The sequence below is a fragment of the Mesorhizobium sp. B3-2-1 genome (genome assembly GCF_006439515.1).
Taxonomy (GTDB): Bacteria; Pseudomonadota; Alphaproteobacteria; order Rhizobiales; family Rhizobiaceae; genus Mesorhizobium.
Genome location: NZ_VFTI01000044.1, coordinates 1 through 45724, shown reverse-complemented (window position 1 = coordinate 45724; position 45724 = coordinate 1). Strand labels below are relative to the sequence as shown.

Below are 45724 nucleotides of genomic sequence, written 5' to 3'. Positions count from 1 at the left end.
CCGGCAGGACAGAGGGGGGCGCAGGGAACTCGACCGAACGTTATTCTGCGTCTGCGACCCTCGCATTGCGCCCGACACCCAGAAATACCTCGTCTTGCGGCAACCTGCCCAGAACCTTGCGCCAAATTGCGTGCCGCCGCTCAACATCGACAAGAAATTTCGCCGACATATCTTCATCCTGAGCGCGGGAGGCTGGGATCGGCCGGCGCGGCCGGAACCAATACCCGGATGACTTGCTTGGCGAATTCGCCCTGGACGCGCGGATGTGCAAATATCCGCATCAGGCAACATTGGAGGACTCGAGGTCATGGCCGATGCTGGGATGTTGCGGTTTCACGTTCCGGAGCCGGAAGTGCGGCCGGGCGGCACGCCTGATTTCTCCAACGTGACCATCGCCCAGGCCGGCTCGGTGCCGCGTCCCGACATCGACGTCGATCCGCGCACCATCCGCGACATGGCTTTCTCGATCATCCGGGTGCTGAACCGCAACGGCGAGGCCGTCGGGCCGTGGGCCGGGCTGCTTTCCAGCGAGGAGCTGCTGGAAGGCCTGCGCAACATGATGACGCTGCGCACCTTCGACGCGCGCATGCAGATGGCGCAGCGGCAAGGCAAGACCTCTTTCTACATGCAGCATCTGGGCGAAGAAGCGGTGAGCTGCGCCTTCCGCAAGGCGCTTGCCCCGGGCGACATGAACTTCCCGACCTATCGCCAGGCCGGGCTGCTGATCGCCGACGGCTATCCGATGGTCACGATGATGAACCAGATCTACTCCAACGAGGCCGATCCGCTGAAGGGTCGGCAGCTGCCGATCATGTATTCGTCGAAAGAGCACGGCTTCTTCTCGATCTCCGGCAATCTGGCGACGCAGTATATCCAGGCGGTCGGCTGGGCGATGGCCTCGGCGATCTCGAACGATTCGCGCATCGCCGCCGCCTGGATCGGCGACGGCTCGACGGCGGAATCCGACTTCCATTCGGCGCTGGTGTTCGCCTCCACCTACAAGGCGCCGGTCGTGCTCAATGTCGTCAACAACCAATGGGCGATCTCGACTTTTCAGGGCATTGCGCGCGGCGGCTCGGGCACTTTTGCGGCGCGGGGTCTCGGCTTCGGCATCCCGTCGCTGCGCGTCGACGGCAACGACTATCTCGCCGTGCATGCGGTGGCCAAATGGGCGGCGACCAGGGCGCGCGACAATCTCGGGCCGACGCTGGTCGAATATGTCACCTACCGCGCCGGCGCCCATTCGAGTTCGGACGATCCCTCCGCCTACCGGCCAAAGACGGAGTCCGACGCCTGGCCGCTCGGCGATCCGGTCGTGCGGCTGAAGAACCATCTCATCAAGCTCGGCGTCTGGTCGGACGAGCGGCACGCGCAGGCCGAGGCGGAAATACTCGACACGGTGATCGCGGCACAGAAGGAGGCGGAAAGCCACGGCACGCTGCATGCCGGCGGCAAGCCGTCGACGCGCGACATGTTCGAGGGCCTCTATGCCGAGATGCCGCCGCATCTCAGGCGCCAGCGCCAGCAGGCGGGAGTCTGAGCCATGCCAAGGCGGACCATGATCGAGGCCATTCGGGATGCCATGGACGTGTCGATGGAGCGCGACGATAAAGTCGTCGTGTTCGGCGAGGATGTCGGCTTCTTCGGCGGCGTTTTTCGCGTCACCCACGGGCTGCAGGCCAAATACGGCAAGAGCCGCTGCTTCGACGCGCCGATCAACGAATCCGGCATTGTCGGCTCGGCCATCGGCATGGCCGCCTACGGCCTGAAGCCGTGCGTGGAGATTCAGTTTGCCGACTACATGTATCCGGCCTACGACCAGCTGACGCAGGAAGCCGCAAGGCTGCGCTACCGGTCGAACGGCGATTTCACCTGCCCGATCGTGGTGCGCATGCCGACCGGCGGCGGCATCTTCGGCGGCCAGACGCATAGCCAGAGCCCGGAAGCGCTGTTCACCCACGTGTCGGGCTTGAAGACGGTGGTGCCATCCAATCCGCGTGACGCCAAGGGCTTGCTGATCGCGGCGATCGAGGATCCCGACCCGGTGATCTTTTTGGAGCCGAAGCGGCTCTACAACGGCCCGTTCGACGGCCATCACGACCGGCCGGTGACGCCGTGGTCGAAGCACGAGCTCGGCGAGGTCGCCGACGGCCACTACACCGTGCCGCTCGGCAAGGCGGCGATCCGCAGGGCAGGTTCCGCCGTCACTGTGCTCGCCTACGGCACCATGGTCTATGTCGCGCAGGCCGCGGCCGAGGAGACCGGCATCGATGCCGAGATCATCGACCTCAGGACCCTGCTGCCGCTCGACCTCGACACGATCGTGGCCTCGGTCAAGAAGACCGGGCGCTGCGTCGTCGTGCACGAGGCGACGCTGACCTCCGGGTTCGGCGCCGAGCTGTCGGCGCTGGTGCAGGAAAACTGCTTCTACCATCTGGAGGCGCCGGTGGTCCGCGTCGCCGGCTGGGACACGCCCTATCCGCATGCGCAGGAGTGGGACTATTTTCCGGGGCCCGCGCGCGTCGGCCGTGCGCTCATAGAAACATTGGAAGCTTAGAGAGGCCTGAGATGGGCGAACACATCATCAAGCTGCCCGATGTCGGCGAGGGCGTCGCCGAAGCCGAACTCGTCGAATGGCATGTGAAGATCGGCGACATCGTGCGCGAGGACACCGTGCTGGCCGCTGTCATGACCGACAAGGCGACGGTCGAAATCCCGTCGCCCGTCGATGGCGAGATCCTGTGGCTGGGCGCCGAGATCGGCGACACGGTGGCGATCGGTTCGCCGATCGTACGGCTGAAGGTGGCGGGCGCGGGCAATGTGAAGGCTGCCGGCAAAGAACCGGAACCAACCGCCGAGGCTGAAGCGCCCGCCAAGCCGGCGAGCCCGAAGCCCGAAACCGCACCGCCGCCCAAGGCAGCAAAACCCATCGAGGCACCGGTGAAACCCGCTGCATCGCTGGCTGCCGCCAAGACCATCGCACGGTCCTCGGCCTCCGGCGCACCGCGCCCGGAAGGCGAAAAGCCGCTGGCCTCGCCGGCCGTCCGCTTGCGCGCGAAAGAGGCCGGCATCGATCTCAGGCAAGTCGCAGGCAGCGGCCCGGCCGGCCGCATCGGCCACGAAGACATCGAGGCCTTCCTGGCGCGCGGTCCGCAAGTGGCCAAGGCATCGGGTCTCGCCCGCAACGATGCGATCGAGGACATCAAACTGGTCGGCTTGCGGCGCAAGATCGCCGAGAAGATGATGCTGTCGAAATCGCGCATCCCGCACATCACCTATGTCGAGGAGATCGACGTGACGGCGCTCGAGGAATTGCGGGCCGCGCTCAACAAGGAAAAGCGTGTTGCCAAAGGAGGTGGGGAGAGGCCGAAGCTGACCTTGCTGCCGTTCCTGATGCGGGCGATGGTCAAGGCGATCGCGGACCAGCCCCAGCTCAATTCTTTGTTCGACGACGAGGCCGGCATCATCCACCAGCATGGCGGCGTCCATATCGGCATCGCCGCGCAGACGCCGTCGGGGCTGGTGGTGCCTGTCGTCAGGCATGCCGAGGCGCGCGACATCTGGGATTGCGGCGCCGAGGTCTTCAGGCTGGCCGAGGCGGCCAAGTCGGGCACCGCGACTCGTGACGAGCTGTCGGGCTCGACCATCACCATCACCTCGCTCGGCGCCATGGGCGGTGTGGCGACCACGCCGGTCATCAACCATCCGGAAGTGGCGATCATCGGCGTCAACAAGATGATGGTGCGGCCGCTGTGGGACGGCGCGCAGTTCATCCCGCGCAAGATGATGAACCTGTCGTCGAGCTTCGACCACCGCGTCATCGACGGCTGGGACGCGGCGGTGTTCATCCAGCGGATCAAGGCGCTGCTGGAGACGCCGGCGCTGATTTTCGTGGATTAGAGGGGGATGAGAACGGTCGCAAAGTCCCCCTCACCCGGATTGCCAGCCGAATTGCAATGGCAATTCGGGGCAATCCGACCTCTCCCCGAGGGGAGAGGAGATTATCGACGCCTGTGCCAGTCTCTTCTCCCCAGCGGGGAGAAGGTGGCCGCGAAGCGGCCGGATGAGGGGGCCTCCATCAAAAAGAGCGTGCCATCATGAAAGAAATCTCCTGCAAGCTGCTGGTCATCGGCGCCGGTCCGGGCGGGTATGTCTGCGCCATTCGTGCCGGGCAGCTCGGCGTCGATACGGTTATCGTCGAAGCCAGCAAGCCTGGCGGCACCTGCCTCAATGTCGGCTGTATCCCGTCCAAAGCGCTGATCCATGCGGCGGAGGAGTTCGAGAAGGTGTCCGACATGGCCGGAGGCAAGAGCCCGCTCGGCATTTCGGTGACGGCGCCGGCGCTCGATCTGGCCAGGACCGTCGCCTGGAAGGACGGGATCGTCAGCCGGCTCAACAGCGGCGTCGCCGGCCTGCTGAAGAAGGCCGGGGTGAAGACGGTGCATGGCTGGGCGACCTTTCGCGACGGCAAGACCGTCGAGGTCGAGACCGAGACCGGAAGCCAGGTGATCCGAGCCGAGACGATCGTGATTGCCACCGGCTCGGCGCCGGTCGAACTGCCGTTCCTGCCTTTCGGCGGGCCGGTGATCTCGTCCACCGAGGCCCTGGCGCTGAGCGAGGTGCCCGAAAAACTTGCTGTCGTCGGTGGCGGCTATATCGGCCTCGAACTCGGCATGGCCTTCGCCAAGATGGGCGCCAAGGTTACCGTCGTCGAAGCCTTGCCGCGCGTGCTGGCGCAGTATGATGCCGAGCTGACCCGGCCGGTGGTCAAGCGGCTCGCAGCGCTCGGCGTCGAGGTGATGACAGGCGCCAAGGCCAAGGGGCTGTCGACAAAAGGCGATGCGCTGCTGGTCGAGACGTCGGACGGCAAGAGCGGCAAAGTTGTCGCCGACAGGATCCTGGTGACGGTCGGCCGCAAACCGGTGACCGAGGGCTGGGGTCTCGAGCAGATCGATCTCGACAGGGCGGGAAAGTTCATCAGGATCGACGACCAATGCCGGACCTCGATGCGCGGCGTCTTCGCCATCGGCGACGTCACCGGCGAGCCGATGCTGGCGCACCGGGCGATGGCACAAGGCGAGATGGTCGCCGAGATCGTCGCCGGCCACAAGCGCAGCTGGGACAAGCGCTCGATCCCCGCCGTCTGTTTCACCGATCCCGAGCTGGTGACGGCGGGGCTGTCGCCCGAGGAAGCCAAGGCCCGGGGCGAGATCAAGATCGGCCTGTTCCCCTTCGCCGCCAATGGCCGCGCCATGACGAAGCTCGGCGAGGACGGGTTCGTCCGCGTCGTGGCGCGTGCGGACAATCATCTGGTGCTCGGCATTCAGGCGGTCGGTCAGGGCGTGTCGGAGCTGTCGACGGCTTTTGGGCTGGCGCTGGAGATGGGCGCGCGGCTGGAGGACATCGCCGGCACCATCCATGCGCATCCGACGCAAGGCGAAGGGTTCCAGGAAGCGGCGCTGAAGACGCTGGGGCACGCGTTGCATATTTGAGGTGTCCCGCCCCTTTCCTCTCCCTCCGGAGGGGGGAGAGGTGGCGCTGCGAAGCAGCGACGGAGTGGGGGAAGCCGGTCCTCAAATGCGCGGCCGCTGACAGCTCGCCACCAGCCTCAATCAACCAGGACGAGGCATCGCCCGGCTTGAAATAACACCGCCCGAGCCAGGTCGACCCCCACTCCGTCGAGCTTCGCTCGACACCTCTCCCCCGATCGACGGGGGAGAGGAAAGGCGCGAACCATCACCCCGCCAGCCGGCTAACCATCTCGTGTTGGGCATAGGCGCGGCCGAAGCGGTTGGCCAGGAAGGCTTCGAGCGCGATATCCTCTTGCTTGACGAAGCCGGTCGCCGGCAGCGAGCCATCGGCCAGCATGTCGAGCACGGCGCAGATTCCAGAAGCCGTGGTGATCTGGATGGCGCTGCGCACCGTCTGGCCGACGCGCCGGGAATAGATCTTGTTGGCGTAGGTCTCCTGCAGCAGGCGGCCGTTCTTGCGGCCGGAGACGGTGACGAAGACGATGACCACGTCCTGCAGCGTTGCCGGCAGGGCGCTTTCGAAAATGTCCTTCAGCACGTCGCGGCGGTGGCGCAGGCCGAGATCGTTGAGCAGCGCCTTCATGATCGCGGCATGGCCGGGATAGCGGATGGTGCGGTAGTTCAGCGTGCGCACCTTGCCCTTCAGCGTCTCGGCCAAGGTGCCCAGCCCGCCCGAGGTGTTGAAGGCTTCGTAGGTGACGCCGTCGAGCGAAAATTCCTCGCGCTCCTCCAGCGGCGGCACTTCGACCAGTTCGCCCTCGACGATCGCCTCGCAGGGCTCGCAATATTCGTTGATGACGCCGTCGGTGCTCCAGGTCAAATTGTAGTTCAGCGCGTTGGACGGGTATTGCGGCAGCGCGCCGACGCGCATGCGCACGCTTTCCAGCGTGTCGAAGCGGCTGGCGAGGTCGTTGGCGACGATCGAGATGAAGCCCGGCGCCAGGCCGCATTGCGGGATGAAGGCGCTCTTGGCGGAGCGTGCCAGCTCCTTGACGCGCCTAGTCGAGACGACATCCTCGGTGAGGTCGAGATAATGCACGCCGGCGCTGGCCGCCGCCTCGGCGATGCGCGTGGTGAGCTGGAAGGGGGCGGCGCTCAGCACGGCGAACTTGCCGGCGAGTGCGGCTTCAAGCGCGCCAACCGCCGCGATGTCGAGTTCGAGCGTCTCGACGCCGTCGGGCACTTCGGCGGCAGTGAGCTGCGCCGCCGAGCGGTCGACGAGGGTGACGTGGTAGTCGCCCGTTTCAGCGAGCATTTCGGCGATGGTCGAACCGATCTTGCCGGCCCCGACGATAACGATGTTATTCATGGTCAAATACTCCTGCCATCTGCGCTTGCCGGAATCATCGCAGTTTGCCTGGCGAAAGGAAGCGTGGAATTCTGCAAAGTGAACCCTATCTTTTGTCGATTTGCCGAATGGATTCGTCGAAATGCTCAGTGACGCCGAACAGGCCCTGCTTTCGCTGCTGCGCGCCAACGCGCGCGCCTCGACGGCCGAACTGGCGCGGCAGCTCGGCGTGTCGCGCACCACGGTGCAAAGCCGGATCGAGCGGCTGGAGCAGCGCGGCATCATCACGGGTTATGGCGTCAGACTGGCGCCGGACTACGAGCAGGGGCTGGTCAGGGCGCATGTGCTGCTCACCGTCACACCCAAGCTCGCCGACAAAGTGGTGCGCGCGCTGCAGGCGCTGCCGCCCGTGCGGACGCTGCACTCCGTCAGCGGCAATTTCGACATGATCGTCATCGTCGACGCGCCGTCCATCCGCGACCTCGACGCGCTGCTCGACCGGATCGGCGCCATGGACGGGGTCGAACGAACCGCGTCATCGATCATCCTGTCGACGCGGATCGAGCGGTGACGTAACAGCGATCTCCCCCCTTGCGGGGGAGATGGCCGGCAGGCCAGAGGGGGGTGTGAAGGATCGCCGGCCTCGGCCGTTTATAAGCCCGCCGATGGGTCGCGATGGATCGACAGGTCGGCGGGACAGCACCCCCCTCTGCCTTGCCAGGCATCTCCCCCGCAAGCGGGGAGATTGGCCGTTACACCGGCTTTCGCCAACTTCCGAAGTCAATCCATTGCCAGCGGAAAACTCACCGCCACGGCCAGCCCAGGCTTACAATCCTCGAGCGTGATGGTCGCGCCGTGCAGGTCGGCGATGGCCCGGACGAGGCTGAGGCCGAGACCGCTGCCTGGCGTCGATCGGCTGTGGTCCAGCCGGTAGAGCCGCTGAAACACTTTTTCGCGCTCGCCGGCGGGAATGCCGGGTCCGTTGTCGGCGACGCAGGCAAGGACGCGGTCGCCCTGACGCGTCACCGACAGTTTGATCGAGGTGCCGGGCGGGCAATGGCGCAGCGTGTTCTCCACCAGATTGGCGACCATCTGCGTCAACAGTTCGCGGTCACCATGGATCCGGCCGGTCGTCTCCTCCAGCCGCGGCGGTGACAGCGACTTGCCATCGTCCTCGGCCACGTCGGTGTAGATTTCGGCGATGGTCCGCAGGATGTCGCCGAGATCGACATCGGTGAAGCGCGCCTTGCGCGCGCCGGCCTCGATCTGCGCGATCCGCAGCAGCGCATCGAAGGTCTCGTTGATCTGGTGGCCCTCCATGCGCGCGTCGGCCAGATCGTCGGAAACGTCCTGGTGCCGCGCGGCCTTGTCGGCGGCGCCCTCCAGGATCATCTGCAGGCGGTTGAGCGGCGTCTTCAAATCGTGCGCGATGTCGGCGCTGACCTGTTTCATGCCTTCGACCAGCGCCGACAGGCGATCGAGCGCGGCGTTGACCTGGCTGGAGACGATGTCGATGTCGTCGCCCTTGCCGGTCAGCGGGATGCGGGTATCGAGCCGGCCATGCGAAACGTCGACCATCGTGGCGGCGATGCCGTCGAGACGGCGCTGGACGCGCGAGGCGAGCAGGGCGCCACCGGTGACGGCCAGGCCGGTGATGATCAGCGTCGCCCAGCCGAAGCTCATCAGCATGATCGCCTCCAGCTCCTTCGTCTCGGAGAGGCTGAAGGCGATGGTCAGTGTGTTGGCGCCGAGCGAACCGGAATAGGCGCGGTATTCGGTCCCCGCGGGCAGGCCGGGCATTTCGGCGCCGAACATCGAAAAGCCTTCGGGAAGTCCCGCGGCGGTGAAGTTGCCGGCCAGGCGGTTGCCGGCTGGGTCGGTCAGCGAAAACAGCTGCTCCTTCTTCGGGCTCCGCAAGGAGTGGCTCTCAATGGTCTCCACCAGCTCCTTGGGATCGGTGTCGGTATAGGTTGAGGCGATGACGGCGTAGGTTTCCTTGACGGTGTCGTCGAGCTGCTCGGCAAGATCGGCGCTCATCATCTGGTAGACGATGGCGCCCGCCAGGATGAAGGCCAGCATGAACAGGAAGGCGAACGTCAGGGCAAGCCGGAACGGCGTGCTGCGCGGCAGGCGGGCCCACGTTCCTGTCATGGTGCGAGCGGCGCGTGCAGGCTGTAGCCGGTGTTGCGGATGGTGTGGATGAGCTGGGTGTCGAACGGCTTGTCGACCTTGGCCCGCAGCCGGCTGATATGGGTCTCGACGACGCTGGTCTTGGGATCGAAATGAAAATCCCAGACGCGTTCCAGAAGCATGGTGCGGGTGATGACGCGGCCCTCGCCGCGCATCAGCACCTCGAGCAGGCTGAACTCCCTCGGCTGCAAGTCGATCGGCTGGCCCCGCCTGACCACCCGCCGCATGATCAGGTCCATCTCGAGGTCCGCAACCCGCAGGACCGTCCTCTGCTCCTGCGCGGCCGGCCGCCGGCCGAGCGCGTTGATGCGGGCAAGCAGTTCGGAAAAGGCGAAGGGCTTGACCAGATAGTCGTCACCGCCGGCCTCGAGCCCCTCGACGCGATCGTCGATGCCGCCGACGGAGGTGAGGAAGATCGCTGGTGTGCGCACGCCCGCGGCGCGGACAGCCTTGACCATGGACAGGCCGTCGAGACCGGGGATCATCCGGTCGGCGACGATCACGTCGTAGCCGCCGCTGGTCGCCGCGAAAAGCCCGTCATGGCCGTTGCGCAGGAGGTCGCAGACATGGCCGGCCTCGGTCAGGCCTCGCATGATATAGTCCGCCGTCCTGTGGTCGTCCTCGACGAGAAGTAGGCGCATCGCTGTTCCGGTTGAGTTCCGATATCCGGGACAGGCTATCACCGGCGCGGGTTGGTTCCTAGGATGGCATCAGGCCGCGGGAAATTCGGAGCGCCTCCCATCTTCGTCATCCTCGGGTCCGCGCTGCGTCACTACGCTCCTTGCTCCGCCCGTGGATGACGAAGCGACCGATGTTTCAGCCAATCGGCAAGGGATGTGCCGCCTCAACGCAAGCGACCGCCGAAACTTCGGTGCCGGCTCAATCCGACTCCAGCAGCATGTCGTCGAGCTCATCGGCCTTCTTCCTGAGCGTCATGTAGAGAACCAGGGCGATGATGCAGCCGAGGAAGATCAGGCTGGTGAAGGTGGTGCCGAAACCGAGTCCGCCATATTCGGCCGGCTGCGACAGCAGGTCGCCGAATGAGGCGCCGAGCGGCCGCGTCAGGATGTAGGCGAGCCAGAAGGCCAGGATGCCGTCCAGGTGGATGAGATAGTAGGCGAGCGCGATGAGCGCGATCACGCCGCCGAACAGCAGACCGGTGGCGAGATAGCCAATGTCGAAACTCTCGGCGACGAGGTCGCCGGCGGCGGTGCCGAGCGAGAAGGTGAACAGGATCGCCAGCCAGTAGAAGATTTCGCGCCTGGTGGTGAAGATGGTGTGGATCGACAGCGTCCGCTCGGTGGCGTACCAGACCGCGAATGTCGCCGCGAGCACCACCGAGAAGGCAATCGTGGTGGTCTGCAGGCGCACGCCGAACGTGTCGACGAGGTTGTCGGTGACCAGGGTGCCGACGACGCTGATCAGCACCACCGCCAGCCAGTAGGCCCAAGGCACGTAGCGCTTCTGCGCGAACTGGAGGACGAGGGCGACGATCAGGACGCCGGTCATGATCAGCGAGGTGACGGTTAGCCCGAGACCGAGGTTGACGGCGAGATAGTCGGCCGCCGTTTCGCCCATGGTCACCGCCATCAGCTTGATCAGCCAGAAATCGAGAGTGACTTCGGGAACCCGGTTTTGGCTTGGTGCGGCGGGGAGCGTGGTGGGCGCGAGCATGGCTGATGTCCCGATGTCGATTGTTGTGGCGGCGATCCGGACAATAGGCAGGCGACTTCACTCCAGCCTGTCCGGTGGCATACAAATTCGTAAGGATGGCTCTGCCTGGCGCAAAAGGCCTTTACGAACGCCTCGCGGTGCGCTGATAGAGGGTGAGCGCCTTGTATCCGCCATCAATGGCGCGCCCCAGTGGCCGGGCTCGCACAGAGCGCCCAGGAAAACACCAATGAACTACGCCTCTCTCAAGCCGGTTTCGAAGGCTTTCGTCCAGCGCAAGCGGCTGATTTTCATCCGCGTCGCGGCGGCGCTGGCGGTGCTGCTGCTGTTCCTGACCAAACCGGCGCTCAGCGAAGGCTCGAACGGCCACGAGACGCTCGAATTCCTCGGCTTCTGCCTGGTGCTCGCCTGCGTCGCGGGCCGGCTGTGGAGCATCCTCTATGTCGGCGGCAAGAAGAATGAGGAGCTGGTTTCGACCGGGCCGTTCTCGATGAGCCAGAACCCGCTCTATTTCTTCTCGACGGTCGGCGCGGTCGGTATCGGCCTGCTCTATGGCTCGCTGGTGGCGGCTGCCGCGCTCGGCCTTGCCAGCTTCCTCATCTTCCGGGTCACGGCGCGCAAGGAAGCCGAATATCTCCTTGGCAAGTTCGGCCCGGCCTATTCAGCCTATATCAAGGCGACGCCCCGGTTCTGGCCGAACCCACTGCTCTACCGCGACAATGACGAGCTGCAGTTCTCGACGCGCGCGTTGAAGCGCACCTTCTATGACGGGCTCTATTTCCTCGCCATCTTCCCGATCATCGAACTCGTCGAGTATTTCCGGGAAAGCGGCCTGCTACCGACGTTCTTCACGCTCTACTGAGCGGCCGGCACGGCGAATTGCGCGGATGACGAAGGCGCTATGTCAGGCGCCTAGCGGATAGGGCATGTAGCCGATGAAGCCGGCTATCTTCCAGCTCGCCCCAACCTTCCTGCAGAAATACAGCGTCTGCCATTTCAGCCGGTCGACGCTGCCATCCGCCTTGGCGACGGAGCCGTCGAACTTCTTGTGCAGCACGGCGCGGTCGCCGTCGACATCGATGTCACGCAGATTGGTGACGCGAAACAGCGCCTCGCGCAGCGGCTCGGCGAATTTGGTCGCCGCCGTCTCCTTGGCCTGGCGCAACCACTCGTCGCGATAGATTTCCAGTCTCGGGAACTGCAGCCGCCAGGCGTCGGCGTTGGCCAGGAAATGCGCGTGCATGCCGAAGAAGCTTTCGACGACGAAGTCGTTCTCGACCATGGACCAGTCCTGGCCGATGAAGGCGTCGATGTCGCGCCGCACCAGCATCTCCCACAGCGCGTGGCGGTCGGCGCCGCCGGAAGGGAACGGGTTCTTGTCGAAGGTCATCGTCGGCGTCTCCGGTCTCGCAAGGGGTCTGTCCGTCGTGGCGTCGAGCCCGTCCGGCAAGCGCGCACGATGCAAGCGCTTCTGTAATAAAGCAACATGGATTTCGAAGACTGTTGCTTTCCAACTAGGCCTCTATCGGGATCGCCCCGATCGCGGTAAATCTCCTCCCAAAGCGGGCGCCTCGGTGCCCTGCCCGTGTCATCGGAGGAGGCCGTCCCTTGCCCAAGCAGACTTTTGGAACATCCCATGTGCCGCTGTCGCCCGCCGTGCGGGCCGGCGATTTCGTCTTTGTCTCGGGCCAGGTTCCGGTCGGCGGCGACGGGATCGTGGTCAAGGGCGGCATCACGGAACAGACCGAGCAGGTGCTCGCCAATGTGAAGGCCGCACTGGCGCTCGCCGGCTGCACGATGGACGACGTGGTCAAGACCACCGTCTGGCTGGAGGACGCGCGCGACTTCGGCGGCTTCAACGCGGTCTACGCCAGGCACTTCCCGAAAAATCCGCCGGCGCGCACCACGGTCGAATCGCGGCTGATGATCGACATCAAGATCGAAGTCGAGGCCGTCGCGTACAGGCCGGCCTGAAGACGACGTAACAAGGCGGAGGCACCTCCATGCAATTCGACCTCCTGCTGAAAGGTGGACGGCTGATCGATCCGGCGTCAGGCATCGACGCGCCGCGCGACGTCGCCATCGCCAATGGCCGCGTCGCCGCTGTCGACGCCGACATCCCCGCGACCAGCGCCGCGCAGGTCGTCGACGCGACAGGCTGCATCGTCGCGCCCGGCCTCGTCGACCTGCACAGCCACGTCTATTGGGGCGGCACCTCGCTCGGCGTCGATGCCGACCGGCTCGCCGCCAAGAGCGGCACCACCACCTTCATCGACGCCGGCAGCGCCGGCGCGGGCAATTTCCTCGGCTTCCGCCGCCATGTCATGGAGCGCTCCAAGGTGCGCATCCTGGCCTATGTCAACATTTCCTTTGCCGGCATTTTCGGCTTCTCGCAGACGGTGTCGGTCGGCGAGTGCGGCGATCTCCGGCTTTGCGAACCGCGCGAGGTGGTGGCGGCGGTGCGCGAGCACGCCGACGTGGTCGTCGGCGTCAAGGTCCGCTCCGGCAAGCATGCCGGCGGCACCAGCGGCATCGCGCCGGTGGATCTGGCGCTGGAGGCCGCCGACAAGGCCGGCCTGCCGCTGATGGCGCATATTGACGAGCCGCCGCCCGGCCGCTCCGAAGTGTTGCCGCGCCTGCGCCAGGGCGACATCCTCACCCATTGCTTCCGGCCGTTCCCCAACGCGCCGGTGTTCGCCTCCGGCATGGTGCGGCCCGACATGCGGCTGGCGCGCGAGCGCGGCGTCATCTTCGATCTCGGCCACGGCATGGGCTCATTCGACTTCGACGTCGCTCGCGCCATGCTCGCCGAAGGGTTGGCGCCCGATGTCATCTCGAGCGACGTGCATCTCTACTGCGTCGACGGGCCGGCCTTCGACATACTGGTCTGCATGTCCAAGCTGATGGCGCTCGGCATGCCGCTGGTCGAGGTTTTGCGTGCCGCGACGCAAGCGCCGGCGCAGGCGATCGCGCGGCCCGATCTCGGCACGCTGGCCGTCGGCACGCTGGGCGACGTCGCCGTGCTGCGGCAGCGGTCAGGCCGCTTCACCTTCGTCGACGCGGTCGGCGCCTCGCTGGTCGCCGATCAGCGGCTGGTATCGGAAGGCATCGTCATCGGCGGCACCTGGTGGCCGAACGAGGCGGCGAACGATGTCAGCGAGACCGAGCGTTTCGAAGCGCATGCAAACCACACGCATGTCGAGGTTGCCGCCCGGCATTTTGGAAACCGGCATAATTAGCCGATCTCCCCCCTCGTGGGGGAGATGCCCGGCAGGGCAGAGGGGGGCGCGACGGAATGCAAACCTCGCCCACATTGCGACCGACAAAGAACCCGACGACTGCAAAAGAAGATCGAAATGAAAGGCTGGCAGGACAGCGCCCCCTCTGGCCTGCCGGCCATCTCCCCCACAAGGGGGGAGATCAGCAGCGTCACCGTGGCGCGTTGCTGACCGCCCCATAAACCGGCGTATCGATCCCTTCCATCCGCGCCTTGATCTGCAGCGCGACATATTTCGAATAAAACCGCGACAGCGCCAGATTGCCGCCGTGGAACCACAGCGCTTCCTGCGCCGTCGGTTTCCACATATTGCGCAATTCGCCTTGCCAGGGGCCGGGGTCGCCCTTGACGCCGGAGCCGAGCCCCCAGCACGGGCCGACCTTGTCGGCGACCTCGCGCGAGACGAGTGCGGCCACGTTCTCGTTCATCGACTGGTAGCCAGTGCAGGCAATGATGGCATCCGCCTCGAGCTCGCTGCCATCCTCGAACAGGATGCCTTTCGCCGTCAGCGATTTTATCCCCACGCCGCTGCGGATGCCGACCTTACCGTCGATGATCAGATCCGACGCGCCGACATCGATGTAATAGCCCGAGCCGGTGCGGTAGGCCTTCATCAGCAGGCCGGTCTCGTCGTCGCCGAAATCGAGCGCGAAGCCGGACGCGGCGAGACGCTCGTAGAAAGCCGCGTCGCGCGCGCGGATGACGTCGTAGAGCGCGCGCTGGCCCTTGGGCACCAGCGCGAACGGCGTCGAGGCGACGATCATGTCGGCCTTTTCCGTGGTGATGCCGCGCGCCAGCGCGTCCTCGGAGAAGATCTCGAAGCCGACCTGCATCAGCGTGTCCGACTTGACCACGGTGGTCGGCGAGCGCTGGATCATGGTGACGTCGGCGCCGCTCTCCCAGAGATCGACGCAGACGTCGTGCCCGGAACTGGCCGCGCCGATGACGGCGACCTTCTTGCCGCGGAATTTATCGCCGCTGGCATACTGGCTGGAATGCAGCAGCTCGCCCTTGAACCGGTCCGCGCCGGGCAGCTCGATCTTGCGCGGCGGACCATAGGCGCCGGTGGCGAAGACGATGTGCTTCGGCTTCAGCGTGATCTGGCGGCCGACACGATCGACCACCACGGTCCAGACCTTCTCCGCCTCGTCGTAACTGGCGCTGAGGCACCTGGTGGCGACCCAGTAATTCAGCTCCATGACGCGTGTGTACATTTCCAGCCAGTCGCCCATCTTGTCCTTGGGCGTGAAGACGGGCCAATTGTCGGGGAACGGGATGTAGGGCAGATGGTCGTACCAGACCGGATCGTGCAGCACGAGCGTGCGGTAGCGGTTGCGCCAGGAATCGCCGGGCCGCGCGTTCATCTCGATGACGATGGTCGGCACGCCGAGCTGACGCAGCCGCGCGCCGAGCATGATGCCGCCCTGGCCGCCGCCGATGACCAGGCAATAGGGCTGCTCCGAGACGCCAAGCTCGCGCGCCTCGCGCGCCCGCGCTTCCGACCAGGTCTCGCGTTCGGGATCGGCCTCGTGGCGCACGCCGAGCGGCCGCGCCCCGCCCTTGCGCTCCTCAAACCCTTTCAGCTCGGTCATCGCCGTGAACAGGGTGCGGCAGCGGCCATCGCGCAGCCGCACGATGCCTTGTCCCGTGGCCACCGCCGTTTCGAAGATGAACCAGGCTTCGATGGTGCCTTCATCGGAGGTTGCCTCGCCGGTGAGCTGCCACGCCGCAGGCCTGGTCGTTGCCAGCGTCGACTTCAACATGTCGGCAATGGCCTCGCGGCCTTCCATGGTGGTGACGTTCCAGGTGAAGGTCAGCAGGTCGCGCCAGTAGCAATCGTCGACGAACAGGTTCGCCGCGGCTGACACGTCGCCGGATTCAAGCGCCTGCGAAAAGGAGCCAAGCCATGCGGCCGCCTGTTTGGATGGTGACATTTCGAGCATTTCTTGCCTCTTTCATGCGTCCAATTTGTATATTGGGACGGTAACCGTCGAACTCGGCGCTGCCCCTCATCCGCCTGCCGGCACCTTCTCCCCGTATAGTGACGGGGAGAAGGGACTAGTCTCCCAGCGGCTCCATTTCCTTCCCCGTGCGGTGGATCTGGGCGTTGTATTTGATGCGGCGCACGGTCTCTCGCGCCGGCCCGCCGAGCTTGTAGGCGGAGGCGACCGCCAGGAGGTCGATCATCGCCAGGAAGGCATAGCGCGAGGCGGTCGGCTTCAGCGTGTCGGGATATTCGGGCACGGCAACCGTCAGCCTGACGTCGCAGGCGCGGGCAAGTTCGGTGTCGGGCGCCGTCACGCAAATAGCGTTGGCGCGGTAGTGCTTGGCGAGTTCGACGGCCTCGATCACCTCGCGCGTGCGCCCGGTCGCCGAGATGGCGATCACCAGGTCGCCAGGCTTCAGCGTCGAGGCGGTCATGCGCATCAGATAGGGGTCGCATTGGGCGCTGGTCGAGATGCCGTAGCGAAAAAGCCGGTGCTGCGTTTCCTGCGCCAGCGCCGAAGAGCTGCCGCCGAGTCCGAACACGGTGACCTGGCGGGCCCGGGCGATCAGCTCGGCCGCCTTTTCCAGCTCACCCGGATCGAGCTGCCGCTCGGCTTCCTGCAGTGCATGGCGCGCTTCGCCGAACACGGCGTTCCAGAACGGCAGGCCGATGTCGCCCTCCCTGGCCGGCGACGTGTCCAGATAGAGCGCACCGACGACGAGGCTCTGCGCCAGCTTCAGCTTGAAGTCGCGCACGCCCTCGCAGCCGATGGCGCGGCAGAAGCGGGTCACCGTCGGCTCGCTGACGCCGGCGCGCTGGGCAAGTGCGGCGTTGGAGGCGTCGACGGCGTATTTGACATTTTCGAGTACGACATCGGCGACGCGGCGTTCGGCCGGGCGCAATTCCGCATAGGAATCCTTGACGAGCGAGATGATGTCGGGAATGCGCCGGACGGGCTCGCCCCTGGCTCCCTCTTCGTCCGCGATCGGATGGCTGGCAGCTCCGGTCATGAAGTCGATCTTCCCTGGCTCGTTTTCGACCCGACCTCTTATCATGGTTGCACGCTGTCGTTCCATGCGCCCGCCACTGTCGCAAGCGACTCGTGCCGCAAGGGCGGCCGCCGGTGAGTGCTTAGTTTCTCACGTGCCACGGCAACTACCGCCGAGTTCCGTGGCGCCCCCCTCTGTCCTGCCGGACATCTCCCCCACGAGGGGGGAGATTGGCAGTTTTGGCGCCGGCCTTTCTTTTGCAACGTTGAAAATTGGCGAAAGCGGTCGCGATGGTCGATCTCCCCCCTCGTGGGGGAGATGCCCGGCAGGGCAGAGGGGGGCGCCGTAGAGCGCCACTTCTCAGCGAACTGCGACAAGCGCCAACCCCTGCCCCCCTACCCAATCACCTCCAGCCGTCTCGGCAGCCTATTCATCGCGACCGGTCCATCCGGCGTGATCAGGAACTGGTCCTCGAGATTGAAGCTGGCGAGGCCGTCGATGTAGAGCGGGATCTCGAAGGCCAGCACCATGCCGGCCTCGATCACGACATCGCTGCCGGCGGCGATGAACGGCCATTGTTCGGAAAAGACCGACTGGCCGACGCCGTGGCCGAAATGGCCGCGACGGTAGGAGCGCAGGCCTTGCCGCGCCAGGCTGTCGGTGGCGACGCGATGCACATGGGCAAGCGTGTTTCCAGGGACAAGCTCGGCCAGCCCATCCTCGAAGGCGCGCTCGGCGATGGCATGCAGTTCGGCCTGATCGGCGGAAGGCGGGCCGAAGGTGAAGTTGCGCGACATGTCGGAGGCGCAGAAGCCGACTGTGCAGACCATGTCGCATTTCAGCGGATCGCCGGCCACGGCCCTGGCGTCGGCCCCCTTGGCCCGGGCGCCCAGCGTCACATATTCGGCCGTGATGACCGGATGCGAAAGCCCGGCCGCCGCCGCTGCGACGCCTTGCCGGTAAAGCGCGACGAGATCGGCCTGGCGCATGCCGGCCATCGCATCGACCTGCAGCCGCTCCAGGCCGGCTTCCGACAGGAGGATGCCTTGCCGCAGGAGGTCGACCTCGCGCTCCAACTTGACCGCGCGCAGCCGGTCCAGCACGGGCGAACCGTCGACGACGGGGCTGTTCGGCAGCAGCGCCTGGATGGCGGCAAAATCGGCGGCGGGAATAAAGTCGAGGTCGACGCCGAGCGTGGCGCGCTCCAGCCCGAAATCGATGAGCATCGCCTGCAACTGATGGACCGAGCCGGCCAGGTCGAAAGTAGCGGGACGCGAGAAATCAGGCGCGCGGCCGAGCGAAGCCAAGCCTGCCTCGATGCGCTCCGCCAGGGAGCGCCCGGTAGATCCTGGCTCGACCGGTGCGGCTTCGATCCAGATCGGGTGCGAGCGCACGACCATCTCGGGCGCGGCGGTCCGCAGTTGCGCGGCGTTGAAGTCCGCGACCACGACGCCGATTGGCAGGTCCTGTCTGGCCGGGATCACGACGAAGCCGGCGCCGGCGCGCCGGAACAGGCCGGCCGGGCCGATCGTCGCGCCGGTCGCATAGTGGAAGGCCTCGGGCGCGCAGAGCGCCAGCGCCCCAATGCCGGCGCGCTGCATCAAATCCGTGGCGCGCTGGCGGTCGACAAAACCCGTCATGAATTTCTCCGTATGCCCGAACCGGCAACGGAGCATTGCGGGTGCGGACAATCAAGCCGGTTGCTTGGTGATATCCCCCACATGCCTGGAAGACTGGCGGAGACGTCCCTCGGTTCGCCATCCTGGGGCGAAGCGAGGAGCGTAGCGACGCAGCGCAGACCCGAGGATCCATGCCGCGACCTCTGCGCGCCGCAGCGGTCCAGAATTCTGCTCCGCTGCATTCCCCGGCCGAGGTCACGGAATGGATCCCAGGGTCTTCGCGACGCCGCTTCGCGGCTGCTCCGCCCCGGGATGACGAACGTTGGACAGGCCAAGAGCGCCTGAAGGCAAAGCGCATCGAACCGCGATCCTGGGATGAAGTGTTCGACCTGCCGAGTTTGACGACATCCGGATGGAACATTTCAGGCGCTGTCCGGTTGCTTCCTCAGGAAATCCAAGGGAATACGGCCGTGGTGATCAGCCAGGAAGAACGTGTCGCGCATATCCGGAAACGGGCCCACGAACTCTGGGAACGGGAAGGCCTGATGCCCGACCGTGAGAAGGCCTGCTGGGACAAGGCGGTCGAAGAGTTCGAGTCCGGCAAACTGACCGCCGGACGAAAGCAGGCTGGCGCGGATGCCGCCGGCGACACGGCGGGTGCCAAACACTGACAATGCCGCTGCCTCCAGAAAACGAAAAAGCCGCGGCGGACCGCGGCATTTCGATGCTTGATTCCCTGGGAGGAAACTGGAGCGGGTGAAGCGATTCGAACGCTCGACCCCAACCTTGGCAAGGTTGTGCTCTACCCCTGAGCTACACCCGCTCACACGGCGTCTTGGCCGCAAGCCGGGCCTATATGGCTGAAGAGCGCGGCGATTGCAACAGGGAATAACAGGCTTTTTGCAACCTCCCGAACGATGCCGGCAAACCGCTTGCGATGGGCCGATTTCATCGCCCCTTGCGCGACGGCCTTGTGTCGGCCGCCTCATTGGCCGTAAACGGCAAGGCCCGAGAAACGGACGAGAAGAAGATCGATGCCGAAGACCGAAGCCGAACTGATGGCCTTTCTTGCCGAACTGGGCATCACCGTTTCGACGATACGCCATCCGCCGCTCTACACGGTTGCCGATTCGCAGGCGCTGCGCGGCGAAATCGCCGGCGGGCACACCAAGAACCTGTTCCTGAAGGACAAGAAGGACAATTTCTTCCTGGTCACCGTCGGCGAGGAAGCGGTCGTCGATCTCAAGCAGATCCACCAACTGATCGGCGCCGCCAGCCGGGTTTCCTTCGGCAAGGCGGAGATGCTGATGGAGCTTTTGGGCGTCACGCCGGGCGCGGTCACCGTCTTCGGCGTCATCAACGACAGGGAAAACAGGGTCAAGCTGGTGCTCGACAAGGATTTGATGGACCATTCCGTCATTAACGCGCATCCGCTGACCAACGAGGCGACGACATCGATCGCGGCGGCCGACCTCATCAGATTCGTCGAGGCAACCGGGCACGATGCTGCTATCTTGAAAGTCTCGGCATGATCGCCACATGGATGGCGAAGCCGATTTCCAATTGAGACATGGCGCCGAGCCGGGCTGGCGGCGCGACCGAAAAGGGTGACGAGATGAGCGACAACAATCCGTTTGGCGGATCATTCGGAAACAATGGCGGCCAGTATGCCACGACGGTGCAGTATGGCGGAACGGCGCCGGCCCCGGCGAAACCCGCGCTTGGCGATGCGCCCGCGGGCCCTGCCGCCGGCGATGTCATCAAGTACACGACGACCGCCGCCTTCGCCGCCGACGTCATCCAGGAATCGCGCCGTCAGCCGGTGCTGGTTGATTTCTGGGCGCCGTGGTGCGGACCTTGCAAGCAGCTCACCCCGCAGCTGGAAAAGGCGGTCAAGGCCGCCGGCGGCAGGGTCAAGCTGGTCAAGATGAACATCGACGACCACCCCTCGATCGCCGGCCAGCTCGGCATCCAGTCGATTCCGGCGGTCATCGCCTTCAAGGACGGCCAGCCGGTCGACGGCTTCATGGGCGCCGTCCCCGAGAGCCAGATCAACGAATTCATCACCAAGGTCGGCGGCAAGGGCAATGGCGCGCCGCCGGTGGCCGAGGCCCTGGCCGCAGCAGCCGAAGCCCGCGATGCCGGCGACATGCAGGCCGCCGCCGACATCTATGACGCCATCCTGGCGCAGGCGCCGGAGACGGTCGAGGCAATTGGCGGGCTGGGCGACCTGTTGTTCGAGGCCGGCGACACCGAGGGTGCCGAGGCGCTCCTGGCAACAGCGCCGGAGGCCAAGAAGGATGCACCGCCGCTGGCTGCCCTGCGCGCCAAGATCGCGCTGGCCGCGCAGGCGGCGGCGTTGGGCAATCCGGCCGAGCTCGAACGGCGCTTGGCCGAAAACCCTAGGGATCATCAGGCGCGTTTCGATCTGGCCATGATCCAGAACGCCAAGGGCGAGCGCACGGCAGCCGCCGACAACCTTCTGGCCATCATCAAGGCCGACCGGAGTTGGAACGAGGATGGCGCCAGGACGCAGCTGCTGCAGCTGTTCGAGGCCTGGGGCATGACCGACGAGGCGACGCTTGCGGCGCGCCGCAAATTGTCGGCATTGCTGTTTTCCTGAGCCGGTTGTCGGTTGTTTTGTCGCACGGGCTTGTGGCGTCGGGCCTGAGCGCCAGATAGACAGGGCAGGATTGACGCTTCGCAATGAAGCGATCGGAGGAACGAGGTGCAAGCGGGAAACGCGCATTACCGGCTCGCCAAGGATTTGCCGTCGACGATCCCGATCTTTCCGCTCGAGGGCGCGCTCCTGCTGCCGGGCGGCCGCATGCCGCTCAACATCTTCGAGCCGCGCTACCTGCAGATGGTGGACGAGGCGGTCGCCGGCTCGCGCGTCATCGGCATCATCCAGCCCGGCCTCAATGGCGCATTGCGCGAGGATGGCGAGCCGGAGCTTTGCAATGTCGGCTGCATCGGCCGCATCATCGCCTTTTCAGAGACCGGCGACGGCCGCTACCTGATTTCGTTGCAAGGCGTGTGCCGGTTCCGCATCGCCCACGAGCTGACGGTCAAGACGCCGTTCCGCCAATGCAAGCCGGCGCCCTTCCTCGCCGATCTCGACGAGGAGCAGGCGGCTGATGAGATCGACCGGCCGGCGCTGCTGCGGGCGTTTCGCGCCTATCTGCAGGCCAATGATCTGGAAGCCGACTGGGAAAGCGTCAGCCGCGCCGAAAACGCCATGCTGGTCAACGCGCTGTCGATGATGGCGCCCTACGGACCGGCCGAGAAGCAGGCGTTGCTGGAGGCCGCGGACCTGAAGACGCGGGCCGAGACGCTGATCGCCATCACCGAGATGACGCTGGCGCGCGAGAATGAGGATTTCGGCTCGAGCCTGCAGTAAGGTGAACGCAGGCTTGGAGTTGGAAAGGGGACGCAATGGCGGATGGGCGTGATGGAAAGAAAACCAGCGTCGACCCGAAGCTGCTGGAGCTCTTGGCCTGCCCGTTGACCAAGGGGCCGCTGGCTTGGGATCCCGAACGTGGCGAGCTGGTCTCGCGGATCGCCAAGCTCGCTTATCCCGTGCGCGACGGCATCCCGATCATGCTTCCTTCGGAAGCGCGGACCATCTCGGCCGAGGATGTGCTGTCGCCGCCAAAGCTGGGCGGGCCGGGCAGTTCAGCGTCATAGAGCGTGGCCGGACATTGAGGTCGGTGTTCTACGGCGCCCCCCTCTGTCCTGCCGGACATCTCCCCCTCAAGGGGGGAGATCGGCTGTTGTTTCGGCTTTCGCCAATTTTCACGTTGACAGAGAAGCGCCATCAATGAAGCTACCAATCTCCCCCCTCGAGGGGGAGATGCCCGGCAGGGCAGAGGGGGGCGCTGTCCCGCCAGCGCTTGATGACGAAAGGCAGGCCTACTGAAAATTGCGCCCTTTGGGCATGACCCTTTCCGCTTCTTCCGACAGCATAGCGAGGTCCTGTCCCGCTTTTTGTATTGCGGGCCGTATTGCGGGTTGGCTGGAGCGGTCCGAAGGATCGGCGGCCGGCAGTGCGGCTGCACCGACCTTTTCCAGGAGCACGGTCAGCCAGGGCGTCAGGTCCTCGATCTTCTCGGCCACGATATGGACGACACCTGATTCCGACTGCAGTTTCCCGCTGACCTTGACGAAGCGCGCGCCCATGACGATGGGCCGGAAGCGGGTAAAAGTCCTTTCCCAGAAGATGACATTGGCGACGGCCTTGTCGTCTTCCAGCGTGAGAAAGATCGCATTGCCCTTGCCGGGGCGCTGGCGCACCAGAACCAGACCGGCAACGGAGACCCGCCTGCCATCGCGCACGGATGGCAGGCTGGCATTGGGGGTAACGCCGGCGCGGTCGAGCCGCTCGCGCAGGAAGGCGACCGGATGCGCCTTCAGCGACAGGCCAAGCGAACGGTAATCGTGGATGACATGCTCGCCGAGCGGCATTTTCGGCAGCTTCGTCTGCGGCTCCAGCTCGCGCAGGCCGAGCGCCGGCTGGTCGAACAGCGGCAGCTTCTCGGCGGCACTCTTGCCGTCGAGCGCGCGGACCTGCCAAAGTGCCGCGCGGCGATCGAGACCGATGGACCGAAAGGCGTCGGCCTGCGCCAGCTTCTCGATCTCGTCGACATTGAGGCCGGAGCGCAGCCAGACATCCCGGACGGTCGAGTAGCCGGCGCCGCGCCGCTCGACGAAAGCCTCCATGCGTTCCTTGGAAAGTCCCTTGATCTGCCTGAAGCCGAGCCGCAGCGCATGGCTTGTCTCGATGACACCGCGCATTTCGGCATGGCGCGGCAGGATGCGGGCCGGGTCGAAAGGCGCTTTTTCCAGGGTGCAGTCCCAGACGGAAAAATTGACGTCGACCTCGCGGATGTCGACGCCATGGTCGCGGGCGTCGCGCACCAGCTGCGCCGGCTGGTAAAACCCCATCGGCTGCGAGTTCAGGATCGCGGCGCAGAACACGTCGGGATAGAAGGTCTTGAACCAGCAGGAGGCGTAAACGAGCAGCGCGAAGGATGCGGCGTGGCTTTCGGGAAAACCGTATTCGCCAAAACCCTCGATCTGCTTGAAACAGCGCTCGGCGAAGTCCTTCGTGTAGCCCTTGCCGACCATGCCGTCGATCATGCGCTGGCGGTAATTGCCGATGGTGCCGGTGCGCTTGAAGGTGGCCATGGCGCGGCGCAATTCGTCGGCCTCGCCCGGTTTGAAACCGCCGGCGACGATCGCGATATTCATCGCCTGTTCCTGAAACAATGGCACGCCAAGCGTCTTGCCGAGTATCGCTTCCAGCTCCGGCTTTTGATACTCGGCCTCTTCCTTGCCTTGCCGGCGACGCAGATAAGGGTGGACCATGTCGCCCTGGATAGGGCCGGGGCGTACGATCGCCACCTCGATGACGAGGTCGTAGAACTCGCGTGGCTTGAGACGCGGCAGCATCGACATCTGCGCGCGCGACTCGATCTGGAAGACGCCGAGCGTATCGGCACGGCAGATCATGTCGTAGACACGTTGGTTCTCCGCCGGGAGCGTGGCCAGCACATAGGGCCGGCCAAATTCATCTCGTGCCTTCGGATAATGGTCCGTGAGCAGGGTGAATGCGCGTTGCAGGCAGGTCAGCATGCCGAGCGCCAGGATATCCACCTTGAGGATCTTCACCGAATCCAGATCGTCCTTGTCCCATTCGACCATCTTGCGCTCGTCCATCGCCGTCTTGACGATGGGCACGATCTCGTCGAGCCGGTCCCTGGTGATGACGAAGCCGCCGACATGCTGGGAGAGATGACGGGGGAAGCCCATGATCTCGTTGGCGCGTTCCATCACATGCCGCGATATGGGATCGCTGCGGTCGAGGCCGCCGGCCCTCGCCTCCTTCTCGCCGAGTCCTGAGGTCGACCAGCCCCAGATCGAGCCGGAAAGCGATGCCCGGACATCCTCCGACAGGCCCATCGCCTTCGACACTTCGCGCAGCGCCGAACGGCCGCGATAGCTGATGACGGCGGCGGCAAGGGCGGTGCGCTTGGAGCTGTATTTCTCGTAGATGTACTGGATGACGGTTTCGCGCTTTTCGTGCTCGAAATCGACGTCGATGTCAGGCGGTTCGTTCCTTTCCTCGGAAATGAAGCGCTCGAAAAGCGAATCGATTTTTTCCGGCCCCACTTCGGTGATGCCGATGCAGAAACAGACGACCGAGTTGGCGGCTGACCCACGCCCCTGGCAGAGAATATCCTTGCTGCGCGCGAACTTGACGATGTCGTAGACGGTCAGGAAGTAACGGGCATAGTTGAGGCGTTCGATCAGAACGAGCTCTTCCTCGATGCGCTTGGTCACGGATTCAGGCACACCTGCCGGGTAGCGGTTGACCGCTCCCTCCCTTGCCAACCTTTCCAGCTCTGCCTGTGGCCCGAGGCCCGATTCCGTCGGCTCGTCCGGATAATTGTACTGGAGGTCGCTGAGCGAGAAGGTCAGCTCTTGCGCAAAACGCAGCGTCTCCGCCAGCGCCTGCGGTTGCCGGCGGAACAAGCGCGCCATTTCCAGCGGCGGCTTCAAATGACGCTCGGCATTGGCGGTCAGTTCCAGCCCCACTTCGGCGACCGGAACATTGAGGCGGATCGCGGTCAGCACGTCCTGCAGCGGGCGGCGTTCGGCCGTGTGATAGAGCACATCGTTGGTCGCCATCAGCGGGATACCGGTGCTCTGGGCTATCGCCGCCGCCTGCTCGATCCGGAAGCGGTCATGGCCGGCATAACAGGGCGACACACCGAGCCGCAGGGCCCTGCCGAAGCGGTCCTGGAGTTGGCGGAGCAAAGCCAGGCTGTCCTGCGCGCCCTGCTCCAGATCGGGCAGGACCGCCAGCGACGTCCGGTCCCCCCATTCGAGCAGGTCGCCGCGCCGGAGCAGGGTGGCGCCCTTTTCGGTCTCGTCACGCAGATTGGCCTGGGTGAGCATGCGGCACAGATGCCCCCAGCCCTTGCGGTCCCTGGGATAGGCGAGAATGTCCGGCGTGCCGTCGCCAAAAACCAGCCGGCAGCCGGGATGATAGGCAAGCTTTTCGACCTTGGCCTGCTGCCAGGCGCGCACCACGCCGGCCACGCTGTTGCGGTCGGCGAGCCCGATCGCGGAGAAGCCCATGAGCTTGGCCGCGACCACGAGTTCTTCCGGCTTGGAGGCGCCGCGCAGGAAGGAGAAGTTCGACTGGATGCCGAATTCGGCATAGGGGATGACGGTCAGCGCGTTCATGCGAAGACCCCGTGCATGAACCAGCGCGGCGGGATCTGCGAGACGCCGCCGTAAAGGCCTTGCCGGTAGAGCCAGTAGCGGCGGCCATCGGCATCCTCGATGCGGAAATAGTCGCGTGTCGATGCCGCCGGATCGCCTGGCGCCTCGCGCCACCATTCGGCGGCGATGCGCTCCGGACCCTCGGCACGGGTAACGCGATAAAGCGCGCGGCGCCAACGGAAATGCAGCGGCGGTCCCTCCGGCATTTCGGTGGCCGGCACATCGATGGGCTCGGGCGCGCGGAACAGCCGGATCGGCCGTTCCGGCGGGAAAATGGTCATCGGCGCCTGCATCCTGTCCGGCTTCCTCGGCGGCGTGGTCCGGCGCGGCGCCTCGCTGAACGGGACGATGGCGACGGCGCGTTCGGGCAGATGGCTTTCCACGGGAACCGGCTGCAGAACCGCGCCCTCGCCGAGGCGGGCGCGGATACGGTCGGCGAACAGGGCGATGTCGGCGCCGTCATCGGCCGCTTCACCGGTCAGATCGGTCTGCTGCGTGTCGAAAGCGGCGACGGCCAGCACCGAGAGGCGCACCAGGTCGAAGCCATAGCCGGCGTCGATATGCTGCTCGAGTGCTGCCAGCCGCTCATGGAACAATTTCCGGATCAGCAAGGGTTCGCGCATCGGCCGCGAGGTGCCGAGCGCGATGCGGCTGACGGCGCCGTCGACGCGAAAGAGCAGCAGCGCCAGCGTCCGGGCGCCTTCGCCGCGGCGTTCGAGGTCGGCCTTCAAGGTCGTCGCCAGCATGCCCACCAGCCGCTCTATCTCTTCCGTCAGCGTGACGGGCTCGGCGAGATGGCGTTCGACCGAAAGCGGCGCGACGGGAAGGCGCGGCGAGATCGCTTCGTCGAGACGGCCAAGCGCCTGGTCGAGGCGCTGGAGCAGCAAAGCGCCGAAGCGGCGGGCGAGCGGCGCGCGCGGCGCGGCCATGACGGCGCCCGCCGTGCGCAGCCCGACACTTTCCAGGCTGGTCCGGGTTTCCGGCGCTATGCGAAGGGCGGCCAGCGGCAAGGGAGCAAGCAAGGCTTCCTCCCCGCCCGATAGAACGATGCGGTCGCCGCAAAAGCGTGCCGCCGCCCAGGCCGCCCCGGGCGTGCCGGCAAGCCCGGCGCGGACGTCGAAACCCTGGTGGAGGAAGCGCGACAGGATTTCGTCGAGCATGGCGCGTTCGCCGCCGAACAGATGGGTACAACCGGTGACGTCGAGGAACAGGCCGTCGATGCTGTCCAGCGCCACCAGCGGCGTGTAGCGGTCGCACCAGTCGGCAAGGCCCTCGAGCAGGCGCCGGTCGGCCTCCGGATCGGCTTCGACGATGTCGATCGACGGATGCATGGCGCGCGCATCGGCAATCCCCATGTCGCGCTTCAGGTGTAGCGCCTCAGCCCGCTCGTCGAGGGCCGAGATGCGCTGCGCGTTGCCCTGGCGGTGGCTGATCACGAGCGGTGGGTGAGATGGCGACGGATGATCCGACGGCTGGGAACGCCAGGATTTCCCCAGCCGCTGCCGCAGGATCCTTTCGGTCGCGAGATAGGGAAACCACAGGGACAGAATTCTCTGCCCATTTCCGTCTTTCGTCGCCCCTTCTTTCATCGAATCTGCGTTCATCGGGGTTCCACTCCAGTGTGAATTGTCCAGGCAGGGCCGTGCGGCTCTTGCCGATGCTGATGGCGAAGGCGGGGTGGCCGATCGAGCCGGCGAGCGGCCCGGCGACCGTGGCGCGCGGCACGGCCGGCGCCGACGCGGCGATCAGACGGACAGGCGCCGCCGTCGGTTCGGGCTCGGCCGCCTGCCGCAGCAGGAACACCGGCCGGCCGGCAGCTTGCGCCCTTGCATGCAGCCGGCGTGTCGCGGTCAGGTCCAGCCGCTGCGGATTGCCGCGGATTTCCAGGATGACGGCGGCAAGTGCGGTCATGCGGGCCGCCTCCTCGGCGACCCACAGCGCATCGACAAGCCTGGGCGCCTCGGAAAACAGCAATTGCCCGGGCTCGATGCCGAAGCAGGCATGCAGCCCCCTGGCGTAGGGAAAGCCGGCCTCATGGAAAATTTCCGATGTCCCGATCCACAGGATGGGCAGCCCCTGCGCCTGGTTGAGGATCAGGCTGACGAGCGACAGAGCGAAGCCGGCCACGGCTCCCGCGTCGCGGGTTTCCAGCCCATGGATTTCGGTCAAGGCGGCTTTCGGCAGGCCGCCGCTGAGCGCGGCATCGAGCCGCTCGACGCCGATGGGCAGGAAAGTATCCGGCAAGGCGGCGGCAAGCCCGCGCCGGACGATCGTCAGATCGCTGCCGGGGCCGGCATCAAGGGCCGCCGCCGCCGGCGCCTGCAGGCGCTCGGGCAGCGTTCCCTCGATTTTCGCGATCTGGCGGCGCAGGGCAAAAACAGTCTCCCGCGCCACGGCGGTCATCGCCATGACGGTCAGCTTCCAGTTGTTCTTGTTATGTTCCTATAGATTCCAGAGCGGTCCGGAAGAGTCAAGCGGAGTCATAAGGAATTTATTCCTGCGCGTATCGACACACGAGTCCGACATGTCCGCACGTCACCATGAGGTCGTCATGTATGGACGAAGCAGCCGCGCAGCGGCGTCGCGGAGACCCTGGGATCCATGCCACGACCTTGGCCGTGAAGTGCAGCCGAGCAAAATTCTGCACCCGTGGCAGCGCACCGGAGTCCCGGCATGGATTCCGGGGTCTGCGCCGCGTCGCTGCGCTCCCTGCTCCGCCCCAGAATGACGAAGTGACGGGCGTTTCCTCGCCAATCGCCAACGTATTCGTCAATGAGACGGCGTCACACTTCCGAGGATCAACGCTGGCCGCCAAAGGCCAGCCGTGCGGCAAGCCCCGTGAATACGGTTCCCAGCAGAATTTGCGACGCCCGTTGGAACCGCGTCCGTTTCGACAAGGCAGCGCCGATCCGGCTCGCGGTCAGGATGACCAGGCCATTGATCATCAGTCCGATCAAATTGAGCACGGTCGCCAGCACCAGGATCTGCGCCGCGACCGACCCAGCCTCGGGACGCACGAACTGCGGGAAGAGCGCGAGCACGAACAGTGCCATTTTCGGGTTGAGCAGGTTGGTCAGCAATCCCTGTCGGAAGATGCGTGCCCGCGAATAGCGCGGCAGGCCGGAAACCGGTGCAAATGCCGTTCCCTCGGCGCGGAAGGCCTTGAAGGCGAGATAGGCGAGGTAGGCCGCGCCGGCATAGCGCACGATGTCGTAGGCGATGGGCGCGACCAGGAAGAGTTGCGACAGGCCGAAGGCGGCGGCCAATGCATGACAATAGGTGCCAGAGGCGATGCCGGCATAGGTCGCCAGGCCCGAGGAGCGCCCCTGGCTGGCGCTACGGGAAGCGATCAACAGCATGTCCGGCCCCGGCGTCGCGGTCAGCGCGAGACAGGCAATCGCGAAAAGTCCAAGTGTGGAAAGGTCCGGCATGAAAGCTCCTTGAGACATGGCCGGAACCGACCCCTACGCGATTCCCCGGCATTGGCAAAGGCACTGGACCAGAAATTGCCACGCCATTTGCCTGGGCCAGCGCGAAAGCCTATATGCCGGGATCAAAGGACAAAGCATGGCCCGCATCTACAAGACCCGCACCTGGCATGGCGAACTTGCGCCCTCGATGGAGGAATTGGAGTTCCTGGCCCTGGAGGCCTACGCCCATCTGCCGGAGGATTTTCGCAAGTTGACCGGCGAGATCGTCATCCAGATCGCCGAATTCCCGACCGACGAGATCATGGACGATTTGTCGCTGGAGACGCCGTTCGACCTGCTCGGCCTGTTCGAGGGGCGCGGCATCGCCGAACGCTGGAACCCGCAGACCGGCGAAGGCCCGAACCGCATCACCCTCTATCGCCGCGCCATGCTCGACTACTGGGCCGAAAACGAGGAATCGCTGGGCGACATCGTCACCCACGTGCTGATCCACGAGATCGGCCACCATTTCGGCCTGTCGGACGATGACATGGAGCGAATCGAAGAGGCGGCTGAGTAGGCGCATCTTCGTCACCCCAGGGGTCTGCGCCGCCTCGCTTTGCTCCTTGTCTGCTCCAGCAGGACGAAGGAGGAGGGCTTTCCCTACTTTCGCTGAGCTGGGTGTCCGGCCCGTATTCCTGAACGTCGATATCCCCGACCATTGCCTGGTCGCAGCGTGGGTCGGTGAGCCGTCGCTATAGTTATCAATCGGCCGCTGGCGGCTCACTGTCTTGCACGATTATACAAGTTTTGATATAACTCTGCCAATGCCAGTGATGAAGCGCTTAGAGTTCCTCGGAGATTCTCTTGCCCAGCTCCGGGATTTTCCAGAGGCGGCGCGCAAGGAAACAGGCGTCCAGCTGCATAAGGTGCAACTCGGACTTGAACCAAGCGACTGGAAGCCAATGACGACGGTCGGCCGGGTGTGCGGGAAATCCGCGTCCGCGATGACGCCGGCGCGTTCCGGGTGCTTTACGTCGCGAGCATAGGCGACGCTGTCTTGTGCTGCACGCCTTCCAGAAGAAGACGCAACAGACGGTGAAACGAGATTGGATCTTGCCACATCCCGGCTCAGGCAAATCTAGTGGAGGTAGGACGATGGAACGTCAGAGTTTTGAAAACGTGTGGGACGCGCTGGAGGATACTCCGGCCGAATCCGCCAACATGACCATGCGCTCCAACTTGCTGATCGCGATCGAACAGCGGGTGCGGAGTTGGGACGTTACCCAGGCCGAAGCAGCCAACCGGCTCGGGATTACTCAGCCACGCCTTAGCGACCTCCTGCGGGGCAGGATCACGAATTTCAGTCTGGACACGTTGATCAATCTTGCCGCACTGGCCGGACTTGTCGTGCGCCTTGATATTGCCGATGCCGCCTGATGCTCTCTTTGCCATCGGCTACCAGTCGCTGAGCTTGGTATCCGGCCCGTATTCCTGGCCGTCGACATCCTTCACCACGGCCTGGCCGCAACGCATGGTCTTGGTTTTCTTGTCATAGGCGTAGGTCGGCGAGCCGAACAGGTGCCAGCCCTTGTTCAGCGCCGCCGTCACCTTGTGGCAGAAGCTGGCGTCGTCCGGGGCGGTGAGAAAGCGGTAGAGTTTCATCGTCCATTCCTGTCGTGTATCCCAAGCCGACGAATATCATGCGCCGATGGCGGCAGCCTTCGCCAGCAGTTTTTCGGCCTGCGCCAGATGCAGTCGCTCGACCATCCTGCCATTCAGCGCGATGACGCCCTTGCCGCTGTTTTGCGCCAGCGCGAAGGCATCCTTCACCGCGCGCGCCTCGGCCAGCGCCTGCGCCGACGGGGCGAAGGCACGGTTGGCGGCCTCGATCTGCGATGGATGGATCAGCGTCTTGCCGTCGAAGCCCATGGCGGCGGCCTGCGTGCACTCGCGCGCAAACGCGTCCGGGTCACGAAAATCGTTGAACACCCCGTCGAGCATGTCGAGGCCGCCGGCGCGCGCCGCCAGCAGCATCTGCATCAGCCATGGCAGGAGATAGACGCGGTCCGGCGTCGCCAGCACGCCGGTATCCTTGATCAGATCATTCGTTCCGGCAATGAAACAATCCAGCCGCGAGGCGGGATCGCGGCCGAGTTCGGCGATGGCGCCGATGTTGAGCATGGCCTTGGGCGTCTCGATCATCGCCCATAGTTTCACACTATCGGGAGCAAGATTGTCGTCCAGCACGTCGCCGACCTCGAGCACGTCGCGCGGCGTGTCGACCTTGGGCAGCAGGATGCCGTCCGGCTCTGCCTTGGCCACCGCCGCAAGATCCTCGGTGCCCCATTCGCTGGACAGCGCATTGACGCGCACAACCATCTCGCAGCGCCGGCCATTGTGGCCGGCATCAGGACGGTTGGCGAAAATGCCGGCCAGTTTTTCGCGCGCAGCGATCTTGTCGGCGGGAGCGACGGCGTCCTCGAGGTCGATGATGACGGCGTCGCAGGCAAGCCGCGCGATCTTGGCCAGCGCCTTGTCGCTGGAGGCCGGGACATAGAGCACGGAGCGGCGCGGGCGGTAGGTTTCCATGTCCGATCTATGCCGCGTGTGGTTGGTCGAGGCAAGCGCGTGCTGCAATCGCTTCGGCGAGCCATACGATTGTGCCGGACGCAAGCCAACCGTCGAAGGTGGCGCTGACATTCGGAGGGGCGAGTGACTCGGCCCCTGCACGAAAACTGCACGCGATTGCCGAAAACCTCCTCGAATCCGCCCTGCGGCCTCCCTGCCAGCCTGCGAGACAGGCGGCATGCACAAGCGAGCAAAACCCCGTCTGCCCTATCGGCTGCGCAGCGAAGGCTGGTGGCTGGTCGATCCGCCACGCGCGAAGCCCGCCGCAATTGTCATCCCCTTTTTGCGCCCGTATCGTGCTGGAAAATCCAGAATGGCTGCGGTCCGCCAATCTTCCGACGTTATCCCTAGCGCTTGATGCCTGCTGTTTCATCGATTTCGCAACGCTGATCGCCAATTACAATGTCGAGCACTCCCCTCGAAATGACCGGCCAGGGCATTCCCCTCGACGCCTGGTATCCGCGCTCGCTCGGTCCGGGCGCGTTTCCCGGGCTGGAAAACTGGCGGAGCTGGAGTTTTCGCGACTGGCGCCTGCTTCGCTATCTCGACAGCAGGCGGCCGATCGTTACTCCTGGCATCGCAGAACCTGTGCCGGGCCGCTGACCGATGCCGCATCACATCCTCGTTGCCGACGACGACCCGCATATCCGCGAAGTGATCTGCTTCGCGCTGGAAAAGGCCGGCATGAAAACGGCTGCCGTGTCCGATGGCGCCGCCGCCCTGCAGGCGATCGAACGGCGCACACCGGACCTTGTCGTGCTCGACATCGGCATGCCGGAGATGGACGGGCTGGAGGTCTGCCGGCGGCTGCGCCACACGTCAGATGTGCCGGTGCTGTTCCTATCCGCCCGCGACGAGGAGATCGATCGCATCCTCGGGCTCGAAATGGGCGGCGACGACTATGTCACCAAACCGTTCAGCCCGCGCGAACTGGTCGCCCGGGTCAACGTCATCCTGCGGCGCGCCCGCCCGGCGGCACCCGAACCGGCCGACGACCGGCAATTTATCCACGGCAAGCTCACGCTGATGCCGGCCAGCCATGGCGCCGGCTTCGATGGCAAGCCGCTTGCCCTGACCGGAATAGAATTCTCGATCCTGAAAGGGTTTCTGGCGCGGCCCACCCATGTGCTCGATCGCGACGCGGTGATGGCCAATGCCTATGCCGGCAAGATCCATGTCGCCGACCGCACCGTCGACAGCCATATCCGCAACATCCGCGCCAAGCTGGCGGCGGTCGGGTGCCTGGATGCCATCGAGACCGTGCATGGCGTCGGTTTCCGGCTCGGCCGATGCGGCTGACCACTTCCAGAAAATGGATGGGCGGCAAGTGGATCGGCCGCAAATGGCGGCCGCGCCTCGCCACGGTCGTCGTCGCCATCCTGATGCTGGTGATGGCCCTGCCGCTGGTCGGCCTGTTCTTCTTTCGCCTCTATGAGAACCAGCTGATCCGCCAGACCGAGGCGGAGCTGATCGCGCAAGGGGCGGCCATCGCCGCCATCTATGCGCAGGAGGTGCACGACGGCGGCATTTCGCCGGAAAAGCTCGGCGCGCCAATCCCGCCGGCCAACGGCAGCGCGAGCCGAGGCGCCAATCCCGATTCGCCTTATCGGCCGATCGAGCCGCAGCTCGATCTCGCCTCGGATTACGTGCTTGCGACCCGGCCGGCGGGGATGCCCGCCACGGCCGATCCCACCTTTGCCGCTATCGGGGCGCGCCTGTCGGGTATTCTCGATGCGACGCAGAAAACCACGCTGGCCGGCTTCCGGCTGCTCGATCCCACAGGCGTCGTCATTGCCGGGCGCGACGAGGTCGGGCAGTCGCTTGCCGGGGTCGAGGAGGTGCGTGAGGCGCTCGCCGGGCGCTATGCCAGCGCGCTCAGGCTACGCATCCCCAACCAGCCGGCGCCGCCGCTCTATTCTGTCAGCCGCGGCACCAGGGTGCGCGTCTTCGTCGCCCTGCCGGTTGCCGTCGACGGCAAGGTCGCCGGCGTGGTCTATGTCTCGCGGACGCCCAACAACATCATAAAACATCTCTATGGCGAACGCGGCAAGGTGACAGCGGCGGCGATCGCCATCCTCGGCGGCACGCTGCTCATCGGCCTCGTCTTCCTGCGCACCGTCAGCCGGCCGATCTATGCACTGATCGACCGCACACAGCGCATTGCCGCCGGCGAGCGCGACGCGATCCGGCCGCTCGACCACCACGGCACGCGCGAAATGGCCGAATTGTCCGCTGCCTTCCTCGACATGGCGGAGAAACTGCAGGCGCGCTCGGACTCGATCCAGACCTTTGCCACCCACGTCTCGCATGAACTCAAATCGCCGCTGACGGCGATCCAGGGCGCTGCCGAACTGCTGCGCGATTCCGGCTCGGCGATGGACGATGACGAGCGGCGGCGCTTCTCCGACAATATCGTCACCGATGCCGGGCGGCTCAATTTGCTGGTCCGCCGGTTGCTCGACCTGGCGCGGGCCGAAAACCTCGCGCCGAGCGGCGAAAGCACCTCGGTTGGTGCGGCGCTGGCGCTGCTTCCCCTCGACACCAGGCCGGCGGTTCGGGTCGAGGCCGGCGGCGATCTGGCTTTGCGCATCTCGGCCGAGAACGGAGCAATCGTGCTTGGCAATCTCATCGACAATTCCGCCAGGCACGGCGCGACGCAAGTTTCGATTATTGCCGCAAGCGCCGGCGGCAAGGCGACGGTTGTGGTCAGCGACGATGGCGCCGGCATTTCGCCAAGCAACCGGGCGCGCATCTTCGAGCCATTCTTCACCACGCGCCGCTCTACCGGCGGCACCGGCATGGGCCTCGGCATCGTGCTGGCCCTCCTGAAAGCGCACGATGGTACGATCCGACTGGTTGACTCCGAGCGCGGCACGCGCTTCGAGATCACTTTGCCGGTCGCGTAAGACGGACGGCGGATCGGAGAAAAAAGTGCGCTACGACATCGTCATCATCGGCGGAGCCATCGTCGGCTCCTCGGTCGCCTACTATCTGCGCGAGGAGGGTTTTTCCGGCTCAATCGCGCTGATCGAGCGCGACCCGCAATTCGCCCATGCGGCGACGACGCTGTCCATGGCCTCGATCCGCCAGCAATTCTCGATTCCGGAAAACATCCGCCTGTCGCAATTCACGCTGAGACTGTTCCGGCGGCTGAAGGAAGAATTCGGTGCGGACGCCGATATCGGTTTTCGCGAAGGCGGCTATCTCATCCTTGCCGGCGAGGCCGGGCTGCCGATCCTGAAGGCCAATCACGCGGCGCAGGTCGCCGAGGGCGCCGACATCCTGCTCGAGGACGCCGACCAGCTGACGCGCCGCTTCCCCTGGCTGTCGGCCGAAGGCATCACCGCCGGCGCCTATGGCCGGACAGGCGAAGGCTGGTTCGACGCCCATGCCATGCTGATGCTGTTCCGCAAGGCGCTGCGGCAGAAGAGGATCGACTTCATCAGCGCTTCGGTCACCGGCATCGAGCGGCAAGGCGACCGCGTTACCAGCGTCAGCCTCGACAATGGCGATCGGATCGAGGCCGGCACCGTCATCAACGCCGCCGGACCGAATGCCGGCAAGGTCGCCGCCCTTGCCGGGCTGGCACTGCCGGTCGAGCCGCGCAAGCGCAACGTCTTCGTCTTCGAGGCGCGCGAGAAATATGCCGACATGCCACTGCTGGTCGATCCCTCCGGCATCTATGTCAGGCCGGAAGGCCAGGTCTACCTCACCGGCGGCGCCGAGCCGGAAGAAGGCGACGGCCCGGCCGACCCCGGGGATTTCGACGTCGACTGGCCGCTGTTCGAAGAGGTGATCTGGCCGGTGCTGGCGACCCGCATCCCGGCCTTCGAGGCCATCAAACCGACCCGCGCCTGGGCCGGGCACTACGACTACAACACGCTCGACCAGAACGCGGTGATCGGCCCGCATCCCGAGGTCACGAATTTCCTGTTCGCCAACGGGTTCTCCGGCCACGGCCTGCAGCAGGCGCCTGCGGTCGGCAAGGCGCTGGCCGAGTTTTTGGTGCATGGCGGGTATCGGACGATCGACTGCTCTGCGTTCGGGTATGGACGCGTCGCTGAAGGGCGGGCGTTTCGGGAGTTGAATGTGATTTGAGGGAGCAAGAACGATTGATGCCGGCGGGACAGCGCCCCCCTCTGTCCTGCCGGACATCTCCCCCTCAAGTGGGGAGATCGGATGTGGCGACGGTTTCGCGAATCTTCAACGTCGAAGAGAACGCGCCGGCATCAAAGCTACCAATCTCCCCCCTTTTTGAGGGGGGGATGCCCGGCAGGGCAGAGGGGGGCGCTGCCCCTCCAGCGTCTGCGCCATCATCGCGTCAACCTTAAGTGCGTTGCCGAGCGCATGGCCGGCGGCCGTGTTGTCGAAGATGCCCCAGACCTCGGCACCGGAAGCCGCCTCCTCCTCCATTTGCCGGCTAAATCGATCGAGGCTTTCGTCGTCGTAGTCCGAGTAATAGACGCGCGGCGCGCCATGCCAGCGGAAATAGGCAAGGCCGGGCCAGCCGCCCGGCGCTGCGGCCGCAGGCACCGGAGTCGGGTCGGCGGCGACACGCGCGATCCGGCGATTGGCCAGAAGCGCTTCGGCGTCCGGTTCGAACCAGTTGGGATGGCGCGGCTCACAGACCAGCCTGGTTTGCGTTCGCGTGCTCAGCATGTCGAAGAAACCGCTCGCGACATCCGGCTCGAAGGGCAAGCTCGGCGGGAGCTGCACCAGAAGCACGCTCAGCTTTGCACCGAGACCTTCGACCTGCCGGAGAAAGCTTTCCAAAAGGTCGTCACCGCAGTCGACGAGACGGCGCTCATGGGTGATGGCCTTCGGCACCTTGACGGCGAAGCGGAAGTGCTCCGGCACGGCGCGTGCCCAGCGCTCATAGGTCTCGCGGCGGTGCGGCTTGTAGAAGGACGTGTCGATCTCGACGACCGGAAAGTGCCGGGCGTAGCGTTCTAGATGCGACCCGGGTTGCGGAAAATCATTCTTGCATCGTGTCGGAATGCCCCAGCCGGCCGTGCCTATGAAACATGCCTGTTTTCCCATGCGTGGGATGTGGGCCGAATGAGGTGTGGGTCAAGGACAGAGGCTGCGCAAAGCAACGACCTGCTGCTCACGCCGCCAGTCTTCCGGCCTCGACATGCGCTTGAAGCCAGGCCAGCACCCGCGCCCACCCCTCTGCATGTTCGGCCGCCGCCTCGTGCAGCCCGGCGAAGCCGCCATGGCAGATGGTGAGGCGCGTGCCCCTGGCAATCGGCTGCAGCAGCCAGGCTACCGTGGTTTGCCGCCGGCCAAGCGTGGGATGGTCCCATGCATAGGCCCGCGTCTGTACGATCCGGCGCGGTGCTTCGATCTCGACGAATTCGCCGCTCGCCGGCAGGTCCGTGCCGTCGGCCGTGCGGACAATAACGTTCCAACGGCCGCCGACGCGCAGGTCGGCCGACCAGTCGACCATCCGGTAGGTGTCGGCTGACCCCCACCATTGCTCGACTTCCTTGCCGACCAGCGCCTCGAAGATGCGTTCCGGCGGTGCTTCCATTTCGGCGGACGCCATGACGGTGTCGCCGTTGGTCATGCTCCGCACCCTGAGAGCGTGCATCATGGATATCTCCACATCAAATTCGTTTCGCAGTCGAAACGAGCCTTCAGTTTTTTGACGGCGGGCGTTCGAACCCCTGGCCGGTCTCGAGCAGGCTCTTCAGGCTGGCCAGCACCAGCGGCCAGCCCTTGGCGACATTGCCGATCAGCCTGTGCGGCCCGTCCGCTTCATGGGTGACGGCGAGCTTCATCAGTTCGCCGTCCTGCTCGATGGTGAAGGTGCAGCGTGTGTAGCCGTCTTCCCTGACCTCGGGCATCCATTCATTGCGCCATTTTATGACCAGGCGCCGTGGCGGGTCGATTTCGAGGATCTCGCCGCTGTCGGCGACACGCCCGTCGGGGAAGATCAGCTTCCAGCTGGAGCCGACTTTCCACTCGCTCTCCTGATAGGAGCAGAGGAAGAACTGCCGGTTGAACTCCGGGTCGGTCAGCGCCTCCCAGAGTTTTTCGGCCGTGGTGCGAATATAGGTCACGTAAACGAAGCTGTTGCTCATCAGTCTTCCCTTTCGAGGCGTTTCTTCAGATCGCTGAGGGCGGTCAGCCGCCCCCGCTCGAATTTGCCGATCCAGCGTTCGGCGATCTCGTTGATCGGAACCGGGTTGAGATAGTGCTCTTTCTCGCGTCCCTTGCGGATGGTGGTGACGAGGTTTGCTTCCTCCAGGATCGCCAGGTGCTTGGTCACCGCCTGCCGGGTCATGGCCATCTCAGCGCACAGCGCATTCAGCGTCTGTCCATTTATGGCATGGAGGCTGTCCAGCAATTGCCGGCGTGTCGGGTCCGCCAGCGCGCGAAAGACTGCATCCATGCTCATGCCTCTAATATGCAACCATTTGATTGCATGTCAAGCGATAAGATCGCGCGCCGTTGCCGGCCGTAGGCGGCAACAGGAGAAGAAATCAGCGCTTGCGGGAGATCCAGAAGGCGTCGGGCATGCGCTGCATGCCGATGCGTTCGTAGAAGCCGACAGCGTCGGGCACCGAAATCAGGCTGATGGCGACCGACGGTCCGAGCTGCCGGGCCACCTCGTCCATCAGCCCCTTGCCGATGCCCAGGCCTTGCGCCTTGGCCGAGACGGCGAGATCGGAGATGTAGCAGACCCAGGAAAAGTCGGTCAGGCAGCGGGCGACGCCAATCAGCGGCGCGGCTTCCATGTCGAGACGGGCGGTCACGATCAGGTTGGCGCCCTCCAGCATCGCCTTCAGCCTTGCCTCGTCATCGACGGGCCTGACCTCGCCGAGACCGGATTCCACCAGCACACGGCGGAATTCGGGAATGCCGAGCGCTGGTTCGCGCGCGTAGAGGACGTGGGAGTCTTCTGCCATGGGACCAGACTGCACCATCGGGCGGTGAATTCGAAGCTGTTTTGTGCGGCACCTTCGTGCCGGCGCGCGCAAACAGTTGCCTTTTATTTGGCCGCGGCTTTGTGTAAACCGGGCCTCAGAAAATCCCCCGCAACGAAAAACACGGGCCAAAGCCATGGAAAAATTCACCAAGCTCACCGGCGTCGCCGCTCCCATGCCGATCGTCAATGTCGACACCGACATGATCATCCCGAAGGATTATCTCAAGACGATCAAGCGCACCGGGCTTGGCACGGGCCTGTTCGCCGAAATGCGCTACAATGACGACGGTTCGGAAAATCGGGATTTCGTGCTCAACAAGCCGGCCTACCGCAAGGCGCAGATTCTCGTCGCCGGCGACAATTTCGGCTGCGGCTCAAGCCGGGAGCACGCGCCGTGGGCGCTGCTCGATTTCGGCATACGCTGCGTCATCTCGACCTCGTTCGCCGACATCTTCTACAACAACTGCTTCAAGAACGGCGTGCTGCCGATCACCGTCAGCCCCGAGGATCTGGAGAAGCTGATGGATGACGCTTCGCGCGGCTCCAACGCCACTCTGTCGGTCGATCTCGAAGCCAAGGAAATCCGCGGTCCGGACGGCGGCGTGGTCAAATTCGATCTCGACGACTTCAAGCGGCACTGCCTGCTCAACGGGCTCGACGATATCGGCCTGACCATGGAAAAGGCCGGCGCCATCGCCTCGTTCGAGAAGAAGAACGCCGAACTGCGCCCCTGGGCGTGAGCGGCGAATAGACCGGTCCTTTCGGGCCGAGCGGCGACCGAGGGAGGGACAGTCATGAGACATCAGCTTCTTGCCGGCGTTTGCGGGCTGGCCTTGTCGGTGGCGCCCACCGCGTTTGCGCAAACGCAGACCCAGACACCCCCTTCGGCGGAGAAGCCGGCTGCTGACACGGATACCGCAAACGCTGCCGATGACGACAAGCAGGCGCCGATCCCGTTCGAAGGCGGCCAGCTGACCATCACGCAGCCGGAGCAGGACGGCGAGAAGGTGCTGTCCTATGACGGCAAACAGCTGGCCAGCAACTATGACGTCTTCTTCGACAAGATCGTCAAGATCGGTGACGTCAACGTCGCGCTGATCGATGTCGGCGATGGCGGCAACCAGTGCGGTCCGGCCAAGGTGATCGTCTGGAAGCCGCAAGGCGGCGAGATCCAGAGCACCACCGTGGAGCAGGACGAGTGCGGCGCGCCGCCCTCGGCGGTGTCCGACAGCGCCATCTATTTCGTGCCCTATTTGCTGCCCGGTGACGAGAAGCCGGCCTTGCAATGGTCGCCGACCACAGGGCTGACCATTTCAGGTAATCTGACCTACGTGCCGCAGCCGGGCACCGACTGGAAGGATATCGACCCGTCGAAATACGACAACATCATCGACGCCTTCCACAACGAGGCCGTCTACAAGGAAGCCGAAAAGCTGCTCGGCAAGGACATGCCCGACATGGCGACCAGCCTGCTGGTCGGCGGCGGCACGGAAAAGACCGCGTCCGGCGCTTTCTACGCCAGCGGTTGCGTGCCGCATGATTGCGGCGGCAATGACGGCTTCATGGCCGTCGACCCGGCTAAGCACCAGCTCTACTTCGCCCGCCGCGGCGACAATGGCCAACCGAACGCCTGGCCGGCGCTAACGACATGGCCGGCCGATGTGAAGGAAGCGCTCGACAAGGCGCTGGGGTCGGCGAATTAGCTAGAGCATTTCCGGCGAAAACAGGGTCAAGGGGCCACCGCGGACCGGGACAGTCGGTCCCGGGTCCCGTCCTGCGGCCGGCGCTATGCTGACGCTCCTACGGCTGTCCTGTTCACCGTCCGCAGGGGCGAATTTCCTCCGGCCTATGCGCGACAACCGTCCACTGTTGCGGACGCTCGCAGGACTGCGGTTTGTTCTTCCTTTGAGGGCCGCCGGTCGCCGGCACGGAGATCGAGGATAGCCTTCTGCCCAAACCGCGTCAGCGGCAATATTCGCTGGGACAAATGGAACCAGATCGGCCGCGCCGCGTCATAGAAGCAGCTTCGCGCGGCAGTGCCTGGAGTAACATTGATGGTCAGGCTCGTTCTTCTGGCGCTTGTTTTGTTCGCCTTCGCATCTGGCGCCACGGAGGCGGCAAAGCTGGACGCAGCCGCCGTCAACGATGCTCAATTCAGCGATGACGCACCGAAGGGCGCCGATGCGACCACGCTGAAGGCACAAATCCTTTTGGATCGCGCGCGGTTCTCGCCTGGCCTCATTGACGGCCGCCAGGCGGAGAACTTCACCAAGGCGGTCCGGGCCTTTCAGGCGGCCAACGCGCTGCCCGCCGATGGCAAGCTCAACCGGGAGACCTGGGACAAGCTCGTCGCAACCTCACCAGGCGCGGTTCTCGTGAATTACGAGCTGACGCGCAAGGACGTGCGTGGACCGTTTACCAAGCGCATTCCGGCCAGTATGGAAAGAATGGCTCGCCTGCGCAGGCTCGGCTATCGCAGTTCGCTGGAACGGATCGCAGAGCACTTCCACATCAGCGAACAATTGCTACGGAAGCTCAACTCGGGCGTCAGCTTCAGGACGGCGGGCGCAAAGTTGCTGGTGCCGGCTATCGACCGAGGCGATCCGCCCTCGGCCGTTGCCAGCGTCGAGGTCGACAAGGCCGCGCGCCAAGTTCGCGTTCTCGACAATTCCGGCAAAGTGGTTGCGGTCTACCCCGCCTCGATTGGGAGCGAAGAGAAGCCGGCGCCGAGCGGCGAGACACAAGTCGTACGCGTGGTCCACAATCCCACCTATCACTATGATCCCCACTTCGCCTTCAAGGGGGTAAGAACCAAAAGGCCCTTCACCATCGCCGCAGGGCCGAACAATCCCGTCGGATCGGTGTGGATCGACCTATCCATTGAAAGTTACGGAATTCACGGCACGCCCGAACCAGCCAAGATCGGGAAGACCTTTTCGCATGGTTGCATCAGACTGACCAATTGGGATGCCGAAGACCTCGCCCTTGAGGTGCAGAAAGGCACAAGGGTCGTCTTCACCGGAGAAACGGCTGAATCGGCCAATGGCCAACCCGGCTGACGCATGGCGGGCAATGCAGACCCCCTGAGCCGGTGCCGCAGGTAGAGCACCTCACGGTAGCGGGCGCGCGAGATCTTCAATGTCAAAATCGATTGCGGCGTTTGCCGCTCGGAGCCGGCCATGGGCCGGCCGAAGCTGCTCGCAATCCCAACCGGACAAGCTTTAGTTTGCGCCGAGGCTCAACGCCTTCTTGCGGTCGGCCTCGGCACGCTTGTGATTGCCTTTTGCCTCCCAGGAGCGGCCTCGGAAAGTGTAGGCATCGGCATAGTTGGGGTAAAGCTTGATCGCGTGATTGAAGTTGGCGATTGCGCCGTCGTGATCGCCCGCGCGTGCCTGCACGAGACCTCTGCCGAAGTAGCCGCCCGGACCGTTCCGATCGATCTGGATCGCCATGTCGAAATCCGCCAGAGCGCGCTTCGGATCGCCTTTGGCCATCCAGACGATACCGCGTTCGACACGCATTTTGGCAACGCCCGGACTAAGGCTGATAGCTTTGTCATAGTCTGCTATGGCGCCGTCGTAATCGCCGATGGTCATCCGGCTGATCGCTCGAGCGTGGAAATGGAGGGGGTAGGTGGGATCGAACTCGATTGCCTTGCCGAAGTCGTCGATGGCACGTTTGTGGTCGTTCTTGGCCGTCCAGGCAAAGCCACGTGCGGAATAATAGCTGCTGTTTTTTGGCTCGATCGCGATCGCGCTGCCGTAGTCCGTTATGGCGCGATCGTAATTGCCCTTCTGCCCCCACGCGAGACCGCGATATCCGAAAGCCTCCGCATCGTCGGGTTCGAGCGCCAACGTCTGATCGAATTTGGCGATCGCAAGGTCGTATTGACCCTTGTTGTACAGGGCTATGCCACGCTTTTTGGCGTTGTGCGCCGTTGCTGCGGCCCCGGTCGTTGGCGTCTGCTTGTCTGCCGCTCTCGCAGCAGTCGCATCATCGCGCTCCTTGCGGGCATTGGTGTAGTTTGGATCGAGGCGTAGAGTCTCGTCGAGATCGGCGATGGCGCGGTCGTATTGTTTCTTCCTGTTCCAGCAGAATCCGCGATTGAACCATGCTTCCGGATCCGTTGGCCGCAGCCCGATCACCTTTGTCGAATCGGCGATGATGCCATCGCAATCGTGTTTTACAGCGCGGGCCCGGCTGCGTAGCACATAAGCGTCGGCATTGGCCGGTTGCAACGAAATGATGGTGCTCAGATCCGCAATGGCGCGGTCGATCTTGCCCTTCTGCCGCCAGATGGCGGAACGGTAGAAATAGGCGTCGATCGACTTTGGATCGAGCTTAATCGCGTTGTTGTAGTCGGACAGCGCCCGGTCGAGGTCGCCCTTCAACGCAAAGGTGAAACCGCGCAAGGTATGGGCGCCGGCATTGGATGGGTCGGCGGCTACCGCCATGTCGTACTGCTCGATCGCGCGGTCGAATTGATTTTGGGAGCGCCAGATCGTGCCCTGCTCGATAGCGTCCTCGACGATTTTGTTTCGAGCCTGACCGGCAGGCTTGGTTGCCGCGGCTTTGTCTTTCGCCGCCACGGCCATCATTCGGCCCTTGCGGGCAAGCGCCATCCCGGGGTCGAGTTTCAGCGCCTGATCGAAATCGGCAATTGCCCGGTCGTAGTCAGCTTTGTCGATGAAGGCGCTGCCACGTCCGAAATAGGCCGGCGCGTAATTGGCATCGAGCTCGATGGCGCGGCTCAAGTCGGCTATGGCGCGATCCGGCTCATTCTTTTTGGTCCACGCGACGGCACGGCCGATGTAAACGTCTGAATAATCGGGATTAAGTTCGACTACCCTGTTATAATCCTCGATCGCCGCGTCATACTTTCCCTTGTCGACCAGCGCGATGCCTCGCCCGACATAGGCCGAGACATCTTTCGGATCGAGCGCGATCGCCTTGTTGTATTCGGCGATCGCACGATCATATTTGCCCTTGTGGTAGAAGGCATAGCCGCGATCGACGAAAGCCCTGAGCTTCTTCGAGGGTGGTACAATCGCATTCGCGCCGGCGCCGCCTTTGGCCTGGACCGCCAGCGCCGCGTTGCGGGCGGCCGCGTAGTTTGGATTGTGCGAGTCGAGTTTTGCCGCCTGGTCGAAGTCGGCAACGGCCTCGGCATAGTTCTGGCCGTCGGCTTGCACCATGCCGCGTCCGTAATGGCTGGCGGCGTCTTTCGGATCGATCTCGATCGCCACTGAAAAAGCCTCGATCGCTCGCTTGAGGTCGCCCGTGGCGTACCAGGCCGCTCCGGAACAGAAGTAGGCGCCGCTCGCTTTTGGATCGAGCCTGGCGGCCCCGATGCAATCGGCAAGCGCGCCGACCGCGTCGCCCGCGGCGGCCTTGGCCATGCCACGGCGCATGAGCGGCGCGGCCATATCCGGAACCATAGCGATGGCCTTGTCGTAGTCGGCGATGGCGCGGGTATAGTCGTTCTTGCCGTCAAAGGCCCTGCCGCGACCGAGATAGGGAAGCGGGCTCTCAGGAGCGATCGCGATGGCCTCTTCGTAGGCCTTGATCGCTTCGTCGTACTTACCCTCGTGCGCGAGGCTATCGCCTTTGGATACCGCGACCAGGACGCGGGGATCCGCATCGTCGATCAGCTTCGCCAACTTCGAATCGACAGGCGGAATATGTTCGCTCGCGCTCAGCTTGGCCGCGGGCCGGGTCTCGGCCTGGGCGGCCGCAGCGGCGCTCTGTCCGTTCGCCGCGTTGTCGGCGAGCGTCGTCGTGGTCGCCACGCCGAGCACTGCAATCGCGGTCAGCGCAGAGGACGTCCAGAGCAAAAGAATTGAAATAGCAGCGCGCGCCAGCGCGCTCGTTCGGCGTGACATGGTCTAATGCTCCCCCCGGAGTTGCTGCGACGGCCCTTGCGGTTACTATACAGTTCTGTTTTTGTTCCCAAATGCAAGCAGAAATTGCAATGCCGCCACCGCCGACATCCTTGCTATGGAGTCCTGGAAGAGCATGGCGGGAAAGGGGCTGGCCCGGTCCTGCACCGCCGATCCATTCGCATTGGCCCATGGCAGGATCGGCGTTTTCGCCACAGAGTAGCTGCAACAATGCGAGGTCCCTCATGCGCAAGCTCATCTCGACCGGTTCGCCTTTCGAGAAAACCGCCGGCTATTCGCGCGCCGTGGTGCAGGGCGACTGGTGTTTCGTGTCCGGGACGACCGGCTACGACTATGCCACCATGACGATGCCGGAGACGGTCGAGGCGCAGACGCGCAACTGCCTGGCGACGATCGGCAAGGCGTTGCAGGACGGCGGCTTCGAGATGTCAGATGTGGTGCGAGCGCATTACTACATCACCGACCAGGCCTTCGTGGACGTGGTCTTCCCGATCCTCGGCGAGACATTCGGCGACATCAGGCCGGCGGCGACGATGATCGTGTGCCGGCTCAACAAGCCGGAAATGAAGATCGAGATCGAGGTGACGGCGCTGCGGCGGACAGCCTGAGAGGACCAAGACGATGAAGGTCCGGCGCATCGTGGCCAATGTCGAGACACAGGATGCGGCGGCAGCGAGACGTTTCTACCATGACGTGCTCGGCCTCGACATCCTGATGAACCAGGGTTGGATCGTGACGTACGGCTCTGGGGAGATGATGCAGGTGCAGGTCAGCTTCATGGCGCAAGGCGGGTGTGGCACGCCGCCGGACCTGTCGATCGAGGTCGACGATGTCGATGCGGCACTCGAGGCCATGAAGGCGGCCGGTTTCGCCGTCGAATACGGGCCGGCCGATGAACCCTGGGGCGTGCGGCGCTTCTATGTGCGCGATCCCTGCGGCAGGCTGGTTAATATTCTCTCGCATCGGTGATGGCGTGTTCCGTGGGGCAGTAACTTGGATATGCCGGC

General features: G+C 64.7%; 45 protein-coding genes, 1 tRNA gene and 1 pseudogene. 26 read left to right on the top strand and 21 right to left on the bottom strand.

Annotated features, from left to right (window positions below; genetic code table 11):
• The 5 genes from FJW08_RS32770 to lpdA form a co-directional block, all read left to right on the top strand.
• The coding region (locus tag FJW08_RS32770; protein ID WP_210241229.1) for a hypothetical protein at positions 1-232 on the top strand (232 nt) is incomplete at its 5' end.
• Between the two features lie 75 nt (positions 233-307).
• Positions 308-1540, top strand: a complete 1233-nt coding sequence (locus tag FJW08_RS30095; protein ID WP_140762328.1) for a 3-methyl-2-oxobutanoate dehydrogenase (2-methylpropanoyl-transferring) subunit alpha — start codon at positions 308-310, stop codon at positions 1538-1540.
• A 3-nt stretch (positions 1541-1543) separates the two neighbouring features.
• Positions 1544-2557, top strand: coding sequence for an alpha-ketoacid dehydrogenase subunit beta (locus FJW08_RS30090; RefSeq protein WP_140813476.1), 1014 nt, complete (start codon positions 1544-1546; stop codon positions 2555-2557).
• An 11-nt stretch (positions 2558-2568) separates the two neighbouring features.
• Positions 2569-3900, top strand: a complete 1332-nt coding sequence (locus FJW08_RS30085) for a dihydrolipoamide acetyltransferase family protein (RefSeq protein ID WP_140813475.1) — start codon at positions 2569-2571, stop codon at positions 3898-3900.
• Between the two features lie 197 nt (positions 3901-4097).
• Entirely contained in the window at positions 4098-5492 is a 1395-nt protein-coding gene (lpdA, locus tag FJW08_RS30080; RefSeq protein WP_140813474.1) for a dihydrolipoyl dehydrogenase, read from the top strand.
• Positions 5493-5736: 244 nt separating this feature from the next.
• Here lpdA and FJW08_RS30070 read toward each other — a convergent pair whose 3' ends face one another.
• A complete protein-coding gene (locus FJW08_RS30070) occupies positions 5737-6840 on the bottom strand; it encodes a saccharopine dehydrogenase family protein (protein WP_140813473.1) in 1104 nt (367 codons plus the stop codon).
• Positions 6841-6961: 121 nt separating this feature from the next.
• On the opposite strand from FJW08_RS30070, the gene FJW08_RS30065 reads away from it, so the two are divergent.
• Positions 6962-7390, top strand: coding sequence for an Lrp/AsnC family transcriptional regulator (locus FJW08_RS30065; protein ID WP_140813472.1), 429 nt, complete (start codon positions 6962-6964; stop codon positions 7388-7390).
• Positions 7391-7599: 209 nt separating this feature from the next.
• Here the strand turns inward: FJW08_RS30065 and FJW08_RS30060 are convergent, their stop codons facing one another.
• From FJW08_RS30060 to FJW08_RS30050, 3 genes are all read right to left on the bottom strand, one after another.
• Complete coding sequence (locus FJW08_RS30060; protein WP_140813471.1) at positions 7600-8970, bottom strand: ATP-binding protein; 1371 nt, start codon at positions 8968-8970, stop codon at positions 7600-7602.
• Complete coding sequence (locus tag FJW08_RS30055) at positions 8967-9650, bottom strand: winged helix-turn-helix domain-containing protein (RefSeq protein WP_140762347.1); 684 nt, start codon at positions 9648-9650, stop codon at positions 8967-8969. The genes FJW08_RS30060 and FJW08_RS30055 overlap by 4 nt, the downstream gene beginning before the upstream one ends.
• A 238-nt stretch (positions 9651-9888) precedes the next feature.
• Positions 9889-10683, bottom strand: coding sequence for a hypothetical protein (locus FJW08_RS30050; protein ID WP_140813470.1), 795 nt, complete (start codon positions 10681-10683; stop codon positions 9889-9891).
• Between the two features lie 226 nt (positions 10684-10909).
• On the opposite strand from FJW08_RS30050, the gene FJW08_RS30045 reads away from it, so the two are divergent.
• Positions 10910-11542 (top strand): isoprenylcysteine carboxylmethyltransferase family protein, encoded by a 633-nt coding sequence (locus tag FJW08_RS30045; RefSeq protein WP_140813469.1) that lies wholly within the window; start codon positions 10910-10912, stop codon positions 11540-11542.
• Between the two features lie 42 nt (positions 11543-11584).
• On the opposite strand, the gene FJW08_RS30040 is transcribed toward FJW08_RS30045, so the two are convergent.
• The gene (locus FJW08_RS30040; protein ID WP_140813468.1) at positions 11585-12070 is read right to left on the bottom strand and encodes a hypothetical protein; all 486 of its coding nucleotides are present in this window, start codon (positions 12068-12070) and stop codon (positions 11585-11587) included.
• 218 nt (positions 12071-12288) lie between these two features.
• Here FJW08_RS30040 and FJW08_RS30035 point away from each other — a divergent pair, with 218 nt between their 5' ends.
• Both FJW08_RS30035 and FJW08_RS30030 read left to right on the top strand, forming a co-directional pair.
• On the top strand, positions 12289-12654 hold the full coding sequence (locus FJW08_RS30035; RefSeq protein WP_140813467.1) for a RidA family protein: 366 nt from the start codon (positions 12289-12291) through the stop codon (positions 12652-12654).
• Between the two features lie 29 nt (positions 12655-12683).
• Positions 12684-13919: an amidohydrolase/deacetylase family metallohydrolase gene (locus FJW08_RS30030; RefSeq protein WP_140813466.1), complete on the top strand. Its 1236-nt coding sequence runs from the start codon at positions 12684-12686 to the stop codon at positions 13917-13919.
• Positions 13920-14109: 190 nt separating this feature from the next.
• On the opposite strand, the gene FJW08_RS30025 is transcribed toward FJW08_RS30030, so the two are convergent.
• From FJW08_RS30025 to FJW08_RS30010, 3 genes are all read right to left on the bottom strand, one after another.
• Complete coding sequence (locus FJW08_RS30025; protein ID WP_140813465.1) at positions 14110-15900, bottom strand: NAD(P)/FAD-dependent oxidoreductase; 1791 nt, start codon at positions 15898-15900, stop codon at positions 14110-14112.
• A 115-nt stretch (positions 15901-16015) separates the two neighbouring features.
• The gene (locus tag FJW08_RS30020) at positions 16016-16954 is read right to left on the bottom strand and encodes a MurR/RpiR family transcriptional regulator (protein ID WP_140813464.1); all 939 of its coding nucleotides are present in this window, start codon (positions 16952-16954) and stop codon (positions 16016-16018) included.
• Between the two features lie 374 nt (positions 16955-17328).
• Entirely contained in the window at positions 17329-18573 is a 1245-nt protein-coding gene (locus FJW08_RS30010) for a Xaa-Pro peptidase family protein (RefSeq protein ID WP_140813462.1), read from the bottom strand.
• Between the two features lie 170 nt (positions 18574-18743).
• Here FJW08_RS30010 and FJW08_RS30005 point away from each other — a divergent pair, with 170 nt between their 5' ends.
• The gene (locus FJW08_RS30005; RefSeq protein ID WP_140813461.1) at positions 18744-19223 is read left to right on the top strand and encodes a DUF2934 domain-containing protein; all 480 of its coding nucleotides are present in this window, start codon (positions 18744-18746) and stop codon (positions 19221-19223) included.
• A gap of 77 nt (positions 19224-19300) precedes the next feature.
• On the opposite strand, the gene FJW08_RS30000 is transcribed toward FJW08_RS30005, so the two are convergent.
• Positions 19301-19375: transfer RNA gene (locus FJW08_RS30000), tRNA-Gly, on the bottom strand.
• Positions 19376-19586: 211 nt separating this feature from the next.
• On the opposite strand from FJW08_RS30000, the gene FJW08_RS29995 reads away from it, so the two are divergent.
• The 4 genes from FJW08_RS29995 to FJW08_RS29980 all read left to right on the top strand — a co-directional run bounded on the left by FJW08_RS29995 (position 19587) and on the right by FJW08_RS29980 (position 22239).
• On the top strand, positions 19587-20084 hold the full coding sequence (locus FJW08_RS29995) for a prolyl-tRNA synthetase associated domain-containing protein (protein ID WP_140813460.1): 498 nt from the start codon (positions 19587-19589) through the stop codon (positions 20082-20084).
• An 83-nt stretch (positions 20085-20167) separates the two neighbouring features.
• Complete coding sequence (gene trxA / locus FJW08_RS29990; RefSeq protein ID WP_140813459.1) at positions 20168-21175, top strand: thioredoxin; 1008 nt, start codon at positions 20168-20170, stop codon at positions 21173-21175.
• Positions 21176-21280: 105 nt separating this feature from the next.
• Positions 21281-21952 (top strand): LON peptidase substrate-binding domain-containing protein, encoded by a 672-nt coding sequence (locus tag FJW08_RS29985; RefSeq protein ID WP_140813458.1) that lies wholly within the window; start codon positions 21281-21283, stop codon positions 21950-21952.
• 35 nt (positions 21953-21987) lie between these two features.
• Positions 21988-22239 carry a Trm112 family protein gene (locus tag FJW08_RS29980; RefSeq protein WP_140813457.1) on the top strand — a complete coding sequence of 84 codons (252 nt, stop codon included), beginning with the start codon at positions 21988-21990 and terminating at the stop codon, positions 22237-22239.
• Positions 22240-22464: 225 nt separating this feature from the next.
• Here the strand turns inward: FJW08_RS29980 and FJW08_RS29975 are convergent, their stop codons facing one another.
• From FJW08_RS29975 to FJW08_RS29955, 4 genes are all read right to left on the bottom strand, one after another.
• Positions 22465-25803: an error-prone DNA polymerase gene (locus FJW08_RS29975; RefSeq protein WP_140813456.1), complete on the bottom strand. Its 3339-nt coding sequence runs from the start codon at positions 25801-25803 to the stop codon at positions 22465-22467.
• A complete protein-coding gene (locus tag FJW08_RS29970; RefSeq protein ID WP_140813455.1) occupies positions 25800-27278 on the bottom strand; it encodes a DUF6504 family protein in 1479 nt (492 codons plus the stop codon). Before FJW08_RS29970 ends, FJW08_RS29975 begins: the two co-directional genes overlap by 4 nt.
• Entirely contained in the window at positions 27220-28251 is a 1032-nt protein-coding gene (locus FJW08_RS33155; RefSeq protein WP_140813454.1) for a hypothetical protein, read from the bottom strand. Before FJW08_RS33155 ends, FJW08_RS29970 begins: the two co-directional genes overlap by 59 nt.
• 389 nt (positions 28252-28640) lie before the next feature.
• Positions 28641-29273, bottom strand: a complete 633-nt coding sequence (locus FJW08_RS29955) for a LysE family translocator (RefSeq protein WP_140813453.1) — start codon at positions 29271-29273, stop codon at positions 28641-28643.
• Positions 29274-29409: 136 nt separating this feature from the next.
• Between FJW08_RS29955 and FJW08_RS29950 the strand changes: the two genes are divergently transcribed.
• From FJW08_RS29950 to FJW08_RS29940, 3 genes and pseudogenes are all read left to right on the top strand, one after another.
• Positions 29410-29832: a metallopeptidase family protein gene (locus FJW08_RS29950; protein WP_140813452.1), complete on the top strand. Its 423-nt coding sequence runs from the start codon at positions 29410-29412 to the stop codon at positions 29830-29832.
• A 256-nt stretch (positions 29833-30088) separates the two neighbouring features.
• Positions 30089-30397: pseudogene (locus FJW08_RS33420) on the top strand (type II toxin-antitoxin system RelE/ParE family toxin).
• A 13-nt stretch (positions 30398-30410) separates the two neighbouring features.
• Complete coding sequence (locus FJW08_RS29940; RefSeq protein ID WP_140813451.1) at positions 30411-30692, top strand: XRE family transcriptional regulator; 282 nt, start codon at positions 30411-30413, stop codon at positions 30690-30692.
• A gap of 18 nt (positions 30693-30710) precedes the next feature.
• Here FJW08_RS29940 and FJW08_RS29935 read toward each other — a convergent pair whose 3' ends face one another.
• Both FJW08_RS29935 and FJW08_RS29930 read right to left on the bottom strand, forming a co-directional pair.
• Positions 30711-30917, bottom strand: coding sequence for a DUF1737 domain-containing protein (locus FJW08_RS29935; RefSeq protein ID WP_015314987.1), 207 nt, complete (start codon positions 30915-30917; stop codon positions 30711-30713).
• A 36-nt stretch (positions 30918-30953) separates the two neighbouring features.
• Positions 30954-31844 carry a CoA ester lyase gene (locus FJW08_RS29930; RefSeq protein WP_140813450.1) on the bottom strand — a complete coding sequence of 297 codons (891 nt, stop codon included), beginning with the start codon at positions 31842-31844 and terminating at the stop codon, positions 30954-30956.
• Between the two features lie 441 nt (positions 31845-32285).
• Here FJW08_RS29930 and FJW08_RS33415 point away from each other — a divergent pair, with 441 nt between their 5' ends.
• The 4 genes from FJW08_RS33415 to FJW08_RS29905 are packed head-to-tail and all read left to right on the top strand — an operon-like array spanning position 32286 to position 35981.
• Positions 32286-32486 (top strand): hypothetical protein, encoded by a 201-nt coding sequence (locus tag FJW08_RS33415; RefSeq protein WP_318013010.1) that lies wholly within the window; start codon positions 32286-32288, stop codon positions 32484-32486.
• A gap of 3 nt (positions 32487-32489) precedes the next feature.
• The gene (locus FJW08_RS29915) at positions 32490-33182 is read left to right on the top strand and encodes a response regulator transcription factor (RefSeq protein ID WP_140813448.1); all 693 of its coding nucleotides are present in this window, start codon (positions 32490-32492) and stop codon (positions 33180-33182) included.
• On the top strand, positions 33173-34789 hold the full coding sequence (locus FJW08_RS29910; RefSeq protein WP_140813447.1) for an ATP-binding protein: 1617 nt from the start codon (positions 33173-33175) through the stop codon (positions 34787-34789). The genes FJW08_RS29915 and FJW08_RS29910 overlap by 10 nt, the downstream gene beginning before the upstream one ends.
• A 25-nt stretch (positions 34790-34814) precedes the next feature.
• On the top strand, positions 34815-35981 hold the full coding sequence (locus tag FJW08_RS29905) for an FAD-binding oxidoreductase (RefSeq protein WP_140813446.1): 1167 nt from the start codon (positions 34815-34817) through the stop codon (positions 35979-35981).
• Between the two features lie 105 nt (positions 35982-36086).
• Here the strand turns inward: FJW08_RS29905 and FJW08_RS29895 are convergent, their stop codons facing one another.
• The 5 genes from FJW08_RS29895 to FJW08_RS29875 all read right to left on the bottom strand — a co-directional run bounded on the left by FJW08_RS29895 (position 36087) and on the right by FJW08_RS29875 (position 38797).
• Entirely contained in the window at positions 36087-36923 is an 837-nt protein-coding gene (locus FJW08_RS29895) for a DUF72 domain-containing protein (RefSeq protein WP_140813445.1), read from the bottom strand.
• A gap of 67 nt (positions 36924-36990) precedes the next feature.
• A complete protein-coding gene (locus tag FJW08_RS29890; RefSeq protein WP_140813444.1) occupies positions 36991-37479 on the bottom strand; it encodes an SRPBCC domain-containing protein in 489 nt (162 codons plus the stop codon).
• Positions 37480-37522: 43 nt separating this feature from the next.
• Entirely contained in the window at positions 37523-37969 is a 447-nt protein-coding gene (locus tag FJW08_RS29885; RefSeq protein ID WP_140813443.1) for an SRPBCC family protein, read from the bottom strand.
• Positions 37969-38286 carry a metalloregulator ArsR/SmtB family transcription factor gene (locus FJW08_RS29880; RefSeq protein ID WP_140813442.1) on the bottom strand — a complete coding sequence of 106 codons (318 nt, stop codon included), beginning with the start codon at positions 38284-38286 and terminating at the stop codon, positions 37969-37971. Before FJW08_RS29880 ends, FJW08_RS29885 begins: the two co-directional genes overlap by 1 nt.
• 85 nt (positions 38287-38371) lie before the next feature.
• Complete coding sequence (locus FJW08_RS29875; protein WP_140813441.1) at positions 38372-38797, bottom strand: GNAT family N-acetyltransferase; 426 nt, start codon at positions 38795-38797, stop codon at positions 38372-38374.
• 154 nt (positions 38798-38951) lie between these two features.
• On the opposite strand from FJW08_RS29875, the gene leuD reads away from it, so the two are divergent.
• From leuD to FJW08_RS29860, 3 genes are all read left to right on the top strand, one after another.
• On the top strand, positions 38952-39557 hold the full coding sequence (gene leuD, locus FJW08_RS29870) for a 3-isopropylmalate dehydratase small subunit (RefSeq protein ID WP_140813440.1): 606 nt from the start codon (positions 38952-38954) through the stop codon (positions 39555-39557).
• A gap of 54 nt (positions 39558-39611) precedes the next feature.
• Positions 39612-40520: a hypothetical protein gene (locus tag FJW08_RS29865; protein WP_140813439.1), complete on the top strand. Its 909-nt coding sequence runs from the start codon at positions 39612-39614 to the stop codon at positions 40518-40520.
• 351 nt (positions 40521-40871) lie between these two features.
• On the top strand, positions 40872-41876 hold the full coding sequence (locus tag FJW08_RS29860; protein WP_140813438.1) for a L,D-transpeptidase: 1005 nt from the start codon (positions 40872-40874) through the stop codon (positions 41874-41876).
• Positions 41877-42038: 162 nt separating this feature from the next.
• On the opposite strand, the gene FJW08_RS29855 is transcribed toward FJW08_RS29860, so the two are convergent.
• The gene (locus FJW08_RS29855; protein ID WP_140813437.1) at positions 42039-44699 is read right to left on the bottom strand and encodes a tetratricopeptide repeat protein; all 2661 of its coding nucleotides are present in this window, start codon (positions 44697-44699) and stop codon (positions 42039-42041) included.
• A gap of 242 nt (positions 44700-44941) precedes the next feature.
• Here FJW08_RS29855 and FJW08_RS29850 point away from each other — a divergent pair, with 242 nt between their 5' ends.
• Together FJW08_RS29850 and FJW08_RS29845 are read left to right on the top strand one after the other, a co-directional pair.
• Positions 44942-45325, top strand: a complete 384-nt coding sequence (locus tag FJW08_RS29850; protein WP_140764854.1) for a RidA family protein — start codon at positions 44942-44944, stop codon at positions 45323-45325.
• A 13-nt stretch (positions 45326-45338) separates the two neighbouring features.
• Positions 45339-45686, top strand: coding sequence for a VOC family protein (locus tag FJW08_RS29845; RefSeq protein WP_140764851.1), 348 nt, complete (start codon positions 45339-45341; stop codon positions 45684-45686).
• Positions 45687-45724 lie beyond the last annotated feature (38 nt).

What these genes read in the sequence shown, in the direction of transcription:
- FJW08_RS29890 (WP_140813444.1), bottom strand. Translation starts at nt 37,479, where the DNA reads ATGATGCACGCTCTCAGGGTGCGGAGCATGACCAACGGCGACACCGTC.
- trxA (WP_140813459.1), top strand. Translation starts at nt 20,168, where the DNA reads ATGAGCGACAACAATCCGTTTGGCGGATCATTCGGAAACAATGGCGGC.
- FJW08_RS33155 (WP_140813454.1), bottom strand. Translation starts at nt 28,251, where the DNA reads ATGGCGATGACCGCCGTGGCGCGGGAGACTGTTTTTGCCCTGCGCCGC.
- FJW08_RS30090 (WP_140813476.1), top strand. Translation starts at nt 1,544, where the DNA reads ATGCCAAGGCGGACCATGATCGAGGCCATTCGGGATGCCATGGACGTG.
- FJW08_RS30010 (WP_140813462.1), bottom strand. Translation starts at nt 18,573, where the DNA reads ATGACGGGTTTTGTCGACCGCCAGCGCGCCACGGATTTGATGCAGCGC.
- FJW08_RS30065 (WP_140813472.1), top strand. Translation starts at nt 6,962, where the DNA reads ATGCTCAGTGACGCCGAACAGGCCCTGCTTTCGCTGCTGCGCGCCAAC.
- FJW08_RS29940 (WP_140813451.1), top strand. Translation starts at nt 30,411, where the DNA reads ATGGAACGTCAGAGTTTTGAAAACGTGTGGGACGCGCTGGAGGATACT.
- FJW08_RS29865 (WP_140813439.1), top strand. Translation starts at nt 39,612, where the DNA reads ATGAGACATCAGCTTCTTGCCGGCGTTTGCGGGCTGGCCTTGTCGGTG.
- FJW08_RS29995 (WP_140813460.1), top strand. Translation starts at nt 19,587, where the DNA reads ATGCCGAAGACCGAAGCCGAACTGATGGCCTTTCTTGCCGAACTGGGC.
- FJW08_RS29850 (WP_140764854.1), top strand. Translation starts at nt 44,942, where the DNA reads ATGCGCAAGCTCATCTCGACCGGTTCGCCTTTCGAGAAAACCGCCGGC.
- FJW08_RS30095 (WP_140762328.1), top strand. Translation starts at nt 308, where the DNA reads ATGGCCGATGCTGGGATGTTGCGGTTTCACGTTCCGGAGCCGGAAGTG.
- FJW08_RS33415 (WP_318013010.1), top strand. Translation starts at nt 32,286, where the DNA reads ATGTCGAGCACTCCCCTCGAAATGACCGGCCAGGGCATTCCCCTCGAC.
- FJW08_RS29855 (WP_140813437.1), bottom strand. Translation starts at nt 44,699, where the DNA reads ATGTCACGCCGAACGAGCGCGCTGGCGCGCGCTGCTATTTCAATTCTT.
- FJW08_RS29910 (WP_140813447.1), top strand. Translation starts at nt 33,173, where the DNA reads ATGCGGCTGACCACTTCCAGAAAATGGATGGGCGGCAAGTGGATCGGC.
- leuD (WP_140813440.1), top strand. Translation starts at nt 38,952, where the DNA reads ATGGAAAAATTCACCAAGCTCACCGGCGTCGCCGCTCCCATGCCGATC.
- FJW08_RS30050 (WP_140813470.1), bottom strand. Translation starts at nt 10,683, where the DNA reads ATGCTCGCGCCCACCACGCTCCCCGCCGCACCAAGCCAAAACCGGGTT.
- FJW08_RS29885 (WP_140813443.1), bottom strand. Translation starts at nt 37,969, where the DNA reads ATGAGCAACAGCTTCGTTTACGTGACCTATATTCGCACCACGGCCGAA.
- FJW08_RS29975 (WP_140813456.1), bottom strand. Translation starts at nt 25,803, where the DNA reads ATGAACGCGCTGACCGTCATCCCCTATGCCGAATTCGGCATCCAGTCG.
- FJW08_RS30030 (WP_140813466.1), top strand. Translation starts at nt 12,684, where the DNA reads ATGCAATTCGACCTCCTGCTGAAAGGTGGACGGCTGATCGATCCGGCG.
- FJW08_RS30055 (WP_140762347.1), bottom strand. Translation starts at nt 9,650, where the DNA reads ATGCGCCTACTTCTCGTCGAGGACGACCACAGGACGGCGGACTATATC.
- FJW08_RS29980 (WP_140813457.1), top strand. Translation starts at nt 21,988, where the DNA reads ATGGCGGATGGGCGTGATGGAAAGAAAACCAGCGTCGACCCGAAGCTG.
- FJW08_RS30005 (WP_140813461.1), top strand. Translation starts at nt 18,744, where the DNA reads ATGCCGCGACCTCTGCGCGCCGCAGCGGTCCAGAATTCTGCTCCGCTG.
- FJW08_RS29930 (WP_140813450.1), bottom strand. Translation starts at nt 31,844, where the DNA reads ATGGAAACCTACCGCCCGCGCCGCTCCGTGCTCTATGTCCCGGCCTCC.
- FJW08_RS29915 (WP_140813448.1), top strand. Translation starts at nt 32,490, where the DNA reads ATGCCGCATCACATCCTCGTTGCCGACGACGACCCGCATATCCGCGAA.
- FJW08_RS29860 (WP_140813438.1), top strand. Translation starts at nt 40,872, where the DNA reads ATGGTCAGGCTCGTTCTTCTGGCGCTTGTTTTGTTCGCCTTCGCATCT.
- FJW08_RS29880 (WP_140813442.1), bottom strand. Translation starts at nt 38,286, where the DNA reads ATGAGCATGGATGCAGTCTTTCGCGCGCTGGCGGACCCGACACGCCGG.
- FJW08_RS30025 (WP_140813465.1), bottom strand. Translation starts at nt 15,900, where the DNA reads ATGCTCGAAATGTCACCATCCAAACAGGCGGCCGCATGGCTTGGCTCC.
- FJW08_RS29955 (WP_140813453.1), bottom strand. Translation starts at nt 29,273, where the DNA reads ATGCCGGACCTTTCCACACTTGGACTTTTCGCGATTGCCTGTCTCGCG.
- FJW08_RS29950 (WP_140813452.1), top strand. Translation starts at nt 29,410, where the DNA reads ATGGCCCGCATCTACAAGACCCGCACCTGGCATGGCGAACTTGCGCCC.
- FJW08_RS30040 (WP_140813468.1), bottom strand. Translation starts at nt 12,070, where the DNA reads ATGACCTTCGACAAGAACCCGTTCCCTTCCGGCGGCGCCGACCGCCAC.
- FJW08_RS30070 (WP_140813473.1), bottom strand. Translation starts at nt 6,840, where the DNA reads ATGAATAACATCGTTATCGTCGGGGCCGGCAAGATCGGTTCGACCATC.
- FJW08_RS30060 (WP_140813471.1), bottom strand. Translation starts at nt 8,970, where the DNA reads ATGACAGGAACGTGGGCCCGCCTGCCGCGCAGCACGCCGTTCCGGCTT.
- FJW08_RS30045 (WP_140813469.1), top strand. Translation starts at nt 10,910, where the DNA reads ATGAACTACGCCTCTCTCAAGCCGGTTTCGAAGGCTTTCGTCCAGCGC.
- FJW08_RS29875 (WP_140813441.1), bottom strand. Translation starts at nt 38,797, where the DNA reads ATGGCAGAAGACTCCCACGTCCTCTACGCGCGCGAACCAGCGCTCGGC.
- lpdA (WP_140813474.1), top strand. Translation starts at nt 4,098, where the DNA reads ATGAAAGAAATCTCCTGCAAGCTGCTGGTCATCGGCGCCGGTCCGGGC.
- FJW08_RS29895 (WP_140813445.1), bottom strand. Translation starts at nt 36,923, where the DNA reads ATGGGAAAACAGGCATGTTTCATAGGCACGGCCGGCTGGGGCATTCCG.
- FJW08_RS29935 (WP_015314987.1), bottom strand. Translation starts at nt 30,917, where the DNA reads ATGAAACTCTACCGCTTTCTCACCGCCCCGGACGACGCCAGCTTCTGC.
- FJW08_RS30085 (WP_140813475.1), top strand. Translation starts at nt 2,569, where the DNA reads ATGGGCGAACACATCATCAAGCTGCCCGATGTCGGCGAGGGCGTCGCC.
- FJW08_RS30020 (WP_140813464.1), bottom strand. Translation starts at nt 16,954, where the DNA reads ATGACCGGAGCTGCCAGCCATCCGATCGCGGACGAAGAGGGAGCCAGG.
- FJW08_RS29845 (WP_140764851.1), top strand. Translation starts at nt 45,339, where the DNA reads ATGAAGGTCCGGCGCATCGTGGCCAATGTCGAGACACAGGATGCGGCG.